This window comes from Methylobacterium sp. Gmos1, assembly GCF_053764715.1.
Genome location: NZ_JBSNCC010000005.1, coordinates 281880 through 338109, shown reverse-complemented (window position 1 = coordinate 338109; position 56230 = coordinate 281880). Strand labels below are relative to the sequence as shown.

Annotated in this window: 50 protein-coding genes, 2 tRNA genes, 1 pseudogene and 1 riboswitch (1 of these 54 running past the window's edge); of the genes and pseudogenes, 31 read left to right on the top strand and 22 right to left on the bottom strand. The window is 72.0% G+C overall.

Annotated elements, in window-relative coordinates; translation table 11 throughout:
- Positions 1-92: 92 nt before the first annotated feature.
- The 6 genes and pseudogenes from ACS5PV_RS13490 to ACS5PV_RS13465 form a co-directional block, all read left to right on the top strand.
- Positions 93-247, top strand: a pseudogene (locus ACS5PV_RS13490) (FAD-dependent oxidoreductase); the annotation flags it as partial.
- A 200-nt stretch (positions 248-447) separates the two neighbouring features.
- A complete protein-coding gene (locus ACS5PV_RS13485) occupies positions 448-1038 on the top strand; it encodes a PilZ domain-containing protein (protein WP_455395824.1) in 591 nt (196 codons plus the stop codon).
- 263 nt (positions 1039-1301) lie between these two features.
- Positions 1302-1643, top strand: a complete 342-nt coding sequence (locus tag ACS5PV_RS13480) for a hypothetical protein (protein WP_455395823.1) — start codon at positions 1302-1304, stop codon at positions 1641-1643.
- Positions 1644-1804: 161 nt separating this feature from the next.
- Entirely contained in the window at positions 1805-3238 is a 1434-nt protein-coding gene (locus tag ACS5PV_RS13475; RefSeq protein ID WP_455395822.1) for an NAD-dependent succinate-semialdehyde dehydrogenase, read from the top strand.
- A gap of 140 nt (positions 3239-3378) precedes the next feature.
- Positions 3379-3455: transfer RNA gene (locus ACS5PV_RS13470), tRNA-Arg, on the top strand.
- Positions 3456-3537: 82 nt separating this feature from the next.
- A tRNA-Arg gene (locus tag ACS5PV_RS13465) sits at positions 3538-3614 on the top strand.
- Positions 3615-3977: 363 nt separating this feature from the next.
- On the opposite strand, the gene ACS5PV_RS13460 is transcribed toward ACS5PV_RS13465, so the two are convergent.
- The 5 genes from ACS5PV_RS13460 to ACS5PV_RS13440 all read right to left on the bottom strand — a co-directional run bounded on the left by ACS5PV_RS13460 (position 3978) and on the right by ACS5PV_RS13440 (position 10537).
- Positions 3978-4985 (bottom strand): class I SAM-dependent methyltransferase, encoded by a 1008-nt coding sequence (locus ACS5PV_RS13460; protein WP_455395821.1) that lies wholly within the window; start codon positions 4983-4985, stop codon positions 3978-3980.
- A gap of 215 nt (positions 4986-5200) precedes the next feature.
- Positions 5201-6820 (bottom strand): hypothetical protein, encoded by a 1620-nt coding sequence (locus ACS5PV_RS13455; protein WP_455395820.1) that lies wholly within the window; start codon positions 6818-6820, stop codon positions 5201-5203.
- Positions 6817-8784: an NAD-dependent epimerase/dehydratase family protein gene (locus tag ACS5PV_RS13450; protein WP_455395819.1), complete on the bottom strand. Its 1968-nt coding sequence runs from the start codon at positions 8782-8784 to the stop codon at positions 6817-6819. Before ACS5PV_RS13450 ends, ACS5PV_RS13455 begins: the two co-directional genes overlap by 4 nt.
- A complete protein-coding gene (locus tag ACS5PV_RS13445) occupies positions 8781-9680 on the bottom strand; it encodes a transketolase family protein (RefSeq protein WP_455395818.1) in 900 nt (299 codons plus the stop codon). The genes ACS5PV_RS13450 and ACS5PV_RS13445 overlap by 4 nt, the downstream gene beginning before the upstream one ends.
- Positions 9680-10537 carry a transketolase gene (locus tag ACS5PV_RS13440; protein ID WP_455395817.1) on the bottom strand — a complete coding sequence of 286 codons (858 nt, stop codon included), beginning with the start codon at positions 10535-10537 and terminating at the stop codon, positions 9680-9682. Before ACS5PV_RS13440 ends, ACS5PV_RS13445 begins: the two co-directional genes overlap by 1 nt.
- 491 nt (positions 10538-11028) lie before the next feature.
- On the opposite strand from ACS5PV_RS13440, the gene ACS5PV_RS13435 reads away from it, so the two are divergent.
- The 5 genes from ACS5PV_RS13435 (at position 11029) to ACS5PV_RS13415 (ending at position 16151) form a co-directional block, all read left to right on the top strand.
- Positions 11029-12159, top strand: a complete 1131-nt coding sequence (locus ACS5PV_RS13435) for a polysaccharide deacetylase family protein (protein ID WP_455395816.1) — start codon at positions 11029-11031, stop codon at positions 12157-12159.
- Between the two features lie 44 nt (positions 12160-12203).
- Complete coding sequence (locus ACS5PV_RS13430; protein WP_455395815.1) at positions 12204-13319, top strand: L,D-transpeptidase family protein; 1116 nt, start codon at positions 12204-12206, stop codon at positions 13317-13319.
- Positions 13320-13400: 81 nt separating this feature from the next.
- On the top strand, positions 13401-13571 hold the full coding sequence (locus ACS5PV_RS13425; RefSeq protein ID WP_455395814.1) for a hypothetical protein: 171 nt from the start codon (positions 13401-13403) through the stop codon (positions 13569-13571).
- A gap of 890 nt (positions 13572-14461) precedes the next feature.
- Positions 14462-15220, top strand: a complete 759-nt coding sequence (locus ACS5PV_RS13420) for a bacteriorhodopsin (RefSeq protein WP_455395813.1) — start codon at positions 14462-14464, stop codon at positions 15218-15220.
- Between the two features lie 4 nt (positions 15221-15224).
- On the top strand, positions 15225-16151 hold the full coding sequence (locus ACS5PV_RS13415) for a Brp/Blh family beta-carotene 15,15'-dioxygenase (protein ID WP_455395812.1): 927 nt from the start codon (positions 15225-15227) through the stop codon (positions 16149-16151).
- 6 nt (positions 16152-16157) lie between these two features.
- Here the strand turns inward: ACS5PV_RS13415 and ACS5PV_RS13410 are convergent, their stop codons facing one another.
- The gene (locus ACS5PV_RS13410) at positions 16158-18326 is read right to left on the bottom strand and encodes a transglycosylase domain-containing protein (RefSeq protein ID WP_455395811.1); all 2169 of its coding nucleotides are present in this window, start codon (positions 18324-18326) and stop codon (positions 16158-16160) included.
- A 226-nt stretch (positions 18327-18552) separates the two neighbouring features.
- Here ACS5PV_RS13410 and ACS5PV_RS13405 point away from each other — a divergent pair, with 226 nt between their 5' ends.
- On the top strand, positions 18553-19404 hold the full coding sequence (locus ACS5PV_RS13405) for a type 1 glutamine amidotransferase (protein WP_455395810.1): 852 nt from the start codon (positions 18553-18555) through the stop codon (positions 19402-19404).
- A gap of 7 nt (positions 19405-19411) precedes the next feature.
- On the opposite strand, the gene ACS5PV_RS13400 is transcribed toward ACS5PV_RS13405, so the two are convergent.
- Both ACS5PV_RS13400 and ACS5PV_RS13395 read right to left on the bottom strand, forming a co-directional pair.
- Positions 19412-20551, bottom strand: a complete 1140-nt coding sequence (locus ACS5PV_RS13400; RefSeq protein WP_455395809.1) for an acyltransferase family protein — start codon at positions 20549-20551, stop codon at positions 19412-19414.
- A 375-nt stretch (positions 20552-20926) separates the two neighbouring features.
- Positions 20927-21139 (bottom strand): hypothetical protein, encoded by a 213-nt coding sequence (locus ACS5PV_RS13395; RefSeq protein ID WP_455395808.1) that lies wholly within the window; start codon positions 21137-21139, stop codon positions 20927-20929.
- 332 nt (positions 21140-21471) lie between these two features.
- Between ACS5PV_RS13395 and ACS5PV_RS13390 the strand changes: the two genes are divergently transcribed.
- The gene (locus tag ACS5PV_RS13390) at positions 21472-22275 is read left to right on the top strand and encodes a collagen-like protein (protein ID WP_455395807.1); all 804 of its coding nucleotides are present in this window, start codon (positions 21472-21474) and stop codon (positions 22273-22275) included.
- Positions 22276-22398: 123 nt separating this feature from the next.
- Here the strand turns inward: ACS5PV_RS13390 and ACS5PV_RS13385 are convergent, their stop codons facing one another.
- Positions 22399-23628, bottom strand: coding sequence for an NAD(P)/FAD-dependent oxidoreductase (locus tag ACS5PV_RS13385; protein WP_455395806.1), 1230 nt, complete (start codon positions 23626-23628; stop codon positions 22399-22401).
- Positions 23629-23846: 218 nt separating this feature from the next.
- Between ACS5PV_RS13385 and ACS5PV_RS13380 the strand changes: the two genes are divergently transcribed.
- Positions 23847-24890 carry a TerC family protein gene (locus ACS5PV_RS13380; RefSeq protein WP_455395805.1) on the top strand — a complete coding sequence of 348 codons (1044 nt, stop codon included), beginning with the start codon at positions 23847-23849 and terminating at the stop codon, positions 24888-24890.
- Between the two features lie 160 nt (positions 24891-25050).
- Here ACS5PV_RS13380 and mgtE read toward each other — a convergent pair whose 3' ends face one another.
- Positions 25051-26418: a magnesium transporter gene (gene mgtE / locus ACS5PV_RS13375; RefSeq protein WP_455395804.1), complete on the bottom strand. Its 1368-nt coding sequence runs from the start codon at positions 26416-26418 to the stop codon at positions 25051-25053.
- A 327-nt stretch (positions 26419-26745) separates the two neighbouring features.
- On the opposite strand from mgtE, the gene ACS5PV_RS13370 reads away from it, so the two are divergent.
- A complete protein-coding gene (locus tag ACS5PV_RS13370; protein ID WP_455395803.1) occupies positions 26746-27192 on the top strand; it encodes a low affinity iron permease family protein in 447 nt (148 codons plus the stop codon).
- A gap of 18 nt (positions 27193-27210) precedes the next feature.
- Here the strand turns inward: ACS5PV_RS13370 and ACS5PV_RS13365 are convergent, their stop codons facing one another.
- Positions 27211-27639, bottom strand: a complete 429-nt coding sequence (locus ACS5PV_RS13365) for a response regulator (RefSeq protein WP_455395802.1) — start codon at positions 27637-27639, stop codon at positions 27211-27213.
- Between the two features lie 346 nt (positions 27640-27985).
- Between ACS5PV_RS13365 and pal the strand changes: the two genes are divergently transcribed.
- The 9 genes from pal to ACS5PV_RS13320 all read left to right on the top strand — a co-directional run bounded on the left by pal (position 27986) and on the right by ACS5PV_RS13320 (position 39040).
- A complete protein-coding gene (pal, locus tag ACS5PV_RS13360; protein ID WP_455395801.1) occupies positions 27986-28513 on the top strand; it encodes a peptidoglycan-associated lipoprotein Pal in 528 nt (175 codons plus the stop codon).
- Positions 28514-28690: 177 nt separating this feature from the next.
- Positions 28691-29650, top strand: coding sequence for a tol-pal system protein YbgF (gene ybgF, locus ACS5PV_RS13355; protein WP_455395897.1), 960 nt, complete (start codon positions 28691-28693; stop codon positions 29648-29650).
- Positions 29651-29660: 10 nt separating this feature from the next.
- Positions 29661-30710 (top strand): tRNA lysidine(34) synthetase TilS, encoded by a 1050-nt coding sequence (gene tilS, locus ACS5PV_RS13350; RefSeq protein ID WP_455395800.1) that lies wholly within the window; start codon positions 29661-29663, stop codon positions 30708-30710.
- Between the two features lie 148 nt (positions 30711-30858).
- Positions 30859-32781, top strand: coding sequence for an ATP-dependent zinc metalloprotease FtsH (gene ftsH / locus ACS5PV_RS13345; RefSeq protein ID WP_455395799.1), 1923 nt, complete (start codon positions 30859-30861; stop codon positions 32779-32781).
- Between the two features lie 254 nt (positions 32782-33035).
- Positions 33036-34379, top strand: a complete 1344-nt coding sequence (gene glmM, locus ACS5PV_RS13340; RefSeq protein ID WP_455395798.1) for a phosphoglucosamine mutase — start codon at positions 33036-33038, stop codon at positions 34377-34379.
- A 276-nt stretch (positions 34380-34655) separates the two neighbouring features.
- Positions 34656-35588, top strand: coding sequence for an outer membrane protein (locus tag ACS5PV_RS13335; RefSeq protein ID WP_455395797.1), 933 nt, complete (start codon positions 34656-34658; stop codon positions 35586-35588).
- Between the two features lie 171 nt (positions 35589-35759).
- The gene (locus tag ACS5PV_RS13330; protein ID WP_455395796.1) at positions 35760-36596 is read left to right on the top strand and encodes an outer membrane protein; all 837 of its coding nucleotides are present in this window, start codon (positions 35760-35762) and stop codon (positions 36594-36596) included.
- Between the two features lie 265 nt (positions 36597-36861).
- On the top strand, positions 36862-38244 hold the full coding sequence (locus ACS5PV_RS13325; protein WP_455395795.1) for a M20/M25/M40 family metallo-hydrolase: 1383 nt from the start codon (positions 36862-36864) through the stop codon (positions 38242-38244).
- A gap of 76 nt (positions 38245-38320) precedes the next feature.
- A complete protein-coding gene (locus ACS5PV_RS13320) occupies positions 38321-39040 on the top strand; it encodes an aspartate/glutamate racemase family protein (RefSeq protein ID WP_455395794.1) in 720 nt (239 codons plus the stop codon).
- A gap of 9 nt (positions 39041-39049) precedes the next feature.
- Here ACS5PV_RS13320 and ACS5PV_RS13315 read toward each other — a convergent pair whose 3' ends face one another.
- Positions 39050-40405, bottom strand: a complete 1356-nt coding sequence (locus tag ACS5PV_RS13315) for an 8-oxoguanine deaminase (RefSeq protein WP_455395793.1) — start codon at positions 40403-40405, stop codon at positions 39050-39052.
- A gap of 132 nt (positions 40406-40537) precedes the next feature.
- Between ACS5PV_RS13315 and uraH the strand changes: the two genes are divergently transcribed.
- Entirely contained in the window at positions 40538-40912 is a 375-nt protein-coding gene (uraH, locus tag ACS5PV_RS13310) for a hydroxyisourate hydrolase (protein ID WP_455395792.1), read from the top strand.
- An 84-nt stretch (positions 40913-40996) separates the two neighbouring features.
- Here the strand turns inward: uraH and ACS5PV_RS13305 are convergent, their stop codons facing one another.
- Complete coding sequence (locus ACS5PV_RS13305) at positions 40997-41296, bottom strand: hypothetical protein (RefSeq protein ID WP_455395791.1); 300 nt, start codon at positions 41294-41296, stop codon at positions 40997-40999.
- A gap of 394 nt (positions 41297-41690) precedes the next feature.
- Between ACS5PV_RS13305 and ACS5PV_RS13300 the strand changes: the two genes are divergently transcribed.
- A complete protein-coding gene (locus ACS5PV_RS13300) occupies positions 41691-41978 on the top strand; it encodes a DUF6894 family protein (RefSeq protein ID WP_455395896.1) in 288 nt (95 codons plus the stop codon).
- A 194-nt stretch (positions 41979-42172) separates the two neighbouring features.
- On the top strand, positions 42173-42406 hold the full coding sequence (locus tag ACS5PV_RS13295; RefSeq protein WP_455395790.1) for a hypothetical protein: 234 nt from the start codon (positions 42173-42175) through the stop codon (positions 42404-42406).
- A 471-nt stretch (positions 42407-42877) separates the two neighbouring features.
- Here the strand turns inward: ACS5PV_RS13295 and ACS5PV_RS13290 are convergent, their stop codons facing one another.
- Positions 42878-43285, bottom strand: coding sequence for a hypothetical protein (locus ACS5PV_RS13290; RefSeq protein ID WP_455395789.1), 408 nt, complete (start codon positions 43283-43285; stop codon positions 42878-42880).
- Positions 43286-43336: 51 nt separating this feature from the next.
- On the opposite strand from ACS5PV_RS13290, the gene ACS5PV_RS13285 reads away from it, so the two are divergent.
- Positions 43337-44680 (top strand): methyl-accepting chemotaxis protein, encoded by a 1344-nt coding sequence (locus tag ACS5PV_RS13285; protein ID WP_455395788.1) that lies wholly within the window; start codon positions 43337-43339, stop codon positions 44678-44680.
- A gap of 24 nt (positions 44681-44704) precedes the next feature.
- Here the strand turns inward: ACS5PV_RS13285 and ACS5PV_RS13280 are convergent, their stop codons facing one another.
- The 3 genes from ACS5PV_RS13280 to ACS5PV_RS13270 are packed head-to-tail and all read right to left on the bottom strand — an operon-like array spanning position 44705 to position 48694.
- Positions 44705-46894, bottom strand: coding sequence for a molybdopterin cofactor-binding domain-containing protein (locus tag ACS5PV_RS13280; protein ID WP_455395787.1), 2190 nt, complete (start codon positions 46892-46894; stop codon positions 44705-44707).
- Complete coding sequence (locus ACS5PV_RS13275; RefSeq protein WP_455395786.1) at positions 46891-47370, bottom strand: (2Fe-2S)-binding protein; 480 nt, start codon at positions 47368-47370, stop codon at positions 46891-46893. Before ACS5PV_RS13275 ends, ACS5PV_RS13280 begins: the two co-directional genes overlap by 4 nt.
- A gap of 13 nt (positions 47371-47383) precedes the next feature.
- Complete coding sequence (locus ACS5PV_RS13270) at positions 47384-48694, bottom strand: c-type cytochrome (protein ID WP_455395785.1); 1311 nt, start codon at positions 48692-48694, stop codon at positions 47384-47386.
- A 354-nt stretch (positions 48695-49048) separates the two neighbouring features.
- On the opposite strand from ACS5PV_RS13270, the gene ACS5PV_RS13265 reads away from it, so the two are divergent.
- The gene (locus tag ACS5PV_RS13265) at positions 49049-49297 is read left to right on the top strand and encodes a hypothetical protein (protein WP_455395784.1); all 249 of its coding nucleotides are present in this window, start codon (positions 49049-49051) and stop codon (positions 49295-49297) included.
- A 49-nt stretch (positions 49298-49346) separates the two neighbouring features.
- The gene (locus tag ACS5PV_RS13260; protein ID WP_455395783.1) at positions 49347-49808 is read left to right on the top strand and encodes a GNAT family N-acetyltransferase; all 462 of its coding nucleotides are present in this window, start codon (positions 49347-49349) and stop codon (positions 49806-49808) included.
- A gap of 210 nt (positions 49809-50018) precedes the next feature.
- On the opposite strand, the gene ACS5PV_RS13255 is transcribed toward ACS5PV_RS13260, so the two are convergent.
- The 5 genes from ACS5PV_RS13255 to ACS5PV_RS13235 all read right to left on the bottom strand — a co-directional run bounded on the left by ACS5PV_RS13255 (position 50019) and on the right by ACS5PV_RS13235 (position 55965).
- Positions 50019-52076 carry a TonB-dependent receptor gene (locus tag ACS5PV_RS13255; RefSeq protein WP_455395895.1) on the bottom strand — a complete coding sequence of 686 codons (2058 nt, stop codon included), beginning with the start codon at positions 52074-52076 and terminating at the stop codon, positions 50019-50021.
- A 114-nt stretch (positions 52077-52190) separates the two neighbouring features.
- A riboswitch (cobalamin riboswitch) is annotated at positions 52191-52376 on the bottom strand.
- A 101-nt stretch (positions 52377-52477) separates the two neighbouring features.
- Positions 52478-52681, bottom strand: a complete 204-nt coding sequence (locus ACS5PV_RS13250; protein WP_455395782.1) for a Trm112 family protein — start codon at positions 52679-52681, stop codon at positions 52478-52480.
- Between the two features lie 49 nt (positions 52682-52730).
- Positions 52731-53399: an LON peptidase substrate-binding domain-containing protein gene (locus ACS5PV_RS13245; protein WP_455395781.1), complete on the bottom strand. Its 669-nt coding sequence runs from the start codon at positions 53397-53399 to the stop codon at positions 52731-52733.
- 157 nt (positions 53400-53556) lie between these two features.
- A complete protein-coding gene (gene trxA / locus ACS5PV_RS13240; RefSeq protein ID WP_455395780.1) occupies positions 53557-54465 on the bottom strand; it encodes a thioredoxin in 909 nt (302 codons plus the stop codon).
- A 192-nt stretch (positions 54466-54657) separates the two neighbouring features.
- Positions 54658-55965: an MFS transporter gene (locus ACS5PV_RS13235; RefSeq protein ID WP_455395779.1), complete on the bottom strand. Its 1308-nt coding sequence runs from the start codon at positions 55963-55965 to the stop codon at positions 54658-54660.
- Between the two features lie 69 nt (positions 55966-56034).
- On the opposite strand from ACS5PV_RS13235, the gene ACS5PV_RS13230 reads away from it, so the two are divergent.
- Positions 56035-56230, top strand: the start of a protein-coding gene (locus ACS5PV_RS13230) for a TetR/AcrR family transcriptional regulator (RefSeq protein ID WP_455395778.1). Its footprint extends 392 nt past the window's final position; only the first 196 of its 588 coding nucleotides appear in the window; its start codon is at positions 56035-56037; its stop codon lies beyond the right edge, outside the window.

Below are 56230 nucleotides of genomic sequence, written 5' to 3'. Positions count from 1 at the left end.
GGGAGCGGGCGGGCCGGATCTTCGCCTCGCCGACGAATCGGCAGGCCGGACGGCGCCCGCGACCCGGCACCTCGACGCCGTTCGAGGCGGTGCAGCGCTATGCCGACCGCCCGCCCATTGCGACGTGCTGGTGGTCGGCGCCGGCCCGGCCGGCCTCGTCGCGGCGGCGCTCGCCGCCGCCCGCACCGGCAAGCGCGTGATCCTCGCCGACGAGGGGCCGGAGCCCGGCGGCGCGCTCCTGCACGACGCCGAGGCCGGCGCGCCAACGGTCGAGCGCCGCGCCTGCGCGAGCCTCCCCGCGGAAAGAGCGGATAATCTCGTCCGGTCGCGTGCACCCGGCATTAAGCCTCGTGATGGAATGTGAAGCGCGAGCGGGGGGCAGCCTTGCGGCGGCCCGGGCCGCGCACGATGCTACCCTGGCGCGTTCATAAACTCTTGGCGGGTCCCTTGAAGTTGCATCTCCAGCCCGAGCCCGAACCAGGTCCTCGGTCGATCCAGATCCGGGTCGGCGGCCGTTACCTGCTGCCGGGCGGGGTGGAGCATGTCTGCGAGACCCGCAACCTCTCCCTCTCGACGATCGAGGTGCTGGCGCCCGAGAGCGGCCTGCGCGGCGATCCGGTCACGCTCTACCTCGACGATGTCGGCCCGGTGACGGGGGTGATCCAGTCGGTCGCACCGGACGGCTTCACCCTGGCGGTGGAGGTGGGCCCCGAGCGCCGCGCCCGCTTCGCCGCCCGCCTCGACTGGCTCGCCGGCCAGGCCAGCGGCAAGGCCGACCAGCGCAGCGACCCGCGCATCGTGCCGAACACCCGCTCCGTCGAGGTGCGCCGCGCCGACGGCCGGGTCGTGCCGGGGACGATCATCGATCTGTCGATGAGCGGCGTCGCCGTCGCGGTGACCGACGTGCCGCCGGTGGGCGAGGCCGTGACCGTCGGCAAGCGCCGCGCCACGGTGGTGCGCCACCTCGAGAACGGTTTCGCCGTCACCTTCCGGCTTCCGTTCCGGCCCGAGACCTTCGGCCGGCACGTCGTGCTCTGAGCGCGAGGGCTGCGCAGGGCTCCGGCCATAAAGAAAGCCGCCCTCGCGGGCGGCCCGAAGTCTTGGAGGAACGCCCGTCAGGGCCTCTCATCTGTGGCACCGGTGCAGGGCGGGCGACGTGCGCGTGCGCACATGATCGCAGAGGTCGCCCCTGAGCGATCCGCGGGACGGCGCCTGCCGCGGCGCACGGAAATTTAATCCCGCTGCGTCACGGTCATCGCCGCGCGGCGCATGGATGTGGCGCGGGTGGCGTGGGGAGCAGGATGCGCGGCAATCACCGGAGCAGCGGGATCGAACGCCTCGACGGCGATCACGACCACATCCGGATCGTCGTGTCGGCCCCGCCGGCCAGGCGGCAGAAGGAGCGCGCCTTCTCCTACCTGCCCTGGCCGGTCCGGCTGCTCGTGAAGCTCGGGCTGCCGGTGCTGGTGCTGCTCGCCGTCGTAGTGCTGCCGAACTATCTCGATTGCCGCGGCCGGTTCGGAGCCGGCCAGTTCTTCCACGGCATGACGGTCTCGGCCTGCACGCGCCAGACCGTCTACGGCCAGATCGACGCCACGCGAGAGCGGTTCGAGGCCATCGCCCGCGCGGTCGCGGGTCGTTGAGGCGCACGCCTCGTCGCCGGCCGGGAACGTGAACTCTGTCAGGTCATGGTCTGACAAACAAGGCGCGCCGGGCACGGGCCGGCTTGCGCGGCGGCGCCTGTCCCGCCGGTGGGGACTGCCTTAGTTAAGGCTCGTCCCCTCCGGAACGAGGCTAAGCCCCGATGTTTCCTGACGTTAAGCTCCACATCGCCGGCGAATGGCGCGCGGGCAGCGCCGGCCAGACGATGCCGATCCTCAACCCGGCCACCGGCGAGACCCTGAGCCAGCTCGCCGTCGCGACCCGCCAGGACCTCGACGAGGCCCTGGAGGCGGCCGACCGCGGCTTCAAGGCCTGGCGCAAGGTCTCGGCCTTCGAACGCAGCAAGGTGCTGCGCAAGGCCGCCAACCTGATGCGCGAGCGCGCCGACGAGATCGCCCGGATCATGACCCTGGAGCAGGGCAAGCCGGTGGCCGAGGCCAAGATGGAGGTGCTCGGCGCCGCCGACACCATGGATTGGTTCGCCGAGGAAGGCCGGCGCGCCTATGGCCGGGTGATCCCGCCCCGCGCCGAGGGCGTGATGCAGCTCGTGATCCGCGAGCCAGTCGGTCCCGTGGCGGCGTTCACGCCGTGGAACTTCCCGATCAACCAGGCGGTGCGCAAGGTCTCGGCGGCGCTCTGCACCGGCTGCTCGGTGATCCTGAAGGGGCCCGAGGACACGCCGGCGAGCTGCACCGCCCTGATCCAGGCCCTGCTCGACGCCGGCGTGCCGGGCGACGTGCTCGGGCTCGTCTACGGCGATCCCGCCGAGATCTCGTCGTACCTCATCCCCCATCCGGTGATCCGCAAGATCACCTTCACGGGCTCGACCGCGATCGGCAAGGAGCTCGCCGCGCTGGCCGGCAAGCACATGAAGCGCGCCACGATGGAGCTCGGCGGCCACGCCCCGGCGATCGTGTTTCGCGATGCCGACGTGACCAAGGCCGTGCAGGTGCTCGGCGCCAACAAGTTCCGCAATGCCGGCCAGGTCTGCGTCGCCCCGACCCGCTTCCTCGTCCACGATTCGGTGTTCGACGCCTTCGTCGACGGGTTCGTCGGCTTCTCCCGCGACCTCAAGGTCGGCAACGGCCTGGAGGACGGCGTGAAGATGGGCCCGCTCGCCCATGGCCGCCGCATCGAGGCGATGGAGGGCTTCGTCGCCGACGCCGAGCAGAAGGGCGCGCAGCTGCGCACCGGCGGCAAGCGCATCGGCAACCAGGGCAACTTCTTCGAGCCGACGGTCTTCACCGACGTGCCGCTCGACGCCCGGATCATGAACGAGGAGCCGTTCGGGCCGATCGCGGCGATCCAGCGCTTCTCGGACGACGAGGAGGCTTTCACGGAGGCCAACCGCCTGCCCTACGGCCTGGCGGCCTACGCCTATACCCGCTCGGCCGAGACCGCCACCAAGCTCGCCACGCGGGTCGAGAGCGGCATGATGTCGATCAACCACCACGGCATCGCCTTGCCGGAGACGCCCTTCGGCGGCGTGAAGGATTCGGGCTACGGCAGCGAGGGCGGCTCGGAGGCGATCGAGGCCTACCTCAACACCAAGTTCGTGACCCAGGCCGGCTTCTGAGCGGGCAAGCTGGCTTCCGAGCGGGGAGGGGGCCGCGCCACGCGGCCCCCTTCTCCGACGGCGAAATAGGGGTTGCCAAGCCGGGGCGAACCCCTTAGATCCCACCTCCACCGGCGGGGCGCACCGCTCCCCCCGGTCAGGCGCCCGTAGCTCAGCTGGATAGAGCACCAGACTACGAATCTGGGGGTCAGAGGTTCGAATCCTTTCGGGCGCGCCATTTCACACTTGAGACGTCACGGCGTGGTCGGGTTCTCACCCGGATCCGCCGCATCATCATCGAAGGTCTACCCTTCGATCGGGCGCCCGTAGCTCAGCTGGATAGAGCACCAGACTACGAATCTGGGGGTCAGAGGTTCGAATCCTTTCGGGCGCGCCACTCTTCTTCTCATCTTGAAATTCGAGAGCCTGGTCGTCTCGACCTGCGGGCTCCTCCCGCGCTCGCGGCCGATCGGCATGGGCGGATGGACGCCATCCGTCCGCGTCGTGACGTTCGTAGGTCTTCAAGGCCCCCCCTCCCGGACGACTTGAGCGCCAGCGGCAGGAGATCCGGGATTCAGCAGGAAAAGTGCCGCGAAGCGGCTCACTCTGCTGCGCCGCCGCGGACATAGAGACGCTTTGCGACGTTTCGTGCTGGGTCCTGGATCGTTTTCGACTTCGGTTCGGTCGTCCGGGAAGGGGTGGCGAGGCAGAACGGGGTCGCTTGCCCGCCCCCACGCGATGTCCCATCCCCTGCCACGCCTCAGAGCGGCTTGCGCGCCACGCTGAGCAGGTTGCCGACATTCAGCCCGACGCTGCGCTGGCCCAGGCCCAGGGCCTCGAGAGCCGCGAGGCCGGCCGGCTTGAGCGGTCCCGGCAGGGGCAGCAGGCGCAGCCAGTAGCGCAGGGGATAGCGGTTGCGGATCGCCCCGATCCCGATCTCCCCGAACCCCGCCTCGCCGAGCAGGCGGCGCAGGCTCGCCGGGCAGAACAGCTGCATGTGCTCGATGTCGATGATCGGCGAGCGGCGGCCGAGGAGCCGGTTGATCGGCGCCCGGTAATCGTGCGTCACGAAGGCGATCAGCCCGCCGGGCTCGAGCAGGTCGTAGGCGGCCTGGGTCAGCCGGCGCGGATCGGTGACGTGCTCCAGGGTCATGAAGCAGCACACCAGCGAGAGGCTGCCGGGCCGGTGCGCGCCGGGCTCGAACACCCCGATTTGCAGGTGCGGACGCAGGGCGGCGGGAGCCGCCGCGACGGCCTCGTGCGAGGGCTCGATCCCGACGACCTCGGAGAAGCCGAGATCCAGCAATTCCTGCAGGAAGACCCCGCTCCCCGCCCCGATCTCGAGGGCGGTGCCGCGGCGGTGCTCGGGGCCGAGCCGGGGGGCGAGGGCCTGCGCGTAGGTGCGCGCCGCGTAGAGCGCTTCCTCGGCGCTGTCGTAGCCCGCATCGCGGTAGGCGCGGGCCAGGGCATCGGCGCCCGGCGCCTCGGCGGCGAAGACCGTCTCGCAGGTCTCGCACCGCACGAGGCGGAACGACATGTATTCGGGGGCCTTTCGCGAGGCGAAGCTGAGGGCGCCGATCCGCGCGGGATCGACCGAGGCCGACAGGAAGGCCTGCGCGCCGCGCTCGGATGCGCCGCAGACCGGGCAGTCGCGGCCCTGGAGCCCGTCGAGGATCGCGACCGGGGCGGAGATGGTTGGGCTGTCGAGGGTCACGTGGGCGTCCTTGACGATCGGGATCGCGGCTTCGGGCGAGGACGCGGCCCGCACCCTTCCCGTGGCTCGCGCCCGCGTGGCGACCGCGATGGAACGGCATTCTTGGTTAGCGGAGGCTTAAAAAGGCCCGGGCCGATCCTCGCCGCGCCCCGGCTCGACCGATGCCCCCAGAGCATTTTTCCGACGAAGTGGATGCCGGTTCGTCGAAGGTATGCGGCACAATCAAAGACCTGGAGAGCTTCGCGATTGCAACGCGATCGTGAGGCGCCCTAGAAAATCTCCCCGGCATGCTCCTGATGCGCCGGGTGGTCCGGCCAGCACATCGCCTGCGGCACGAGCCGCACCAGCGTCGCAGGCCGGGCGAGGACCTGGTCGGCGAGGTGGCCCTGGAGCGTGTCGATCCGGGCGACGTAGTGGAAGAGCGGCCCGTTGTTCGGCGGGGTCCGGGCGGCGGCGAGCATGTTGCAGGCGCTGACCGAGAAGGACGGGAGGACCATGGCGCGGATCACCTCGTAGAGCGGGGTGACCGCGCCGACGGCGAGGATGGCGAGCGCGATCATCGATTGCCGCCCGCGCAGCGTCGGCACGACCGTGCCGACCCGCAGAGCCAGCAGCGCGAGCGCCGGGATCGAGGCGCGCATGACGAAATCAGCCCCCCCGAGCCGGTAGAGCGGCGCGAGCAGCAGCAGGACGAGGACGAGCCCGGTCTCCCGCCGCGTCGCGCGATCCGCCCCGAGGATCGAGCCGGGCCCGAGGCCGAGGACGACCAGGGCCGGGGCGATCTCGACCGTGAGGAGGAGGACGTACCGGCTGAAGAACTCTCCGGTCAGGTCGTGGAGGCCGTGCGGCACGCGGCCGGCATCGGCCCCGAGATAGAGCGCGACCGGCACGAGCCCGAGCCCGGCGAGGCCGACGGTCGCGACGGCGCCGGGCGTGAGCCGGCCCGCCCTCAGATCGCCGAGGAGGGCGACGACCAGGAAGGGCAGGGCGCCGATCATGCTGAGCGGCGACCAGAACACGCAGAGCCCGAACACCACCGCGAGCGAGGAGGCCCGCAGGGACGCCGTGCGCCACAGGCAGTAGGCGCCGACGAAGATCCAGCCCGAGGCGGCGTGGTTCGGCACCCAGAACAGCTGGGTCACGTGGGAGGAGAATTGCAGGTTGCCGAGCCATTGCTCGAGATGGATGCCGGGCGTGAGCCGGCCGCCGAGCTTCCAGGTGCCGACGATGTCCCAGCCGCTGAACGCGACGAAGATCGCCATGAGCGCGAGGCCCCGCCGGTGCGACGGGGCGAGGCGGGCAAAGCCGTAGAACAGGCAGCCGAACAGGAGCGCGTTCTGGATCAGCAGCGCGCCGTGCGCCCCGCCGAGCCCGAGCGCTTTCCCGATCAGCGCCGGCAGCAGGTACATCCCGAGCGGTGCGCGCAGCATCGTCGCGTCGCCGGCATAGGCGTACCCGACCGGCCAGGGCTCGGCGACGAGGTCGCGCAGGACCGCGTCGCGCAGCAGCCAGTCGTCGTTGGCATAGAACAGGTGCCCCTCGCCGCCGAGGAGGCAGAGCCCGATCCCCGCCGCCAGCGCGGCGGTGAGGAGCGGCGCGTCGATCGGCGCGCGGATCCGGCGCAAGTCGCGCAGGACCAGGGCGAGCGCCGCCGACAGGAGGGCGAGGCACGCCGCGGCGAGGATCGCGCTGCGCAGATGGGTGGCGAGGAAGATCAGGTTCGGGGCGGCCGCGAGCACCACCACGACCGTGAAGGGCAGGTGGCCGAGCCGGTCGCCCGCCGCGCGCGCGGCGGAAAGGTGGAAGCCGTCGGCGCCCCGGGGCTCGTCCGGGACGGCGCGGGCGCGGTGGGCGGAGGTGCCTTGCGGCGGCGCGAGCGTGCCGGTCACGGGCGGGTCCTTCCCTCGGGCGGCAGGTCGGTGGCGATGCCGCCGCGGATCAGCGCTGCCCGGATCAGGCGCGGGCGGCCCTTCACCTCCTCCATGATCTTCGCCACGTACTCGCCGATCAGCCCGATCGCGAACAGGTTGAGCGCACCGAAGAACAGGATCGCCAGCTGGGTCGAGACCGCGCCGCGCGGGGCGATGTCCGGCACGAGCAGGCGCAAGGCGATCATCGCGAGCCCGATCAGACCCGAGAGGCCGAGCAGCGCGATGCCGGCGGCAGTGAGCATCTTCAGCGGCGTGTTGCTGAACGAGAAGATGCCGCGCTTGGCCCATTCGAGGTTGGACAGGAGGTTGTTCGTGCTCGTGCCGAACATCCGCTTCGGGCGCACGTAGTCGACGCCGGTCTGGCGGAAGCCCACATAGGCCCGAAGCCCCCGCATGAACAGGTCGCGCTCCGGGCAGTTCAGGAGCCAGCCGACGACACGCCGGTCCATCAGCGAGAAGTCGCCGGCATCGTGCGGGATGCGCACGTAGCTGAAGGCGGCAAAGACCCGGTAGAACGCCTTGTAGAGCAGGCCCCAGACGAACGGCATCTCGCGCTCCACGCGCCGGCCGTAGACCACGTCGTTTCCGGCGACCCACTGCGCGTAGAACGGCTCGATCAGCTCGGGCGGGTCCTGGAGGTCGCCGTCGAGGAGCACGACGGCCTGGGCGGTCGCCAGCTCCATGCCGCTGCGAAAGGCCATCTGCGAGCCGAAGTTGCGCGAATGCGTGATGCCGAGCACGTGGGGATCGGAGGCCGACAGCTCGCGGATCCGCTCGCCGCAGCCGTCCGGGCTCGCGTCGTTGACGAAGATGATCTCGTAGTCGACGTCGATCTTGCGGAACACCGCGGTGAGGCGGGCGTGCATGATCGGCACCGCCTCCTCATCCTTGTAGCAGGCGATGATCGCCGCGATGCTCCGGCGCCGGCTCGCGCCGGCCTTGGTGAGGCCGGACAATGCGGTGCCGGCCTCGCGCATCCAGGCGGCGGTGCGGAAGAGCCCGTCGCGCAAGGGGGTGGCCGCACGCCAGCCGAGCAGGTGCGCGGCCTTGTCGGGATTGGCCTGCCAGCGCGCGAGGTCCCAGGCGCGGGGCGCCATCGCGCCGAAGCGCGGCGCCTCGGCAAGGCCGAACACGTCCTTGGCCGTCAGCGCCAGGTCGCCGATGGTGGTCTGCGTGCCCGTGCCGATGTTGAGCGATTCGCCGTAGAGATCGAGGGACATCTTGGCGGCGGCGCGCACGAAGGCCTCGCAGACATCCTCGACGTAGACGAAGTCGCGCGCGATCGTCGGATCGACGAGGTCGGGATAGCCCCCGGCGAGGCCGCGCGACACCACGGCCGGGATCAGGCGGTTCGCGTCCTCGAACGGACCGTAGACCGAGTAGAGCCGCAGGTTCACCACCGGCCAGCGCCGGGTCTTGCCCGCATAGGCGAGGAACTGCGCGGCCGCCGCCTTCGAGACCGCGTAGGCGCTGTTGGGGACGAGGGCCGCGTCCTCGGCGGGCGCTGCCGAGTTCAGGCCGTACTCGGAGGAGGAGCCGGCATGGACGTAGGCCGCGAGCACCCCGCTCGCCGCCAGCCGCTCGACCCGCGACACCAGCGCGGTGAAGTTGGTGGCGTAGATCAGGTCGGCGTCGGTCTCGAATGAGTAGGCGCCGTAGGCGATGCAGTCGAACACCGTCGCCGGGCGGACCGCCTCGACGAAGCTCGCGGTCGCCGCCTTGTCGGTGAAGTCGACCGCGACGAGGTGCTGGGGATCGACGTCGCGCAGGCGCGGCGCGGGCAGGGTCCGGGCGACGGCGACGACGTCGCGGCGGCGCGCCAGGATGTGGCGAAACAGGTTGCACCCGACGAAGCCGCCCGCGCCGAGCACGGCGATGGGGCCCTTGAGGGTATCGATCCAGTCGGCGGGCGAGCCGTTCATGCGGAAAGCCTCGCGCGGAGCGAATCCGGGTCGAGGCCGCTCTCGCGCCGGTGGAACCCTTGCGAGCCGTAGGTGCCCGACGGGTAGCCGGCGGCCGCGACCGGCCGGAAGCCCGCGACCGTGATGCCGTGCTCCAGGCACCAGGCGGCGAGGGTCTGGCCGAGCCCGCCTTGCGGGACGTGCTCCTCGACGACGCAGAGCATGCGGCCGGGCAGGGCCGCGACGAAATCCGGCGGCGGCGGGCTCATCCCGAAGGGCAGCTCGCTCACCGCCCACACCTCCGGCCCGTCCGCGCCGTCTTCCGCGAAGGCCGACCAGGCGAGGCCGGCCATCGGCCCGACGGCGACCACCACCGCCCCGCTCCCCGTGCGCAGGCGGCGCCAGGGCGCGTAAGGTGGCGCGGTGCGGCCCGCCGGCACCTCGCCGCGCCCGAGCCGGACGTAGACCGGGCCCGGATCGCGGCCGGCCGCCTCGACCACGGCGGCGACGTCGCCGTCGAAGGCGGGCACGAAGATGCGCAAGGACGGCAGGGTCGAGAGCACCCCGTAATCTTCGAGCGCGTGATGCGTCGGGCCCATCACCCCGTAGGCGTAGCCGCCGCCATTGGCGAGCATCCGCACCGGCAGGCGGTGGAAGCAGACGTCGTTGCGGATCTGCTCGAAGGCGCGGGCGTAGCAGAACGGCGCGATGGTGTAGGTCCAGGGCTCCAGCCCCTCGCTCGCGAGCGCGGCGGCCACCCCGATCATGTTCTGCTCGGCGATGCCGGCGTTGAGGAAGCGCTCGCCCAGCGCGTCGCGCAGGGGCTCGAGGGCGCCGAAGCCGAGGTCGCCGGTGAGGAAGACGAGGTCGGGGCGCGCCGCCCGGGCGACGAGCGCCTCGCACAATTCGCGCCGCATCAGGCCGTCTCCCCGATGCCGAGCATCGCGTCCTGGACCTGGGACTCGGTGAGCGGCAGGTAGTGGCTGTCGAGGCGCCCGGCGATGGCCGGGACGCCGTGCCCCTTCACGGTGTGCAGGACGACGACCACCGGCCGGTCGGTGCCGGGCGCGAGCGCGCGGCGCATGTCCGCGAGGTCGTGCCCGTCGGCCTCGCGGATCTCGACGTGAAACCCGCCGAGCGCCCGCCCGATCGGATCGAGGGAGGCGACCTCGGCCGTCGTGCCGAAGCCCTGGAGGCGGTTGTGGTCGATCAGGATCGTCAGGTTCGACAGCCGCCGGTGGGCGCAGAAGATCAGCGCTTCGAGGGTCGAACCCTCCTGCCACTCGCCGTCCGAGGTCAGGCAGAACACCCGGCCGGCCCGGCCCTGCAGCCGGGCCGCGAGGGCGAGCCCGCCGGCGAGCGAGAGGCCGTGCCCGAGGCTGCCGGTGCCGAAGCGAATGCCCGGCAGGCCGCGTCCGGGCGGATGCCCGGCAGGCGGGTGTCCGGGAAGCCGCGTGCCCTCGGCGTGGAACGTGTCGAGTTCGGCCTCGGTGACGAGGCCGCGGCTCCACAGGGTGACGTAGAGCGCGCCGGCCGCGTGGCCCTTCGAGAGCACGAAACGGTCGGCCCCGGTCAGCATCTCGTGATGCAGCAGCATCATCGCGTCGAGGGCCGAGAGGTTGCCGCCGACATGGCCGACGCCGGCCTTCCGGTGCATGGCGAGCAGCCGCCAGCGCGCCAGCGTCAGCAGGCCGGGCGCGAGCGGCGCGCAAGCCGCCGGAACGGCGCCGTGCGGCGGGGTCTCCGCCCGAAGGGTGTGTCCGCGCCGTGCCATCCGCCCGAGATTCCGCTGCCCTCCGGCAACGGAACGACGACCGTGGTTAGCGCCGGGTTAAGGGCGGACCGCCGTGACCGCCCCCGGCCGGCCCGCGTCCTGCGGATCGGATGGTTGCGGGGAGGAATGCGAGGCCGTCGGCGCCCGCCGTCGATCACGATCGGGCCTGGTGGACCGACCTCGACGCCACGTCTCACCCTCCGCGTCCGTCCGGGCTCCGCTGCCCAGCACAGGCGCGAATCTGGGAGCGTTAACCCTATTTTACAAAACAAACTGGACTTGCGATCATGTTTTTTCGCTCTGCGCCGGCGCGACGACCGGGGCATGAATCGCATTTAACCACGCCGATCGCTCAACCGTCGACGATCCTGTGAGAGGTAAACCCTGCGTCCGACCCGCGGCGACTGCGGCGAGGCGGCGATACGTTTACCCGCGACTCAGGTTTGCGTGTGAAATTAGACGAACGGTCGATGGCGTGGCGGAGTTTGTTCGTGCGTTGCCTCAAGCTCCTGCTGCTGTCCGCATTCCTGTGCCTGCCGTCGGCCCTCGCGGCGGCCAAGGCCTGCGGACCGGAGGCGCTCGGCACCTCGCGCACCCTCGAGGTGCCGTTCACGCAAGGCCCGGTCGGCAAGGTGAGCTACGGCCGCACCCTGCCGCTCGAGCGCGGCGAGGTGGTGCTGACCTTCGACGACGGCCCGCTGCCCCGGCGCACGCAGGCCGTGCTCGCGGCGTTGAAGGCGGAATGCGTGAAGGCGACGTTCTTCGTCATCGGCAGCATGGTGGCGCAGTTTCCCGACACCCTGCGCCGGACCGCCGCCGAGGGCCACACCATCGCGAGCCACACCTGGTCGCACCGCTACCTCGACCGGGTCCGCAGCCCGGAGGTGCGGCGCGACCAGATCAACGGCGGCCTGGAGGCCGTCCGCACCGTCCTGACCGACGACGCGCCGGCCCTGTCTCCGTTCTTCCGCTTCCCCGGCCTCGGGCACAGCCCCACCCTCGACCGCTACGCCGCGGGCCAGAAGCTGGTGCCGTTCAGCATCGACATCGACGGCGACGACTGGAAGAAGATCTCGCCGCAGGCGGTGATGGACCGGGTGCTCCGGCGCCTCGACGCGGCGGGGCGGGGAATCATCCTCCTCCACGACATCCAGCCGCGGACCGTCGCGATCCTGCCGGCGCTCCTGCGCCAGCTGAAGGCGCGCCACTACCGCGTCGTCCACGTCGTGCCGGCGCGCGACGACACCCGGGCCGCCCTGGCGGCGCTCGACGCGCCGCAGGGGCGGCCGATCCGCCTCGCCCTCGACCGGCTCGGCGCCCGCATGGCCTCCGCGCGCCTGGCCGCCCTCCCGGCCGGCGGCAGGCCGAGCCCCGTCGCCGAGGAGGCGCCGCTGCTGCTGCGGGCGGGCCTGTTCGAGGAGGCGGAGGCGCCGCCGGCGCCGCCGTCCCGCGACCAGAGCCGGTCCGGCGAGGAGGTCCGCGTCGCCCTCGTCGCCGATGCCGGCCCGGCCGGCGCGCCCGTGCTCCGGGACGGCTGGAGCGGGTTCGTGGTGCTCGGCACCGCCCCCCGGGCCGCGGGCTTCCGCGCCCTGGCCGAGGCCGGGCACCCGCCCGCGCGCTGAAAGTCCTTCACGCCCGTCGAGTCCCTCTTCCGAAAGCCACCACGATGCGACGTCCCGGCCGGCTCCTGCCCGTCCTCCTCCTGTGCAGCGCCGGCGCCGCCCATGCGATGAGCGCCGACGAGTCGCCGGCGGGCTGGTGGGCGCCGACCCTGCGCGACTGCGCCGACCCGGCGAGCCCGCGGGTGTTCGAGATCCGGCTCAAGCCCGCCGCCGAGGCGCGGCTCGACGCGCACGACCTGCGTTGCCGGATCGACAAGGTCTCCGACACCGCGATCGGCTACCGCCTGCACATGCGCTGCTTCCGCTCGGCCGAGGACCTGCGGGCGGGCGCCAACGCCGAGCCCCGGCAGATCGTCGTCGACGCGATCGGGCCGATCACGATGAAGGCGGACGGGCGGCGGGTCTATCGCTGCCGCTCCCGCCCGGCCGCCGCCACGGACGCGCCGCGCAGCCCGCTCGCCGACGGGGCGCCGGCCACCGTCCCGGCGCTTCCCCTGCCGGACGCCCCGATGCGCCTGTCCGCCCTCGCCCCCGAGCCGGCGCCGTCCATACCGCTGCCTGCCGCACCATCCTCCGCCGCGCCGCCCCTCGCGCCGGCGCCCATCGCCACGCCCGGGCCGGCGCCGGACGCACCCGCGCGCCTGGCCGCCTTGCCCACCGAGCCGCTGCCCGCGCCCCCGGCGCCCCGCCTCTCGCCGGCACCGCCCGTCGCCCTGCCGGCCCTGCGGCGCGGCAAGCTCGTCGGCTATTTGGGGTCGCAGGGCGCCGGCTCCATCGTGGTCGATACGAGGGCGCGCCTGCTCTACCTCGTGCGCGGCGACGGCACGGCGGTGCGCTACCGGGTGGCGGTCGGGCGCCCGGGCACGACCTGGAAGGGCGTCCAGACGGTCACCGCCAAGCAGGAATGGCCGCAATGGACGCCGACGCCGGAGATGCGACGCAGCCGGCCCGGCCTGCCGCGCACCGTCGCCGGCGGCCCGCGCAACCCGCTCGGGGCCCGGGCGCTCTATCTCGGCTCGACCCTCTACCGCATCCACGGCACCACCGATCCGCGCTCGATCGGCCGCGCCGCCTCGGCCGGCTGCTTCCGGATGCTGAACGAGGACGTGATCGAGCTCTACCGCTTCGTGCCGGTCGGCACGAGGGTCGAGGTGATCTGATCCCGGAACGATGGACCGCCCGCCCGATTGCCTCCTGTGACGGCATAGGCGCCGACAGGCGCGCATCGCGAGGAGGCATCGATGGCCCAGGACGACGACCGGCCGGCGAAGATCTCGAACGGCCCGAACGCCCGCCCGAAGGACGAGACGATCGCCCAGACCGGCCCGGGCTTGCCCGACGACAGCAGCCCCCCGGTCTCGGTCGACGAGAAGGAGGCCAAGCGCATCGAGGAGAAGATCCGGTCGCTCTGAGGACGGCGAGGGGGGAGAGCGTCGGCGGACCCGGCATCCAGGCCGACATCCCTCCGGGTCGTCCCGGCATCTCGCCTGCGAGGCCGGGACGACTCGGAGGTCTTCGCATTCGTCTGCCGATGCGAGACAGACTTCCGGGATGAGATTGCTGGAAGGCGCCGGGCACGCGACGAAGCGACGTCGCACGGGCCACGGCGCGAACGGGCGACCCGAGAGATATCGTTCGGTTCGCGCCGAGACGTCCCGCCGACGGGGCAATTCATACGATCTCCGCTTGACCGGTTCGGAGACGATGGAGCGCGTATCCCCTCTCCAGGCGATGCCGGGCAACGGTCACGTCGCAAGCCCGGCATCGCCTGGAGAGGGGAGCCCGCGCCATATTGTTTTTGCAGCAGATCGACAGGAGATCGTATCGCCCTTGCGGTGCATGAGCTCACATCGTCGGTCTCGCTGAACTCCCCAGGGGTAAACGTGCAGTCGTTGCTGGGCCCGTGCGGCCGAGATTGACTGGGCGCGGCAGGCCATCCCTTCCCCGTGAACTTGCCGTACCGGATCGGCGCCGGCCGGTTCAGGCGCAGCGTCCCGTTCGGCCGTGATGTCCATCGCTCGTCGACACCCGAAGTATTGGTCGAAAATTTTTTTGCGGACGTGCCGACCACGCTCGTCGCTGCGGCAGTGACCCAACCTCGCGGACACCGCGCACGAACACCGACGAGATCCCGTCGCGATCATGGCGACGACCCGCCGGGCGACGACCGCCCCACCCTGCGGCAACCGCGCGGCCCTGACCTTGAGGAACCGAGCCCGCCGGGCCCGGTTGTCCGGCGCCTCGCGGCTGCACGTTCGAGCCGTCGCGATAATCCCGCCTTCGAGACGAAACGGACTCCTCGATGACCCCTCAGTTCTGGCTCTGGCTGGGCTTCGCCGGCATGAGCGTCGGCGCCGCCCTCATCCTGTTCATCGGCAAGAGCCGCACCAGGGCCGAGGAGACCGACACGATCATCCACGGCCTGGTGCCGATCATCGCCGCCTGCTCCTACCTCGCCATGGCGTCGGGGCAGGGCAGCGTGATGCTGCCGGCGGGGCCGGACGCCGGCACGGCGACCCGGGCGTTCTACTTCGCCCGCTACATCGACTGGTCGTTCACGACGCCGCTGCTGCTGCTCGGCCTCGCCAACACGGCGATGCATAGCGGGATGCGCCGGCCGGCGATCGTGTGGGGGATGATCGGCTCCGACCTCATCATGATCGTCACCGCCTTCGTGTTCGGCCTGACTCAGGTCGCCTGGCTGAAATGGACCTGGTTCGCGATCTCCTGCGGCGCCTTCCTGGCGGTGTATTACGGGATCTTCGTCCAGCTGCGCCAGGAGAACGCCCGCGAGCGCGACGACGTCCGCGCCGCCTTCCTGCGCAACGCCGTCTTCCTGTCGGTGGTCTGGCTCGCCTATCCGGTGGTGCTGCTGTTCGGTGACGACGGCCTCGGCCTCCTCGGCCCGGCGCTCGGCCTCGGCATCATCGCGGTGCTCGATCTCGTGGCGAAGGTCGTCTACGGCCTGATGGCGACGATGCAGACCGCGCGCCGCGTCGAGCGCGACCTCGCCGAGGGCAAGGGGACGCCGGCCCGGCCTCACCTCGCCGCGGCGGAGTAGGGCGGTGGCGCGCCGGCCCGCCCCGATCCCGGCGCCGGCCGGCGCGCGGCTGCCCCATGGCACGATCGTCCCGTTGGGTGCGACCGCATCCAGCGGCCTCATCCCCGCCGCAGCGATCCTCCTCGCGGCGACGGCCCTCCTGCCGCGCGAGACCGGATGGGCCACGGTGCTCGCCCTCGTGATCGTCTTAGGCGTCCCGCACGGCGCCCTCGACGGCGAGGTGGCCCGGCCCTTCCTCGAGCCCCGCTTCGGCCAGGCCTGGTTCGGGGTCTTCGCCACCCCCTATCTCGCGCTCACCGCCGCGGTACTGCTCGCCTGGCGGCTCGCGCCGGAGGCGACGCTCGCCGGCTTCCTCGGCCTGTCGGTCCTGCATTTCGGCCACGAGGATGCCGGGCCCGGCCGGCCGGTCGAGGCCCTGGTGCGCGGCGCCCTGCCGATCGCCCTGCCGGCCCTGGTGCGGCCGGACGAGACCGCCCGGATCTTCGCGGTGGTGACCGACACGGCGATGCCGGTATTGCCGGGCTGGTGGACGGTGCTGGCCTGGGCCTGGCTCGCCCTCGCGCTCGCCTGGCTCGTCCTGCGGCGGCCCGCACCGGGACTGCTCGCCGAGTTCGCCGCCCTGGGTCTCGCCTTCGCGGTCCTGCCGCCGCTCAGCGCCTTCGGCCTCTACTTCGTCTGCCTGCACGCGCCGCGCCACATGCGGGCGCTCGCCGCCGATCCGGTGCGGGCGCCGGCGGTCGACGGGATGGGGCGGGCGGTCCTGCTCTCGCTGCCGGTCTTCGGCCTCACGCTGCTAATCGGCCTCCTGCTCTGGCCGACCTATCCGCAGGCGGACGCGGCCGAGCGCCTGCTCGCGCTGACGCTCCAGCTTCTCGCGGCCCTGACCCTGCCGCACCTCCTGCTCGACCGCTGGGTGGAAGGCAGGGCCTGAGCAAGTTCAGTCGATCCCGAACATCCGCTCCAGGAAGTTCTTGTCCTCCCGGGGCGGCCCGCCGCGCGGCGGCGCCGGCTGGCGCGCCGGGGGCTGCCCGCCGCCGACCAGGGTGTCGATCAGGCCACCGAGCGTCTGCGGCTCGGCCGGGGCCGCCGCCGCGACGGCGGTGCCGCTGCTGCGACGCCAGCGGGCCGCGCCGGGGAGCGGCACCGGCTTGTCGCCGCGCAGCGCCGCCGTCATGACGCGGTTCCAGATCTCGACCGGCAGGTTGCCGCCCGAGACCTTCTTCGTCGGCTCGCCGTCGTCGTTGCCGAGCCAGACGCCGGTGACGAGCGTGCCGGAGAATCCGACCACCCAGGCATCGCGAAAATCCTGGCTGGTGCCGGTCTTGCCGGCGAGATCCCAGCCCGGGATGTCGCCCTTCTTCGCCGTGCCGCTGACGAAGACCTCGTGCAGCATCGCGTTCATCATGCCGACCGCGTCGGGGGCGATCACCCGGCCAAGCCCGCTGGGCCCGCGCTTGTAGATGATGCGGTTGTCGACGGTCTTCACGCTGGCGATCACGTAGGGGATGACCCCCATGCCGCCATTGGCGAAGGCCGCGTAGGCGCCCACCAGCTCGAGCGGCGTGACCTCGGAGGTGCCGAGCGCGATCGAGGCGTTGGCCTGGAGCGGCGAGGTGATGCCGAGGCGCTGGGCCGTCTGCACCACCGCCTTCGGGCCGACCTCCTGGCCGAGGCGCACCGCCACGGTGTTGAGCGAGTGGGCGAGGGCGTCGCGCAAGGTCACCGGCCCGCTGTAGTTGCGCGAGTAGTTCTCCGGGTTCCAGCCCTTGATGGTGATCGGCGCGTCCTCCCGCACCGTGTCGGGGGTCAGGCCGCGCTCGACCGCCGCGAGGTAGACGAACGGCTTGAAGGACGAGCCGGGCTGGCGCTTGGCGGTGGTGGCGCGGTTGAACTGGCTCTGGGCGTAGTCGCGCCCGCCGATCAGCGCCCGGATCGCCCCGTCCGGCCGCATCGACACCACTGCACCCTGGCCGACGTTGTAGCGCCCGCCCTTCTGGTTCAGCTCGTCGACCAGCGCCCGCTCGGCCACCGCCTGGATCGCCGGATCGACGGTGGTCTGGACCGAGACGTCGGTCTCGATCTTGCCGACGTAGTCGTCGAGCACGTCCATCACGAGGTCGGCGACGTAGTTGGCCGAGCCGCCGCCCTTCGCCCGTGCGGGCTTCGCCGGCTGGGCGAGCGCCACCTGCACGTCGGCGGGCTTGGCGAAGCCCAGTTCCTGCATCGCCGCCAGCACCTGGGCGGCCCGGGCTTGAGCGGCGGGCAGGTTGCGGTTGGGCGCCAGCCGCGACGGCGCCTGGACGAGGCCGCCGAGCATCGCGGCTTCCGCCAGCGTCACGTCCTTGGCGGGCTTGGCGAAGTAGCGCTGGGCGGCGGCCTCGACGCCGTAGGCGCCGGCGCCGAAGTAGACCCGGTTGAGGTAGAGTTCGAGGATCTCGTCCTTGGTGTATTTGTGCTCCAGCCACAAAGCCAGGATCGCCTCCTGGATCTTGCGCGAGGCGGTGCGCTCCTGGGTGAGGAAGAGGTTCTTGGCGAGCTGCTGGGTCAGGGTCGAGCCGCCCTGCGCCACGCCGCGCCGGGTCAGGTTCTGGCCGATGGCGCGGGCGATGCCGACCGGATCGATGCCGAGATGGGAGTAGAAGCGCCGGTCCTCGATCGCCACGAAGGCGCGCGGCAGGTAGGGCGGCAGCTCGCGGATGCTCACCGTGCGCCCGCCGGTCTCGCCGCGATTGGCGAGCAGCGAGCCGTCGGCGGCCAGGATCGCGATGTTGGGCGGGCGCTTCGGGACGGCGAGCTGGTCGATCGGCGGCAGCTGCGAGGCGTGGTAGGCGACGATGCCGGCGACCGCGACGAGCCCCCACAGGCCGAGAATCATCGTGCCGTAGACGAGGCTACCGAGGAGCGAGCGCCGGCGCCGCCGCGGTGCGGCCGCGCGGCTCGCCCGCTTCGGAGCGGCCTTGGCCGCCGCCCTGGAAGTTCCTTTCGCCACGCCGCCCCCCGCCCGGTCGCCGCGCGAGAGGCGCAGGTCGAGGGAGGCCGGGTCGGCGGGACCATCCGCCTCGAACCGCGGCTCGACCCGACCCTTGCGCTCGCGTCCCTTCGCCATCCCGCCGCGTTCCCCTGAAGACCCGGACACCTCGGCCCGCGCGGGGCGCCGCCCGGCCCACGCGGGGTACTCAAGAGACGTTAAATGAGGCGGGTTTAAGGGCCGTTAACCGAAACTTTGTCGAACGATCCCCGTGGCTTAGCCCCGCGGCCGGCGGGCTGCGGCAAGCCGCGCCGGGAACGGCGCATCCCCGCGGGCGTTGCGGTCGCTCTAACAAGGAGCCGACATGCTGCACCTTCTGGTGGCCGACGGGAACGACCGGGCCGGCCGCGAGACGCACCTCTCGGTCTGCGACAAGACCTCGGCCGAGACCTATGCGGGCATCCTGCGCGCGCTCGCGCCCGACGCCCGCTGCCATCTCGTCGCCCCCGCCGATGCCGACGCGGTGCTGCCCCGGGCCCTGTCCGAATGTGACGCCCTGGTGCTCACCGGCTCGACCCTGCACGTCGAGGAGGGCGGTCCCGCGGTGACGCGGCAATGCGACCTGGTGCGGGCGGCGCTCGAGGCCGGGCTCCCGGTCTTCGGCTCGTGCTGGGGCGTGCAGGTGGCGGCGACGATCGCCGGGGGCCGGGCCGCCCGCAATCCCCGCGGTCCGGAATACGGGCTTGCCCGCGGCGTCAGTCGGACCGGGGCCGGAGCGGATCACCCGCTGCTCGCCGGCCGGCCGGCGACCTGGGACGCGCCGGCGATCCACGACGACGCCGTCATCGACCCGCCGCCGGGCAGCACCGTGCTCGCCGGCAACGACCGGCTCGACGTCCAGGCGATCGAGATCCGCCTCGGGGAGGGGGTGTTCTGGGGCACGCAGTACCATCCCGAGCTCGACCTCGACGAGGTCGCGGCGATGCTGCGGTTCTCCGCGAAGGGCGTGGTGGAGGCGGGCCTGTGCCGGGACGAGACGGCGCTCCACGCCTACGCGGATGCCCTGCGCGACCTGAGCCACGATCCGGACGGGCGCCCCGACCTCGCCTGGCGCCTCGGCGTCACGCCCGAGGTGCTGGTGCCGGAGCGGCGCCGGCGCGAGATCGGGAATTTCCTCGATCGCCTGGTGCGGCCGGTGGCGGAGGGACGGCGCTGACGCCGCCTCAATTCGTGCGGGCGGCGGCGAGGTGCGGCACCGGAGCCGGCCGCTCCTCGCCGACGAGGTGGAAGGCGGCCGGGCGGCGGAACAGGAACCGGGCCGGGGTGTGGCGCACCAGCCGCTCGATCCCGAGGGGCACGGCCACCGCGGTCGCGGTGACGAGGAGCGAGACGAGGCCGATATCCGTGATGACCCCGCTCTTCACCAGCGCCGTGCGAAGCGCCGCCATCGGCAGGAAGAAGGCGAGGTAGATCACGATCGAGCGCTCGCCGCAGGCCCGCAGCATCGCCGTGACGGGACCGCCGGCGCGGGTCAGCAGGGCGGCACCGGCCACGATGGCGAGCGCGCCCGCGGCGCCGAGCAGCAGGCTCACGACCGGCAGGCTCGCCAGGTTCGGATGTGCCTCCCAGACCGTCGGCGTGAAGACCAGGGCGCCCTCGACCATTGCCCAGGCGGCGAGGCCGGCGAGCGCGAGGCCGGCCCGCGCCCGCACCCAGTCGGCCAGGGCGAAGATGCGGGCGGCGAACAGGGTGCCGGCGACGAAGTAGACGAAGCGGGCGCAGAACTCGTCGATCAGGGTCGAGCCGGTGTGGATCCCGGCGAGCTGGAGCAGGGCCGCGCCGAGGAGCAGCACCGGGCCGGGCACCCGGCGCAGCAGCTTCACGACGACCGAGAACACCGCCAGCAGGTAGATGAACCACAGGGTCGAGTACGGCTCGACCAGGCCGTGGGCGAGATGCGCCAGGAAGGCGCCCGGGCCCGCCCCCTCGGTGATCTGGCCGTACTTCACCGCCGACTGGAGCACCATCCACAGCAGGTAGAAATACGCGAAGTGGACGACGCGCCGGTCGGCGAACAGGCGCCAGTCGCGGTCGACCACGCGGCCGACGAACAGGCCGGACAGGAGGAAGAAGTCGGGGATCCGGAACGGCTTGGCGAACTCCACGACGTGGTGCATGAAGCCCTCGCCCCCCATCGCCTCGCCGGTGCCGAGGGTGGAATGCATCATCACCACCAGGATGATGCAGATGCCCTTGGCGACGTCGACCCAGGCGAGGCGTCCGGCCTCCGGCGCGGCCCGCGGGCGCACCGGATCGTCCGGCCTGACCGAGAGGGCGGGTTCGGTGGTGGGGCGGGCGGACATCGGCGTCTCCACGGGGATGGCCCGAGGATCGCAGCGAGACGTAAAGATCGGCCCATGGCCGGTCGGTCGAATTGCGCCGGGACTCGCAACGATGAATTCACACGATGTCCGGGCGATCGCCATGCGGTCGCCTCCGCGACGCGGAGATCGGCGTCGCGTGACGCCTGCGGCGTCACCGCGCGGGCTTGTGATGCGACTCCCCGAAAGAGTCCCAGGAGTTGCACCGCTCCGCCTCGCGGGCCGGCGTCATCATACCAACAGCCCAGGATGCTGACGCATCGGGCCGTTGACCCATCTCAAATTTTCGACACCAAACCGAAGGTTTGGCGAAAATTCGAGAGCGGAACCAAAGGTCGTTTTCAACGACCGTCGGTATCACTCGTCGTGAAGGGCCGGCGGGTGCGGGAAGGTGCGCTCGGCGGCGTCGCCGGCCGCGGCCAGCATCGCCCGGGCGAAGCGGCGCGCCTCGGCCCGGTCGAGGGCGATCGCCGCCGTCACCGGCGCGCCGTCGAGGTCGGCGAGGTCGAGTTCGAGCCGCACGCCCGCCTCGGTCGGCGTCACCCGCAGGGTCCAGTCGCGATCGCTCATCCGTCCGCTTCAGCTGTTCGAGGGCGCGAAGGCCTGATCATCGGCCCTATAGAGCAATTTCCGGACAGGTCGATGGGTTCGCCGGGAGGCGACGGGACCTGCGGGTCGCGCGTGATCGTCATGATCCGGCCCCGCTCCACGCTGCCCCGATGGCCCGAACCTCGGCCGCCGCGACCTCTTCGTGCACCGGGGACGAGGCCTAACAGGCCGGTTTCGGAGGGCCTCTTCGGCCGCCATCTACGCAGTTGACCGCAGCTTGGCGGCGCCGCAAGGTGCGCCGCCCGCCACCTCAGACCCCGCGCGGGCCGTCCATCATGCCTCGAGGCTGAACGATGCGTCCATTCCGCGCCGCGCTGATCCTGTCCGCCTGCGCCGTCCTGTCCGGCCCGGGTCTCGCGCAGCCGCAGACGCCGGCGGGCGGGCGCACCGCCCCGGCGCAGCAGGCCATCACGGTCTGGGACGCCCGGATCGAGGCCGGCGACCTCACCGTCTCCGGCAGCGTCGGCAAGGCGGGGGTGGTTGTCACCCTCGACGACGACATCCCGGTCACCTCGGACAAGCGCGGGCGCTTCACCCTGAAGGTGCCCTACGTGCCGCAGAACTGCGTCGCGACGCTCAAGGCCGGCGAGGCCTCGCGCGAGATCGCGGTGGCGAATTGCGGCGCCACCGGCGCCCCGGGCCCGAAGGGTGAGCCGGGCCCGACCGGGCCGCAGGGCATGGCCGGCCTTCCCGGGCCGCCCGGCCCGAAGGGCGACGCCGGCCCGAAGGGCGATGCGGGGCCCAAGGGAGAAGCAGGTCCCAAGGGTGAGGCGGGCCCGAAGGGCGAGCCCGGTGCGCCAGGCCCCCGCGGCGAGGCCGGGGCGAGGGGCGAGCCGGGCCCCGCCGGGCCGCAGGGGCCGGCCGGATCGGCGGGCGCGGCCGCGACGGCCACCGCGGCGCTGTCGTTCCGGATGCTGCGCACCGACGGCTGCGCCAAGCCGCATTGCGAGCTCGTCTGCGACGAGGGCGAGACCTTCGTGTCGGCCTACTGCCTGCGCGGCGGCAACCCGAACTTCACCCGCCGGGACAGCGGCGAGGCCGTGGCGATGTGCCCGTCGGACAGCTCGGGCATGGTCGGGTTCTGCGCGAAGCTGTGAGTCTCCGTCGATTCCATCGACGGTTTCCCCATCCTCCCCGTCATCCAGGGTTCCGCCGCGCGGCCCCGGGATGACCTCGAAGATGTCAGATCGTTCGGGTGCTGATGACCGAGTGCCGCCCCGTCAGCGCTCCTCCAGCCACGCGATCACACCCTTCGCCGCCGCCCGGCCGCTGGCGAAGCTCGCCTGGAGCAGGTAGCCGCCGGTCGGCGCCTCCCAGTCCAGCATCTCGCCGGCGAGGAACGTACCGGGCCGATCCCGCAGCATGAAGCGCGCGTCGAGATCCGCGAAGGCGACGCCGCCGGCGCTGGAGATCGCCCGCTCGATCGGCCGCAGGCCGGTGAGCCGCAGCGGCACGGCCTTGATGAGGGCGGCGAGCGCATCCGCCTCCGTCGGCAGGTCGCGACCCGCCTCGCGCAGCAGGCCGGCGGCCGGCGGGCTCAGGGACGCGGCCTTGCGCAGGATCGTGGCGCGGGATTCCTTCGGCCGCGCCCCGGAGATCCGGCGGGCGAGGGTGGCCTCGTCGAGGTCGGGCCGCAGGTCGAGGGCGACCACCGCCTCGCCCCTGGCCTCGATCGCCTCGCGGATCGGCCGCGACAGGGCGTAGATTGCGCCGCCCTCGATCCCGTCGCGGGTGATCACCGCCTCGCCCCGCACCTGGTCGGCGCCGAGACGCAAGGCGATGCGCTTGAGCGGCGCGCCGGCGAAGCGCTCGGCGAAGACCGGCGACCACGCGGCGGTGAAGCCGGCATTGGCCGGGCGCAGCGGGCGCACCGACACCCCCTCGGCCGCCAGCACCGGCACCCAGGCGCCGTCGGAGCCGAGGCGCGGCCAGCTCGCGCCGCCGAGCGCCAGCACCACCGCATCCACCGTCAGGCGCTCCGGGCCGTGCTCGCCCGCGAGCATCAGCGCGCCGTCGCCGTCCCAGCCGGTCCAGCGGGTGCGGGTGCGCAAGGTGACGCCGAGGCGATCGAGCCGGGAGAGCCAGGCGCGCAGCAGCGGCGAGGCCTTGAAGGCCTGCGGAAACACCCGGCCGCTCGATCCGACGAAGGTCGGCTGGCCGAGAGCCTCGCACCAGTCGCGCAGGGCCTGCGGCGGGAACTCGCGGATCGCTGCGTCAAGGCGTCGCTCCGGCGGGGCGTAGCGGGCGACGAAGCGTTCCAGCGGCTCGCTGTGGGTGAGGTTGAGGCCGCCGCGCCCGGCGATCAGCAGCTTGCGGGCCGGGGACGGCATCCGCTCGAGCACGGTGACCCGCAGGCCCGCCTCGGCCAGGATCTCGGCGGCAAAGAGCCCCGCGGGCCCGGCCCCGATCACCGCGACGGTCGCGATACCCTGCACGCTCGGCTTCGTCATGCGCGCCCCAAGGCCGCGACGGCAGGCCCCCTGTCAACCTGCCGCCGAGGCAGGAGGGAAAAATAAGAGCGTGGCTGTTCGCCGCCGCCGCCCTTGAACCGCCGCCATCCGGGACATAACTCCCGCCCATCGGCTGCGGGCCCCTCTGGCGAGCTGCGCTTCTCGCGCTCGTGATGTCGGAGCCGATGCTTTCCTCCTCGAAGCATCACGGTCCCGCGATGGTCGATTTTCTGTACATGACGTGGCTCGGCAAGCCGGTCTGGATGTGGCTGGGCTTCCACGCCGTCATCTTCATCCTGCTCGCCCTCGATCTCGGTCTCCTGCATCGCGACAAGAGTCGCGAGATCGGCGTGAAGGAGAGCCTGCTCCTCACCGCCTTCTACCTCACCCTGGGCCTCCTCTTCGGCGGCTGGGTCTGGTGGTACATCGGCCCGCAGGCGGGCCAGGAATACCTCGCCGGCCTCGTGGTCGAGAAGTCGCTGTCGATGGACAACGTCTTCGTGATCGCGGTGATCTTCGGCTACCTCGGCATTCCCCGCAACGCGCAGCACCGGGTTCTGCTGTGGGGCATCCTGGCGGCGATCCTGCTGCGTGGCCTGATGATCGGGCTCGGCGCCGCCCTCGTCCACCAGGCCGAGTGGGTGCTGACGATCTTCGCCGCCTTCCTGATCTACGCCGGCATCAAGATGCTGGTCTCGGGCGACGAGGAGGAGGGCGAGAACAAGTCCGCCGACCGCTTCACGGGCTTCATGCGCAAGCACATGCGGGTGACGGACGAGCTCGACGGCCAGAACTTCACCACCCGCCGGCCCGATCCGAAGACCGGCAAGCCGGTGCTGTGGCTCACCCCGCTCGCCCTCGCCCTGGTGCTGGTGAACGGCGCCGACGTGATCTTCGCGGTCGACAGCGTCCCGGCGATCTTCGCCATCACCACCGACACCTACGTGGTCTACACTTCGAACATCTTCGCGATCCTCGGACTTCGCGCGCTCTACTTCGCGCTCGCGGCGATGGTCGATCGCTTCGCCTACCTGAAGACGGCGCTCGCCGCGATCCTGATCTTCATCGGCCTGAAGATCGTGGTGGCCGACACGTTCGGACTGATCGAGATCCAGCCCTGGGTCGCCCTGGTGGTCACCGTGGTCCTGCTCGCCGGCGGCATCGTCTACAGCCTCTGGCGCACCCGCGGCGCGGCGGAGGCCCCGGCCGCCGTCCCGCCGGCGGACGTGCCGCACGAGCGACTGGGCAGCAGTCACGGGTAGAAGGACAGGGGGCGCCGCGGCGCCCCCTTTTTTGGCCCTGGCGGGGAGCCGGGGCTCGGCATTTCGTACGAGGCCCTTGAAGCCGAGCAGTCTTTTCTCGGCTGGGTTGGACGTGGGGGAGAGGCCGGACCGGAGGGGCGAGCACGCCTCGAACCGTCCGCTACAGCAGCGTCCCCTTCAGGATCACCAGCGCCACCGTGAAGTAGATCACCAGCCCCGACACATCGACGAGCGTCGCGACGAACGGGGCCGAGGCGGTGGCGGGGTCGAAGCCGACGCGCTGGAGGATGAAGGGCAGCATCGAGCCGGTGAGCGAGCCGAACAGCACGATGCCGACGAGCGCCGTGCCGACGGTGGCGGCGACCAGGAACCAGTGCTCGCCGTAATCGTAGAAGCCGAGCTTCTGCCAGATCACGATCCGCACCACGCCGATCGTGCCGAGGATAGCCCCCAGCGTCAGGCCGGCGGGGATCTCGCGCAGCGCCACCCGCCACCAGTCGCGCAAGCGGACCTGGTGGAGCGCCAGCGCCCGGATCAGCAGCGAGGTCGCCTGCGAGCCCGAGTTACCGCCCGAGCTCATGATGAGCGGGATGAACAGGGTGAGCACCAGGGCCTTCTCGAGCTCGCCCTCGAACCCCTGCATCGCGCTCGCGGTCAGCATCTCGGACAGGAACAGCACGCAGAGCCAGCCCGCCCGCTTGCGGATCATGGTGAGGAAGCTGATCGACATGTAGGGCTCGTCGAGCGCCTCCATGCCGCCGAAGCGCTGCACGTCCTCGGTCTGCTTCTGGATCATCGCGTCGATCACGTCGTCGACGGTGACGATGCCCACGACGTGGTTCGACGCATCGACCACCGGGACGGCGAGCAGGTCGTATTTCGAGATCAGGCGCGCCGCCTCGTCGCGGCTGGCATCGGCCGAGACCACCACCGGGCGGCGGTTCGGCGCCACCGACAGGATGTTGTCCTCCGGGTGGCCGGTGATGAGGCGGCGCAGCGGCACCGCCTTGGCCAGCGCCCCCGTGCGCGGATCGAGCACGAAGATCGAGTAGACGGTCTCGCGGGTGCGCTCGACCTTGCGGATGTAGTCGAGGGTGAGCCCGACGGTCCAGGTTGTCGGCACGGCGACGAACTCGGTCGTCATGATCGAGCCGACGCTCTCCTCCGGATAGGCGATCAGCTTGTCGACCGCGCCGCGGGTCTCGGCGTCGAGGCGCGCGCGCAGGTCCGAGCGGCCCGGCTCCTCGACCTCCCGGATCACGTCGGTGACCCGGTCGGCCGACATGCCCGACAGGAACGAGGCGACGCGGTCGCGCGGCAGCATCTCGATGATGTCGGGGGCGCAATTCAGCTCGGGCTGGTCCAGCACCTCGACGGCGCGCTCGTGCGGCAGGCTGAGCAGGATGGCGGCCGCGACCTCCGGCGCCTCCCGGTTCAGGGCCTCGACGATGTCGGGGGCGCTCTCCTCGGCGAGGCGCGCGGCGAGGGCGGCGGGCTCGACGGGGGCGTCGATCACGGTGTCGGTCATGGCTCACCTTCGGGGCGCTGGCGTCGGCCGGCCGTCCCCGGCCGGTCGCGGTGAGCCGCCTCGTAGGCGAGCGCGCGGGACCTCAGGCCGGAGACGGCAAGGGCGGTCGACTGTGACTGTCGCTCGGCATGGGGTTGAGGTTGTCCGGGGATGCCGCCGCGCGAAGGCGCGCCGCGAGCCGCCCGTCACTGCGCCGCGCCGCGCTTTGCGTCAAGAGGGGAACCGCGGGCGCCGGATCGGGATTCGTACCCGGGCACTTGAACCGCCCGGAGCTGCCTGGAAACGTTGGGAAATCTTCCAGGAGCCCGGGCCGCCACGGGGATCACGATGGTCACGACGCGCGTGCGCACCTTCTCGGATTTCGCCGCCGCGGTCGCCCGGGCGGCGGGCCGTCCCGGCACCTTCGCGGCGAGCCTGGTCCTGATCGTGGTCTGGGCGCTCACCGGGCCGCTGTTCCACTACTCGGACACCTGGCAGCTGATCATCAACACCGGCACGACGATCGTGACGTTCCTGATGGTGTTCCTGATCCAGAACACCCAGAACCGCGACGGCGCGGCGATCCAGGCCAAGCTCGACGAGCTGATCCGGGCGAGCGCGGCCCAGAACGCCTATATCGGCATCGAGCACCTGACCGAGGAAGAGCTCGATGGCCTGCGCGCCCGCTGCGAGGCACGGGCGAAGGATTTCCACCTCAGCGAGGCGGCCGACGCCGCCGAGGAGACCGCCAACGCCAAGGCCGCGGCGGCGGCACGGGCCGCGACGGGGGCGTGAGCGCGAGCGTGAGCGGGGTCACGCGCAGAGCTGGCGCGATGCGTCGATCTCGGTGGCCATCATCCGGGCGAGGCGCAGGATGTCGGCGATCACGAAGGGCTTCGTGACGAAGATGCTGCCCGAGACCGCCGGGTGGTTCAGGTTGGCGGTGGTCGAGGAGTAGATCACCGGCCGGTGCGGCTGGATCTGCCGGTAGGCCTCTGCCACGCCCCAGCCGTCGACGAGGCCCGGGAGACGGATGTCGGTGAGGAGCCAGTCGATCCGCGGGCCGTGCTGGCGCAGCAGGGTTAGCGCCGCCTCGCCGCTCGAGGCGGTCAGCGTCGCGACGCCGTGCTGCTCGCACAGGGTCACCAGCAGTTCGAGCAGCATGTAGCTGTCCTCGACGATCAGGACGCAGGGTTTGGGCGCCGGCTGAGAGGTCCGGGACGGGGGCAGGGTCTCGAGCATCGTCGAAGGGAATCTCGATCGTCGGTCGCGGCGACGGTCGGCGCTCTTGGTTAACGAAGCGTCAATGATCGCGACGTTGCAAAAATACCACGTTGCTCAGGGCATGCGCCGCGACCGGGTCCCGCGCCGCAGCGTAGCCGTATTCTTCGGCTGTCTGGCTTGCGGGCGGCGAGAGCCGCGCGGTCCCGCCGCGAGGAGGCTTCGTCAAGGTTGACGGAACCTTCGCTTAACCGGCTGGGACTATGGACGATCCTGTGTCGTGAGGCGGCGTCGCCGGGCTCTTCGTGCCGCCCGGGCCCGCCGGGTGCGGTCTCGCCCGCGAGACCGCCAGAGGAGTTTTACGTCGATGCCGCTGCCGCTCGCGCCCCTGCGCGCGCTCAAGATCGCCGCCGCCCTCGGGCTCGCCTTGTCGATGGCGGCCTGCGCGAGCAACAACGACCTCGCCGACGCCTCGGCGGCCTACGGCGCCGGCGGGGCCGGGGGCCGGGGCGGCCCCGCGACGCCGGGCAGCGCCCAGGATTTCGTCGTCAATATCGGCGACCGGGTCTTCTTCGATTCCGACTCGACCGACCTGAACCCGACCGCCACCGCCACCCTCGACAAGCAGGCGCAGTGGCTGTCGCGCTACCCGCGCTACACCTTCCTGATCGAGGGCCACGCCGACGAGCGCGGCACCCGCGAGTACAACTTCTCCCTCGGAGCCCGCCGCTCCCAGGCGGTGCGGGACTATCTCGCCTCCCGGGGCATCGGCGCGAACCGCATGCGCACCGTGTCCTACGGCAAGGAGCGCCCGGTCGCGGTCTGCAACGACATCTCGTGCTGGTCGCAGAACCGCCGCGCCGTCACGGTGCTGGACGGCGGCGCGGGCTCGTGAGGCGTAAGGGCAGCGCAGACCGCCCTGGTTCTCAGCGGGAAGGGGGGCCTGCCGCCCTCCAGCCCGCGTGGACGGCGCGGCCCGCGCCGTCCCCTTTTGCCCGGAGCCGCGGCATCTGCTAACCCGCGCTCCCGAGTGCGGACCCGCCGCCTGACCCGAGCCGTGATGCGCCCCGCCATGCTTCGCCGCCTGCTCCTCGCCTCCCTCGCCGTCTCAGGGCTGGCCCTCGCCACCGCGTGCCCGGCCTCGGCCCAGGACGCCGCCGAGTTCGTGGTGCGCCTCAACCGGCTGGAGAACCAGTCGCGCCAGATGGCGGGCCAGATCGAGTCGCTCCAGTACGAGAACCGCCAGCTCAAGGAGCAGCTGCGCAAGTTCCAGGAGGACGTCGAGTTCCGCTTCCAGGAGCAGAAGGGCGGCCAGAGGCCGGCGGCCGCGACGCCGTCACAGAAGCCCCAGAAGCGCAGCGACGCCTTCGACCCGTCCCAGAATCCCGGCGCTCCGGGCGCGCCCCAGGCCCTCGGCGGCACGCCGGGCTCGGGCGCCTCGACGCCGGCGCCGCGCGCCGCGGCGGCCGCCCCCGCGACCCCGAGCGCCACCGCCGCCCTCGCGCCGCCGCGTGCGGCGATCGAGGACGAGACCCCCGATTACGGCGAGCCGGTGGACCTGCGCCCGCCGTCCCGCCCGGCCGCTCCCCCGCCGCCGGCGGCGGCCCCGCGGCCATCGGCCAGCGTCGCCGCCACCGGCTCCGGCGACGCGAAGGCCGATTACGAGGCGGCCTACGCCTACGTGCTGCAACGCCAGTACGAGCAGGCCGAGATGAGCCTGCGCCAGTTCATCCAGTCGCATCCCCGCGACGGGCTGGTGCCGGACGCGACCTACTGGCTCGGCGAGAGCTACCTCCAGCGCAACCGCACCCGCGAGGCGGCCGAGCAGTTCCTGAAGGTCTCGACCGACTACGCCCGCTCGCGCAAGGCCCCCGACGCGATGCTGAAGCTCGGTGCCTCGCTCAACGCGCTCGGCGCCCGCGAGCAGGCCTGCGCGACGCTGGCCGAGCTGGAGCGCAAGTTCCCGCAGGCATCCTCGAGCGTGAAGCAGGGCGTCGACCGGGAGCAGCGGCGCGCGCGCTGCGCGGCGTGAGCCGAGGCGTGTGAGCCGCCCGGACGGGCTATCCCGCGACGCTCCCCTCGGCCCGGCGGAGAGTGCCGCGCTTCTAAAGCCCTGGATCGGGCCGGGCAACGCCTACCGCGGCGCCGTGCTGGCGGTGTCCGGCGGGCCCGATTCGACGGCGCTGATGGGCTGCGCCGCCCTCGTCGCGCGCGCAATCCCCGTCACCGTCGCCACCGTCGACCACGGCCTGCGCCCCGGCTCGGCCGCGGAGGCCCACGGGGTCGCCGGCCTCGCCGCCCGGCTCGGCCTGGAGCACCGGGTCCTCGCCTGGACCGGCGAGAAGCCGGCGGCGCGCCTCCAGGAGGCGGCGCGGGCGGCGCGCTACCGCCTGCTCGCCGACCTCGCCCGGGAGGAGGGCGCCGATCTCGTCCTCACCGCCCACACCCTCGACGACCAGGCCGAGACCGTGCTGATGCGGCTTTGCGCCGGGTCGGGCCCCGCCGGCCTGTCCGGGATGGCGCCGGCCCGCGGGCTCGACGGGCTCACCCTCGGCCGGCCGTTCCTGGGCCTCCCGAAGGCCCGCCTGGTCGCCACCTGCGAGGCGCAGGGCTGGCCTTACCTGCGCGATCCCTCGAACGCCGACCCGCGCTTCGGCCGCGCCCGCCTGCGGCGCCTGCTGCCGCTTCTCGCCGAGGAGGGCCTGACCGCGGACCGCCTCGCCCGCCTCGCCGGGCGCCTGCGTCGCGACGAGGCGGCGCTCGGCGACGCCGCCGCGGCGGCCCTGCGCGACCTGACGCGACCGGACCCGAGCGGGGAGGGGCACCTCGTCCTCGACGGCGCCGGCCTCTCGGCCCTGCCGGAGGCGGTGGCCCTGCGGGTCCTCGCCCTCGCCGTCGCGGCCGTGCCGGGCGAGGCCGGCGCCTACCCCCCGCGGCTGGAGCGGCTGGAGCGGATCGTCCTCGGCGAGATCCTGCCGGCCCTGCGCGCCGGCGCCGCTTGCCGGCGCACGGTGGCGGGCCTCCTGCTGGCGGCACGCGGCGGTTGCCTGGCCCTGAGCCCGGCGCCGCCTCGCCGCTCGCCGGCGACATGACGTTCGGGTGAGGAGCCGCGCCCGCGGCGCCGCAGGCGCGGGCGATTACTTGGCAAGCATCGGCCGGGTGCCTACATTGCGATCCGAGTGCCGGCACCCACCCCAGCACGCCCGCGCGGTGCCGCGCTCCTCAGGGATTGACTCTTCGATGAACCCCAATTTCCGCAATTTCGCCTTGTGGGTCGTCATCTTCCTGCTCGTGCTGGCCCTCGTGACCCTGTTTCAGAATCCGGGTCACCGCTCGGGTGGTGGGGAGATCGCCTACAGCCAGCTCCTGAACGACGCCGAGGCGGGCCGCATCCAGAACGTGGTCATCTCCGGCCAGGAGGTGAGCGGCACCTACACGAGCGGCGGCACCTTCACGACCTACGCGCCGAACGACCCCTCGCTGGTGTCGAAGCTCCAGGGCAAGGGCGTGACCATCACGGCCCGTCCGCCGTCGGACAACACGCCGTGGTTCATCGCGCTGCTCGTCAACTGGCTGCCGATCCTGGTGTTCATCGGGGCCTGGATCTTCCTGTCGCGCCAGATGCAGTCCGGTGCCGGTCGCGCCATGGGCTTCGGCAAGTCGAAGGCGAAGCTCCTGACCGAGGCCCACGGCCGCGTGACCTTCGAGGACGTGGCGGGCGTCGACGAGGCCAAGGAGGACCTGCAGGAGATCGTCGAGTTCCTGCGCGACCCGCAGAAGTTCCAGCGCCTCGGCGGCCGGATCCCGCGCGGCGTGCTGCTGGTCGGCCCTCCCGGTACCGGTAAGACGCTCATCGCCCGCGCCGTCGCCGGCGAGGCCAACGTGCCGTTCTTCACCATCTCGGGCTCGGACTTCGTCGAGATGTTCGTCGGCGTCGGCGCCAGCCGCGTCCGCGACATGTTCGACCAGGCGAAGAAGAACGCCCCCTGCATCATCTTCATCGACGAGATCGATGCCGTCGGCCGTCACCGCGGCGCAGGTCTCGGCGGCGGCAACGACGAGCGCGAGCAGACCCTCAACCAGCTCCTCGTCGAGATGGACGGCTTCGAGGCCAACGAGGGCATCATCATCATCGCGGCGACCAACCGCCCCGACGTGCTCGACCCGGCGCTGCTGCGCCCGGGCCGGTTCGACCGCCAGATCATCGTGCCGAACCCGGACGTGATCGGCCGCGAGCGCATCCTGCGCGTCCACGTCCGCAAGGTGCCGCTCTCGCCCGACGTCGACCTGAAGGTGATCGCCCGCGGCACCCCCGGCTTCTCGGGCGCGGATCTCATGAACCTCGTCAACGAGGCGGCCCTGCTGGCAGCCCGCCGCGGCAAGCGCATCGTCACGATGCACGAGTTCGAGGACGCCAAGGACAAGGTGATGATGGGCGCCGAGCGGCGCACCCTCGTCATGACCGAGGACGAGAAGCGGCTCACCGCCTACCACGAGGGCGGCCACGCCATCGTCGCCTTCAACGTCCCGGCGACCGATCCCGTCCACAAGGCGACGATCATCCCCCGCGGCCGGGCGCTCGGCATGGTCATGCAGCTGCCGGAGCGCGACAAGCTGTCGATGTCCTTCGAGCAGATGACCTCGCGCCTCGCCATCATGATGGGCGGCCGCGTCGCCGAGGAGATGATCTTTGGTCACGACAAGGTCACCTCCGGCGCCCAGTCGGACATCGAGCAGGCGACCCGGCTCGCCCGCATGATGGTGACCCGCTGGGGCTTCAGCCCTGAGCTCGGCACCGTCGCCTACGGCGAGAACAACGACGAGGTCTTCCTCGGCATGCAGGTCAACCGGCAGCAGAACGTGTCGGAGGCCACCGCTCAGAAGATCGACGCCGAGGTCCGTCGCCTGGTCGAGGCCGGCCTCCAGGATGCCCGCCGCATCCTCGACGAGCGCAAGGCCGACCTCGAGGCCCTGGCCCGCGGCCTGCTCGAGTACGAGACCCTGTCGGGCGACGAGATCCGCGATCTCCTCGACGGCAAGCCCCCGGTGCGCGACGCCGGCGACTATCCGTCCAGCCCGACCCGCGGCTCGCCGGTCCCCTCCGCCGGCCGCGGCCGGCCGCGGGAGAACGACGGCGGCTACGAGCCGCAGCCGCAGGCCTGACCGGCAGCCGCAGGTCTGACCGGCAGCCGCAGGCCTGACGGATACGGGCTTCGACCCGGCACACGGCCTGGTTCTCGTGACGAGGGGCGGCGGGAGAGATCCCGTCGCCCCTCTCCGTTGTGCCGGAGCCTCAAAATAACCCAAACAGCGTGGGACCGCCGCCGGCGGATTGCGGCACCGGCCTTGCGCGGGGGCGTGGGATTTGGACGCCGACCTGGGCCGATGGCCCGGAACGGGACAGGGAGAAGACAGCCGTGCGCAAGTATTTCGGGACCGACGGCATCCGGGGCCGGGCCAACGGCGTCATCACGCCGGAACTCGCCCTCCGGGTCGGGCAGGCCGCCGGCCTCGTGTTCCAGCGCGGGGACCATCGCCACCGCGTCGTGATCGGCAAGGACACCCGCCTGTCGGGCTACATGATCGAGACCGCGCTCGTCGCCGGCTTCACCTCGGTCGGCATGGACGTGATGCTGCTCGGCCCGATGCCGACCCCGGCCGTGGCGATGCTGACCCGCTCGATGCGGGCCGATATCGGGGTGATGATCTCGGCCTCGCACAACCCGTTCGAGGATAACGGCATCAAGATCTTCGGGCCCGACGGGTTCAAGCTCTCCGACGACGTCGAGCGCGAGATCGAGCAACTGATCGATTCGAGCCTCCACACCCGGCTCGCCGGCTCGAATGACCTCGGCCGCGCCAAGCGCATCGAGAGCGTGCATGCCCGCTACATCGAGTTCGCCAAGCGCACGCTCCCGCGCAACCTGACCCTCGACGGCCTGCGGGTGGTGGTCGACTGCGCCAACGGCGCCGCCTACCGGGTGGCGCCCGAGACCCTGTGGGAGCTCGGCGCCGAGGTGATCGCCATCGGCACCGAGCCCGACGGCTTCAACATCAACCGCGACGTCGGCTCGACCGCGCCCGAGGCCCTGGTCGCCAAGGTACGCGAATTGCGCGCCGATATCGGCATCGCGCTCGACGGCGACGCCGACCGGGTGCTGGTGGTCGACGAGAAGGGCCAGCGGGTCGACGGCGACCAGCTGATGGCGGTGGTCGCCCGCTCCTGGCAGGAGGACGACCGCCTGTCGAAGAACGGCATCGTTGCCACCATCATGTCGAATCTCGGCCTCGAGCGCTATCTCGGCGGCCTCGGCCTCGGCCTGGTCCGCACGGCGGTGGGCGACCGCTACGTGCTGGAGCACATGCGCGAGCACGGCTACAACCTCGGCGGCGAGCAATCCGGCCACATCATCATGTCGGATTACGCCACCACCGGCGACGGCCTGGTGGCGGCGCTCCAGCTGCTCTCGGTGGTGCAGCGCCAGCAGCGCCCGGTGAGCGAGGTCTGCCACTGCTTCGACCCGCTGCCGCAGGTGCTCAAGAACGTGCGCTACGGCACCGGCGGCGAGCCGCTGCGGCAGGATTCCGTCGTCACCGCCATCGAGGGCGCCCGGGAGCGCTTGGGCGAGGGTGGCCGCCTGGTCATCCGGCCGTCCGGCACCGAGCCGGTGATCCGGGTGATGGCCGAGGGCGACGATCGCGACCTCGTGGTGCGGGTGGTCGACGACGTGGTCGAAGCCCTGCGCAAGGTCGCGGCCTGACCTAAGACGCCACGGCGGACGGGGGCGGCGACGCTCCCCGTCCCACGCGCTACAGCTGGGACGCGAGTGAGCGGAGACATGCGCGCAGGACTTGTGCGCGCGGCGCCCGCGTCTTAGCGGGCAGGTCTGACGGGACCGCCCGATCAATCAAGTGCAACACTTTCTCAGGCCTAAGGCTTAACGTTAAGCGTGGGTTTACCGAACCCGGCGACAGTCATGACGTCTTCCGGAACGGCCGCCCGATCTCCTCGCGGCCCCGCACACCAGGGAACCGTCATGGGCCGCAGCAAGCCACTCGCGCTGGCGCGCATCTTCACGCTCGCTGCGAGCGTGGCTGCGCCGGGTCTCGTCCACGCCGCCGACCTCCTGCCGCCCCCGCCCCCGCCGCTGCCGCCCCCGCCGGTCGAGTTCGGCGGCGGCTGGTACCTGCGCGGCGATGTCGGCGCCAGCATCTACACCCGGCCGAAGCTCTCGACCGTGCCGAGCCCGGACGTCGTGAACTACTACAACACCGATCTCGGCGCCGGCGGCTTCGCGGGCATCGGTGTCGGCTACCAGTTTAATTCCTGGCTGCGCGGCGACGTGACCGGCGAGTACCGCTTCTCCAGCGGCTTCCGCACCAACGACCGCATCAAGTCGCAATACTCGACCTACGACGATGCCGGCCTGCGCCGCGACTACGACGAGACCACCTACGAGAGCACCAACGGCAACTACTCCGCCGCGGTCGTCCTGGTGAACGGCTACGCCGATCTCGGCACCTATTACGGGGTCACGCCGTTCATCGGCGCCGGCGTCGGCGCGGCGTTCCACCGCTTCGCCGGCCTGTCGGAGTCGAGCCAGATCACCGGCAGCTACACCTACACGGACAATCCTGACTGGGGCAAGTACGGCTACCAGAACATCAGCGGCGGCACCTACAAGACCCAGATGAAGACGAGCCTGGCCTGGGCGCTCCACGCCGGCCTGTCCTACGCCGTCACGCCGAACCTGAAGCTCGAACTGGCCTACCGCTACCTCAACCTCGGCGAGGGCAGCACCGGCGTCCTGAACTGCTTCTGCGGCAGCACCCTGACGCCGATCAAGGTCAAGGACATCGAGTCCCACGACATCAAGCTCGGCATGCGCTGGATGTTCGGCGCGCCCGTGCTCGCCGCGGCCTACGAGCCGCCGCCGCCCCCGATGATGCCGCTGGTGCGCAAGTACTGAGGCGGAAGAGCTCTCCGGCGCGCTCGCGCCGGAGATCGCGGCGGCGGACCAACGGGGTCGAGTCGCCGCTCACCGTCCCACGCCACGTCGATTGTCGGGCCAACGACCCCAACTCTCAGTTTCGCGTATTCGCCCCGGCCGAAGAGCCGATGGGGCAGGAAAGGGCGCCCCATGGCACGGTTCGGTCATAGTCTCGCGGTCGCGGCCCTCGGGCTCGGCCTCTTCGGCGCGCCCGCGCTCGCCGCCGATCTCCTGCCGCCACCCCCTCCGCCGCCGCCGCTTGCGGCCCCGGTCGAGGTCGGATCGGGCTGGTACCTGCGCGGCGACTACACGGCGAGCGACTTCCGCCACCCGAAGGACGACACCCTGCCGGGCACCGACGGCGCCAAGCTCGTCGGCTTCCGCCTCGGCAACACCGACGGCTACGGCGGCGGCATCGGCTACCGCTTCAACAGCTTCCTGCGTGCCGACGTCACCGTCGACGGGCGCACCCGCAGCCGCTTCCGCGACTATTCCTCGCGCACCAACTTCGTCGAGGGCTTCAACACCGAGGCCGGCAAGCTCGACGTCCTGACCGGCCTGTTCAACGTCTACGTCGACCTCGGCACCTGGTGGGGCTTCACCCCCTATGTCGGCGCCGGCGTCGGCATGGCGAGCAACCGCTTCCACGACGCCTGGACCGGCACCACCTGCTTCACCACCGCCTGCGGCAGCGGCGTCGACGGCTACACCCATATCGGCGCGCAAGGGTTCGACGCCCGGGCCAACCACACCGCGATCGGCCTCGCCTGGGCGGCGATGGCGGGTATCTCCTACGAGATCGGCGCCGGCGTCAGCATCGATGCCAATTACCGCTACCTCGAGGTCGGCAAGGCGCGGACCGGCTTCGACGCCTACAACCAGAACACCCGCATCAAGGACATCGCCGCCAACGAGTTCCGGGTCGGCCTGCGCTGGGCCTTCGGCAACGGCCTCGCCCTGCCGGGCCTCGGTGGTCTGACCTACTGAGCCCGGTCGGCTCGTCGCGCCGGTCATCCGGCGCGGACGCCAGCACCTCTTTGCGTCATCCCGGGGCCGCGAAGGCGGAACCCGGGATGACGCTGTGGATGGCAGATCCGATGGCGCTCGGGCGCCCGCGCCCCGTCGTCGCGCCGGCCATGCACCCGGGGCGGCCCGCCGCCCGTGCCCCACGGCTTCTGGCCGCCGGCCCGCTGCGCTAGTGATGGCCCGGTGAGCGCCGGGCCAGGGGGCCCGGCCAGACCGGAGACACCGCATGGCCGCGCTTGACCGGATCCTCAACGACATCGACCGCGACCTCGACAATTCCCTGGAGCGGCTGTTCGCCTTCCTGCGCATCCCGTCGATCTCGACCGATCCGGCCTACGCGGCGGAGTGCCGGAAGGCGGCGGAGTGGCTGAAGGGCGACCTCGCCGCCATGGGCTTCGAGACGTCCCTGCGCGAGACCGGCGGCCATCCGGTGGTGCTCGGCCACTACCGCAAGCCCGGCGCGCCGCACGTGCTGTTCTACGGCCACTACGACGTGCAGCCGGTCGATCCCCTGGACGAGTGGGAGACGCCGCCGTTCGAGCCGCGCATGGCGGTGCTGGCCGACGGCCGCAAGGTCATCAGCGCCCGCGGCGCCTGCGACGACAAGGGCCAGGTGATGACCTTCGTCGAGGCCTGCCGCGCCTTCAAGGCGATCGACGGCGAATTGCCGGTCGGCGTCACGATCCTGATCGAGGGGGCGGAGGAGGACGGCTCGAAGTTCCTGCCCGAGTGGGTCGCGGCGAACCGCGACGAGCTGAAGGCCGACGTGGCGCTCGTCTGCGACACCGGGATGTGGGACCGCGACACCCCGGCCATCACCTCGTCGCTGCGGGGGCTCGCCTATTTCGAGGTCACCGTCACCTGTGCCGACCGCGACCTGCATTCGGGCCTGTTCGGCGGGGCTGCCGCCAACCCGATCCGGGTGCTCTCGCGCATCATCGCCGACCTGCACGACGACCAGGGCCGGGTGACCGTGCCGGGCTTCTACGACGGCGTGCACGACACGCCGCCCGAGGTGCTGGAGCAGTGGCGCGGCCTCGACCTGACGCCGGAGAACTTCCTTGGCACCGTTGGCCTGAGCAAGCCCTCCGGCGAGCGCGACCGAATGCTGATCGAGCAGATCCAGTCCCGCCCGACCTGCGACGCCAACGGCATCATCGGCGGCTATACGGGGGAGGGCACCAAGACGGTGATCGCCTCGAAGGCGAGCGCCAAGATCTCGTTCCGCCTCGTCGGCGACCAGGACCCCGAGGCGCTCGACCGCAACTTCCGGGCTTTCGTCGAGGAGCGGATCCCGGCCGATTGCTCGGTCGAGGTCGTCACCCACAAGGGCTCGCGGGCGCTGGCGCTCCCGCACGGCATGCCGGCGCTCGAAGCCGCCAAGGGGGCGCTCGCCGAGGAATGGGGCCGGGCGCCGGTGACGATCGGCTCGGGCGGCTCGATCCCGATCGTCGGCGACTTCAAGCGCACGCTCGGCCTCGACACCCTGCTCGTCGGCTTCGGCCTCGACGACGACCGGGTCCACTCGCCGAACGAGAAGTACGACCTCCAGAGCTTCCACAAGGGCACGCGCTCCTGGGCGCGGATCCTGGCGGCCCTGGCGAAGTAAGGGGCAGCGTGCCTGCCGCCATGCGTCCGGCGGCAGGCCAGTCCGGCATGGACCGTCGATCGGGAGGAGACCGGACGTGCAGCAGAAGGTCATCGGCCTGATCGGCGGGATGAGCTGGGAAAGCTCGGCCGAGTATTACCGCATCATCAACGAGACGGTGCGCGCCCGCCTCGGGGGTTTGCGCTCGGCGCGCTGCCTGATGTGGTCGTTCGACTTCGGCGAGATCGAGGCCCTGCAGCATGCCGGGCGCTGGGACGAGGCGACCGACGCGCTGATCGAGGCCGCCCGGCGGCTGGAGCGGGGCGGGGCGGACTTCGTGGTGATCTGCACCAACACCATGCACCGCATGGCCGATCAGGTGCAGGCGGCGATCGGCTTGCCCCTGCTGCACATCGCCGACCCGACCGCCGAGCGGATCCGCGCCGCGGGCCTGTCCCGGGTCGGCCTCCTCGGCACCGCCTTCACGATGGAGCAGGATTTCTACAAGGGCCGCCTCGCGACGCGCCACGGCCTCGACGTGCTGGTGCCCGACGTCGACGACCGGGAGGAGGTGCACCGGGTGATCTACGAGGAGCTGGTTCAGGGCCGGGCGCTGCCGGCCTCGCGCGCGGCCTTCCGGGCGGTCATCGCGCGGCTGGCTGCCGACGGAGCCGAGGCGATCATCCTCGGCTGCACCGAGATCATGCTGCTGGTGAGGCCGGAGGACAGCCCGGTGCCGCTCTTCGACACCACGGCCCTGCACGCCGAGGCGGCGGTGGACTTGGCCTTGGCCTTGGCGTTGGCAGATAGTCGCTGATCCGCTCCGCTACTCCCCGTTCACCAGTCGCCGGCTCAACGCGTTGTGCCGCTCCGCCAGCAGCCCCGTATCCAGCGTCAGCAACCGCCCGTCCCGCACCACGATCCGCCCGTTAATGACACTCAGCGCCACGCCCGGCGGCGCGCAGAACACGAGCGCCGCGACCGGATCGTGCAGGGCGCCGGCGGTTGCGAGCCCCCGCAGGTCGAAGGCAACGCAATCGGCGGCCATGCCGGGCGCCAGCGCCCCGATATCGTGGCGCCCGAGCACCTTCGCCCCGCCGAGCGTCGCGATCTCCAGGGCCTGACGGGCCGTCATCGCAGCCGGGCCGTGGCCGACGCGGGCGAGGAGCATCGCCTGGCGCGCCTCGCCGAGCAGGTGGCCGGCATCGTTCGAGGCCGAGCCATCGACGCCGAGGCCGACCGGCACGCCTTCGCAGCGCATCCGCGGCACCGGCGCGATGCCGGAGGCGAGACGCATGTTCGAGCACGGGCAATGCGCGACCCCGGTGCCGGTGCGGGCAAACAGCCGGATCCCGTCCTCGTCGAGCTTGACGCAGTGGGCGTGCCAGACGTCCGGCCCGACCCAGCCGAGATCGGCGGCGTATTCCGCCGGCGTCATCTCGAAGCGCTCGCGGCTGTAGGCGACGTCGTCCTGGTTCTCGGCGAGGTGGGTGTGCAGCGAGACGCCGTAGGCCCGCGCGAGGGCGGCCGCATCCCGCATCAGCCCCGGGCTGACCGAGAACGGCGAGCACGGCGCCACCACGATCCGGCGCATCGCGTAGGGGCCTGAATCGTGCCAGGTCTCGATCAGGCGGCGCGTGTCGTGGAGGATCGCGGCCTCGTCCTCGACCAGCGCGTCGGGCGGCAGGCCGCCGGCGCTCTCGCCCACGCTCATCGCCCCGCGGGCGGCGTGGAAGCGCAGGCCGATCTCGTCCGCCGCCTCGATGCTGTCGTCGAGACGGCAGCCGTTCGGGTAGAGGTAGAGGTGGTCGCTCGAGGTGGTGCAGCCCGACAGCATCAATTCGGCCATCGCGGTCTGGCTCGAGACCCGCACCATCTCGGGCGTCAGCCGGGCCCAGATCGGATAGAGCGCCTTCAGCCAGCCGAACAGGTCCGCGTCCTGCGCCGCCGGCACGGCGCGGGTGAGCGACTGGTACATGTGGTGGTGGGTGTTGACGAGGCCGGGCAGCAGCACGTGGCCGTCGAGATCGATCACCGTGTCGGCGGTCTCCGGCGCCGCCTCGGGCCCGCCGACGGCGACGATCCGGTTCCCCTCGATCAGCACGAAGCCGCGGTCGATCTCGCGCCGCGCCGCATCCATGGTGACGAGGCGGTCGGCGTTGCGCAGGAGAAGCGTGGCCATGCGGGGCTCCGGCAGGATCGGGCCTATGCTGGCCGCGCCGGGCGGCGCCGGTCAAGCCGCGCTTGACCGAGCGGCAGCCCTCGGGCACCCCCGACGGGCCGAGGCGAGAGGCCGAGAGCGGAGATCCGATCGATGTCGATGCCCACGAGCCCCGAGACGCCGCGCCTGACCACCCACGTGCTCGACACCGCCCATGGCCGCCCGGCCGCCGGCGTCGCGGTGCAGCTCTGGCGCCTCACCGGCGGCGCCCGGGAGCAGGTCGCCCGCACCCTCACCAACGCGGACGGGCGCTGCGACGCGCCGCTGCTCGCCGGCGAGGCGCTGGTACCCGGCATCTACGAGATCGTCTTCGCGGTCGGCGCGTACTTCGCCGGCCAGGGCGACACCGGCGCCGGCGACTTCCTCGACGAGGTGCCGGTGCGCTTCGTGGTCCGGCCCGGCCTGAGCCATTACCACGTGCCGCTGCTGATCGCCCCCTACGCCTACAGCACCTACCGGGGCAGCTGACCGGCTCGGGTGGGGAAGCAAGTCTTTGATTTCGAGGCATTTTCCGACGAATTGACGTCCGGTTCGTCGGAAAATGCCTTGGGATCAGGCGCCCGGCTTCTGCCAGCCGCGCCGGCGCTCGGCCAGCCCGTGCTCGCGGTAGTGGAGCAGCGGGTTCACGCCCGCCCGCTCGACGTCCGGATTGGCCGAGAGGTAGCCGCTGGTGCTGAACTCGGCCGAGGGGTCGCGCCCCTCGCGCCAGCCGAAATGCAGGTAGTGCTCGAGGGGGTCGCAGCCCTCGGCGGCCACGTCGGGATTCTTGCCGAGATAGTAGATCGGGTCGAACCCGCCGACGAGGGAGGGGACGGACGGCTTGCGACTCCAGTGTGTGATGCGCCACAGCATCGGACGTTTCTCGGCTCCCTTGGGCGAGGTCGATCGGCGCCGGTATTCGTTGACCTAGCGTTCCGTCCCTGTCCCGAGGACAGGAAATCTGAATCTCCGGCCCGGCGCAAGTGGACGATAGCCGGCTGAATGCCCACCGGCCGATTTTGCGCGCCACCCTCGCCGGGCACTCGGCGCCGGATTGCGCACGAGGCCTCATCTCCGCCACAAGTTGCAGCCTCACTGGGCCTGGGCGGCGGGGCGCGTTGCACAGGAGTTGACGATGGGACTCGTCATTCTCGATCCCCAAACGGGCAAACGCGTCGAAATCGGCATTGCATCACCCGATCAGGGGACTGGTCCCGGAGGGGCGAACAGGGCAGGTAGGACCAATGTCCGGCCGGAAGGATTGCCCATGCCCCGATACTTCTTCAACACTCACATCGGCGAGGACGTGATCACCGATCTGAACGGCGAAGAACTGCGCGATCCCGATCACGCCTGGGAGGCCTCGCGCGCGATCATCCGCGCGATGATCGACGATCCCAAGATGCTTCACGGCGGGAACCAGGACCGGCTGCTCGCCGCGAGCCTAGTGGTGACCGACGAGGCCGGCGAGGTGGTGCTGGAATTCCCGTTCGCCGAGGCGCTGGCGGGCGACGCACCCGAGGAGCCGCGGCCCGAGGTCCCGAACGCCCATTGAGGCTCTGTCTTCGGGGTCTTCGCACCCGTCCGGACCCCGTTCCGCGGCCCCGATCGACCGCGAACGCATGACAATCGTCCGCCGCGCCCTACATGAGGAGAGGGCGCCGGGGGCGGGCCGCACTCGGCGGCCCGTTCGGCCCGGCGCCCCTCCGAGGCCGCGGCCCGCCCGCGCCTCGCAAGAGGGATGACGTCATGGCGACCCAAGACAGCACCGCGCGCGGACAGGCCGAGACCCGCGCGGCGCGGGCCCAGATGCAGGCCGAGATGGCGGCGCAGGCTTGGTCGGACCTCGCCAGCGCGGAGCGCAGCCGCGACGACAACATGGCCCGCCTCAAGGCCCTGCGCCTCGCGCGGGAGGCCGAGACGGCCGCGGCCGCCAAGGCTGCGAAGGCCGCCCCGAAGGCGCGGGCGAAGAAGAAGGCGTGAGCTGCGCCGCGCCGAAAGGCGCGGGCCGAGAAGGGTTTCGTTGCCCGTGCCTTTCGGCGCGGCACCGCCCGCTCGTTGCAAGGCAGTCCAGGGAACATGAGGCGCGGGCCTCCCCCTTTCCCCGGCCGCGGGGAGAGGGGGAACCCGCGCCGTTTCTTTTCCCGGACGGTCCCGCGTCCATGGGCGAGCCTCGCGTGCTTTGGCCGCGACATCGACCACCGCGCGGTCCGGCGACGATCCCCGACGACGTTCAAGTCTATGCTCGCCATTGTACGTCCCAGGTCGTGCGCACGGTCGCCGAGCGCATCCCGGCCCGGTCGCCAGTCTACGGCGAGGCCGGAAGACCCACGCCGCCCGTCTCGTCGGCGGACCAGCACTGCTCAAGTTTAAGAAAATTTTCTGAAATCTGTACCCGCGCCGCGTCCGGTCCGCTGCCGTCCATGCCCGATCGTCTTGTGCTCGGGGGAAATATTATAAAGCGAGATATTTCCTCCTCCCATGTATCGTTGTAACTACAAGAAACAAAGCGTCAATGTTTCTGTCGTAACCGTTACCTGAAACAGAGGAACGGGCTATGGCGAACCGCGTCGGGATGACGGCGAAACTGGTCATGATCGTCGCCTGCGCGATCGTCATGACGACGGCGGCGATGTGGGTGATGGCGTCGCGGGAGATCTGGCTCGACCTGCAGCGGCAGGACCTGGAGCGGACGCAGCAGAACGGCCGCAGCCTCGCCCTGGTCTTCGCCGGCCGGGTGCCGGGCGCGACGGCGTCGCTCGAGGGCGGGCGGGTGACGGCGGTGACGGCGCCGGCCCTGGCGGACTTCGCCGACGCATCGGTGGTCGACGATACGGTCGCGTATGTCGGCGGCAGCGCCACGGTGTTCGCCTACGATCCGGCCAAGGACGCCTTTTCCGCCGGGCGACGACGTTGCGCCGGGAGAACGGCGAGCGCGCCATCGGCACGGCCCTGGCCGCGGACCATCCGGCGCAAGGAGCGTTGCGTCGCGGCGAGGCGTTTCGCGGCGAGGCGACGCTGTTCGGTCGCCGTTTCCAGACGATCTACCAGCCCACCCGCGACGCCGGGGGCCGGGTCAACGGCGTGCTCTACGTCGGCGTGCCGGTCGAGGATTCCTACGCGACCCACGCGGCGGCAATGCGCGCCGTCACCCTGGCGGCGGGGGTGATCGCGCTCCTCGCCTGCGTGGCGGCAGCCCTGGCGGCCCGGCGCCTCGTGCGGCCCCTCGTCGATATCGCCGCCCGGGTCTCGGGCCTCGCTGCCGGCGACCTCGAAACGCCGATCCGCCATGCCGGGCGCGGCGACGAGATCGGCGCCGTCGCCAAGGCCCTCGAGACCCTGCGCGAGACGAGCCGGCGCGCGCTCGCCCTCGAGGAGGAGGGCCGCCGCGGGAGCGTGGCCGCGGAGCGGGGACGCACCGCGCGCGACGCCGCGGTGGCGGCCTTCCGGGGCGAGGTCGCGGCCCTGGTCGCGGCGCTCCGGCAGCGCGTCGCGGCCTTGAGCGAGCGGGCCGGCGCGATGGCGGCGCAGGCCGAGGCGGCCGAGGGCGCGATCGCCGCGGCCTCGGCCCGGTCGGAGGCGGCCGCCGGCAACGTCGCCACGGTGGCGGGCGCCGCCGAGGAGCTGTCGGCCTCGGTCGGCGACATCACCGGCCAGGTCGCGCGGGCGCGGGAGAGCACCGCCTCGACCCTCGCCGAGGCCGAGGCTGCGGACGGGCGGGTCGGGGATCTGGTCCGGGCCTCGGCCCAGATCGGCGACGTCGTGGCGCTGATCGATGCCATCGCGAGCCAGACGAACCTGCTCGCGCTCAACGCGACGATCGAGGCGGCCCGGGCGGGGGCGGCGGGGCGCGGCTTCGCGGTGGTCGCCGCCGAGGTCAAGGCGCTCGCCGGCCAGACTGCGCGGGCGACCGAGGAGATCACCCGTCAGGTCGCCGGCCTGCGCGGCGCCACCGAGGAGACCGCCGCCACCCTGGCGCGGATCCGCGCCCGGATGCACCACATCGACGAGACCACCGCCGGCATCGCCGTGGCGGTGACCCAGCAGGGCGCGGCGACGCAGGAGATCTCCCGCAGCGCCGGCGGGGCGGCAGACGCCTCCCGCGCCATGACGCGGGACTTCGACACCGTGATCGACGCCTCCCGCACGACGGCCGGCGCCGCCGGCACGGTCGACGCCGCCGCCCGCGAGGTCGACGGCCTCACCGCGCGGCTCGACGCCGAGGTCGAGAGCTTCCTGCGCCAAGTCGCGGCCTGAGACGGTCGCGGCCCGAGGCCCGCGTCACACCCCGATCGCCGCCTTCACCAGCTCCGGCCGCATCGGTAATTCGCGCAGGCGCACCCCCGCGGCGCGCCGGACCGCGTTGGCGAGCGCCGCGGCGGTCGGCCCTTGCGCGGCCTCGCCGGCGCCGAGGAACGGCTGGCCGGGGCGGTCGATCAGCTGGACGTCGAGGCGCTCGGGAATGTCGGGGAAGCGGGCGATCGGGTAGGTGCTCCAGTCGCGGCTGGTCGGGCCGTCGGCGTCGTGCGCCACCGCCTCGAACAGGCTCCAGCTCATCGCCTGGATGATCCCGCCCTCGATCTGATCGCGGATGCCGTGCGGGTTGACGACCTGGCCGGCATCGACCGCGGCCTGCGCCCGCACCAGCCGGACCCGGCCGCTCTCGTGCGCCACCTCGACCTCGACGGCGAGCGCGCAATAGGCGGCGAGGTTCTTGTAGCGGGCGAAGGCGAAGCCGGCGCCGCGGCCCCTCGGGAGGGCCTGCCCCCAGCCGAAGCGCGCGGCGGCGTCCTCGACCACCGCCCGCGCCCGCGGGTCGTCGAGATGGCCCAAGCGGAAGGCGACCGGGTCGGCGCCGGCGGCCTCGGCCAGCTCGTCGAGGAAGCTCTCGATCGAGAACACGTTCATGTAGGCGCCGAGGCTGCGCAGGGCCGAGACCCGCAGCGGCATGTCGGCGACGAAGTCGTGCGCCACCCGCGCGCGGGGCAGGCGGTAGAGCGGAATGGCATTGCGGTCGCCGCCGCCCTCGGGCTGCGGCAGCGCCTTCGGGGGCGGGGCCGGGAAAGGCTTGTCCAGCATCCGGGCCGAGAGCAGCCGGCCGGCCCCGGGCGGGCGGGTGAGGTGGGTCGGGCTGCGCACCGCGTAGTCCCAGTCGGCGATGCGCCCGTCGGGCCCGAGCACGGCCGAGGCCTCGGTCAGCATCGCGCCGCCATAGGGCTCCCACAGGTGCTCCTGCTCGCGGGTGTACTGCACCCGAACCGGCCGGCCGGGCAGCGCGCGGGCGAGCAGCGCCGCGTCGCCGGCCGCGTCGTCGGCGCCGTTGTGGCCGTAGCAGCCCGAGCCCTCGACGTGGATGCAGCGCACCTGCTCCTCGGGCAGGGACAGCATCTCGGCGAGCGCCTTGCGCAAGGGGAACATCCCTTGCGCGTGCGACCAGACGGTGAGCCGGTCGCCGTCGAACTCGGCCACCGCGCAGGACGGGCCGATCGAGCCGTGCATCTGGTAGCGCCGGCGGTACTGCGCGGTGATCCGGCGCCCCGCCGGCACCGGCGCGTCGGCGCCGGCCTCGTGGATGATCGTCCGCTTCGCCGACCGGCCAGCGAGGTCGGTGAAGAGCGCGTCGGGCTCCGGCACGCTCGTGCCGCCCTGCCAGACCGCGACGCGGGCGAGTGCCCGCATCGCCGTCACGGCGGCGTATTCCCGATCGGCCAGCACTGCGAGAAAGTCGCCGTCGCGGTGCACCCGGATCACCCCGGGACGGGCGGCGACCGCCTCCGCGTCGACGCTGACGAGCCGCGCGCCGGGGCGGGGCGGGCGCACGATGCGGGCATGCACCATCCCGGGCGCGCGGATGTCCTGGACGTAGGCCGCGCCGCCCGCGACCTTGGCGGGAATGTCGACGCGCGGCAGCGGCCGGCCCACCACCGTGTAGGTGGCGGGATCGCGCAAGGCGACCGTCTCGGGCACGCTTGCATCGAGCTCGACCTCCTGGGCGATCTCGCCGAGGGTCATGCGGCGTCCGTCCGGCGCATTGATGCTGCCTCCCTCGACCCGCAGCGCCTCCGGCGGCAGGCCGAGGCGATTCCCGGCGACCTCGAGGAGGAGCGCCCGCGCCGCCGCGGCGGCGTGCCGGATCGCGGTCGCCGAGTCCTGCATCGAGTGGCTGCCGGCGGTGTAGCCCTCGTTCGGCGTCAGCTCGGTGTCGGCGGTCTGGAGGCGCAAGGACGCCGGCTCCAGCCCCAGCTCCTCCGCCGCGACCTGGATCAGCGCCGTCTTGATCCCCTGGCCGAGCTCGGCCTTGCCGGTGAGCACCGTCACGGCGCCGTCCTCGCCGATCCGGATCCAGGCCTCGATCCGCGGGGCCTGCCCGAGGCTGCCGGGGAGCGACGCGGCCGCGGCTCCGCGGGGCAGCCCGATCCCGACGAGGAGCGCGCCGCCGACGAGGAGCGTGCGGCGGGTCAGCGCGGTCACGGCGTCGCCCCCGTGGTGGCGGGCTCGGTGCCGGCGGCGCGGCGCACGGCGGCGAGGATCCGCATGTGGGTGCCGCAGCGGCACAGGTTGAGCCGCAGTGCGTCGCGGATCTCGGCCTCGGTCGGATGCGGGACCGCGCGCAGCAGGGCGTGGGCCCGCATCACCATGCCGGCGATGCAGTAGCCGCATTGCGCCGCGTTCTCGGCGATGAAGGCGGCCTGGAGCGGGCCCGGATTCTCCGGGCTCCCCAGCCCCTCGACGGTGGTGACGGGCCGGCCCTCCAGCACCCCGATCGGCGTGAGGCAGGACAGGACCGCGCGGCCCTCGACCTCGACCGTGCAGGCGCCGCACTGGCCGAGCCCGCAGCCGAACTTGGCGCCGTTGAGCCCGAGCTCGTCGCGCAGCACGTAGAGGAGCGGGGTTCCGGGGTCGGCCTCGACCGCCTGGGTGCGGCCGTTCACCGTCAGCGTCGGCATCGGCGTCTCCTCCTCAGCCCCCCGCCTCGGCCCGGGCGCCGCGGCGGGGGGGCTCGCGCATCAGGTCCCGCACCGTCGCGTCGAGGTTCGGCCACGGCCCGTCGGGGCTGAAGCGGGCGCGCAGGTAGGCGGCAAGGTCGGTCATTTGTGCGGGTGTCAGCATTGCGCCGTAGGCCGGCATGATCGGCCCCGGCGCGCGCTCCCGCGGGGCGATGCCGTCGCGCAGGACCAGGAGCAGGTTGCGCGGGTCGGGCGCCCGCAGGGTGGTGCGGTGGCCGAGCGAGGGCGTGGTGTAGGGCACGCCGCCGGCAGTCCCCCCGCCGCTCTCGTGGCAGGTGGCGCAGGCGCCCGCATAGGTCGCGGCACCCCGGGCGAGCGCCGGGTCGTCGCCCGCGACCTCGCGGTCGACCGGGCCGGTGCGGCTGCCGGCGGGACCGGGGCCGTAGAGCGTCGCGACGTAAGACCCGAGCGCCCGGATCTCGCCCTCCGGAACGGTCCTGTGGGCGTCGACCACCGGGCGCATCGGCCCCGCAGGCCCGCCATGCTGCGGGTCCCATTCGGCGAGGTAGCGGGCGAGGCTGTCGGCGTCCCAGGCGAGCGGCGAGGGCGAGGAGCGGTCGAGGGGCGGCACCCACCAGCCGTCGGCCTCGCCCCCCGCATAGGCCTTGGTTCGCACCTCGGCGCCGAGCAGGTTGCGCGGGCTGTGGCAGGCGCCGCAATGGCTCAGGGTCTCGGCGAGGTAGGCGCCGCGATGCCACGCCGCGTCGCGCTGCGGGTTTGCCGGGATCTTCGGCGCCTGCGCGAACAGCAGCTTCCAGCCGGCGAGGAGCGGGCGCCAGGACAGCGGGAAGGGCAGGGCGTTCGCCGTCGCCTCCCGCCGCACCGGCTCGCGGGTCATCGCGAAGGCGTAGAGGGCGGCGATGTCGGGGTCGGTCAGGCCGGCATAGTGGGTGTAGGGGAAGGCCGGGTAGAGGTGGCGCCCCTCCCGGTCGACGCCTTCGCGCATCGCCCGGGTGAAGGCGGCGAGCGAGTAGCGGCCGATGCCCGTCTCCGGGTCCGGCGTGATGTTGGTGGCGTAGATGGTGCCGAACGGCGTGCCGATGCCGCGCCCGCCGGCATAGGGCCGTCCGCCCTCGGCCGTGTGGCAGGAGGCGCAGTAGCCGAGCGAGGCGAGGACCGCGCCCTTGCGCACCTGCTCCGGCGCGGTCTCGGCCGGAACCGGGCCGCCGGGCGCGAGGGCGGGGCGCCAGGCCGCGGCCGCGAACCCTGCGGCGGCGAGGAGAACCGCTCCTCCGAGCCAGGCGGCGATCCGGCGACGCCCCACGAACCGACCTCCCCACGCCTCGAAGGTCCGCTCCTCCGGCGGCGGGACAACCGACGCCCGCGGCCACGGTTCCCGCCGGCCGCGCGCGCAAAGCCGCCCGGTCCTGCCGCATAGTCTTGCCGCAATCCCGCGAAACAGTGGTATCGTCAGACCCGCGACGCGACGCCGGTCGGGCTTGGCTGTTTTACGTCGAGCGGCGGCGCTGCCGCATGGTTCGATCCCGATCGGACGGTGATCCGCCCGCTCGTCCCACTCCTTCGCGCCGGTCCCGTTCTTGCTGATCCCGCGGGGCCGACGGGCGACCCGTCCCGGGATCGTTTCGGATGCGGCTCACCCGCACGAGACCGACGCCGCATGGCCCAGCAGAGTTTCCAGGCCCGCCTCGGGCCCCCGCCGATGAGCGCCGACGACGCGGCCTGCCGGGCCTGCTGCGGCCAGATGCGCGCCCACTGGCAGGAGCGCCCCCACGCCCGCCTGATGGTGGTGGCCTCGACCCCGGTGGTCGAGGCGTTCGGCGGCGGCGTCGAGACCCGCTACCTCTGCCTCGAATGCGGGCACACGCTGTTGCACTCGACCGGCCGCTTCGGCCAGGGCTGGCATTGACGAGCGCGGTCCGGCCGGGCGAGTGACGGCCCGTTCCGGGGAGCGTCCGATGCCGCACGCGATCGTCACCGTCACCGAAGGGTCCGACCTCGTTCCCGTCACCGCGCGCTGGCGCTGGGAGGCATTCGCGCGAGGCCAGGGCCGCAGCCTCGCCGAGGTGACGGCGGCCGAGGCCGTGGGCGCCGCGGCCCCTTCGATGCCCCGCACCTTCGTGCTCCTGGCCGACGACGAGCCCGTCGGCATGGCGAGCCTCGCCGCCCACGACCTCGAGACGCGGCCCGACCTGACGCCCTGGCTCGCCGGCGTCTTCGTGGCGCCCCACGCCCGGGGCCGCGGCCACGCGGTGCGGCTCGTCGCGGCGGTGGAGGCGGAGGCGATGTCCCGCGGGATCCCGACCCTGTGGCTCTACACCCGCAGCGCGGAGGGGCTGTATGCCCGGATCGGCTGGCGCAACGTCGAGACGTTTCCGTATCGGGAGAAGATGTACGCGCTGATGCGGCGGGATGTGTAGGGTCGTATCTAAAAAAATTGATGGATAAAATTTTTTTACTTTGAGTTGATTGAATTCGGTGAGGCACGGGATCCCCTCTCCCAAACGGGAGAGGGGAGGTGCGCTTCATCTTTACTCGAACAGATCCGTTGAAAACGATATCGTTCCTGTCCGCGATCTCACGGCGAAGCCCGGTTGGGCGCTAGTTCGTCGGCAGGGGCCAAACAGTTCTCAGAACCGCCCCGCCAGCGTCAGCCTGACCGCCGTCGGCTCGACCGGGTGGAAGTGCCGGTCGGCGACGCCTGCCGCCTCTCCGGGCAGGCGCGACTCGTAGTAGTAGGTGATCTGGTCGGCCCGGGCGTTCGTCAGGTTGAGCACGTCGAGGGCGAGGCTCATGCCGTTGTCGAAGGCGTAGCCGATCCGGCCGTTGAGCAGGGCGGTCGGCTTCGAGCGCACCGAGTTGTCCTCGATCAGCGGCCGCGGGCCGAAGTAGCGGAAGCGCAAGGTCCCGAACCAGCCCTGGCCCTCGCCGAAGGTGAAGCCCGCCGAGGCGATGGCGGTCGGGGCCTCGGGCACGCGCTGGCCGATCGGGTCGCGGTCGGCAAAGCGCGCATTGGTGAGCGTCAGGTCGCCCTCCAGCCGCAGCCAGGGGGTGAGCGCGTAGTGGTTGCTCCACTCGATGCCGAAGCGGCGGGTCGGCCGGCTCGGCTCGGTGGTGCCGGTATCGCCCTGGAACAGGTTCTCGGAGGCGAAGTCGAGCCGGAACAGGGCGAGGCTCGTCTCCAGGCCGGCGATCGAGCGGTTGCGGATCCCGACCTCGTAGCCGGTCGAGGGCACCAGGAACGGCGAGCGGGCGATGTTGAACAGCGGGCTCACCGGATCGACCGTCGCGGTGACGCCGCGGGCGTCGTTCGAGTGGAAGCCGCCGCCGTAATTCAGGTAGATCTCGGTATCCGCCCACGGCCCGAACACTGCGCCGAGCTTCGGGTTGACGATGCCGTCGCGGGCGCGGCCCGAATTCGCGGGCGTGTCGGAGCGGACGTCGGCATAGTAGCCGTCGGCCCGGAAGCCGACGCTGGTGCGCAGCCAGTCGGTCCAGCGCACGCGGTTCTCGTAGTAGAAGGCGGCGCTCGCCTCCAGCACCCGGTCGTCGAGGACGGTCGAGCGGTATTGCCGGGCGGTGGTGTTGAACAGGCCGACCCGGATGTCGTCGGTGCGGGTCTGCACGCCGATCTCGTTCTCCATCGGCAACCCGAACAGGTCGCCCTGGAAGACCCTCGAGATCTCGCCGCCGCCGAGCACGCGGGCGTCGCGCTGGCGGAACTGGTCGCCGTTGACGGGATCGTTGAGGAAGTAGGTGAAGTTGTTCCAGAGGTTCATCTGGTAGCGGATCACGTAGGCCGAGGCCCGGGTGATGCCGCCGGCATCCGACTGGCTCCAGCGTCCGGAGAGCGAGAAGCGCCCGGTATCGCCGCCATCGGTCGGATCGAGCGTGCCGTAGCGGCCGATGATGCCCTCCGCCACCGCCCGCTCGGGGATCTGGTTGGTGGCGTTCCATTTCGCCCAGTAGGCCATGCCGGTGACGGAAAAACCGTCCGTGGCGGTGCCCTGGCTGTAGCGGGCGACGCCGTTGAGCTTGCGCAGGGCGTCGGGCACGACCCACGGCCCGTCATAGGCTTGCGCCTCGCCCGCCACCAGGAGGTTGCCGGCGCCGAGCGGCACCGAGGCCGCCGAGAGCCCGCGCCTGAAGCCGAAGCTGCCCAGCGTGGTGAGCGCGATGTTGCGGTCGAGCTTGTCGAGATAGTCGATCCGCACCGAGCCGGCGGAGGCGAAGTCGCCGTCGCGGACGAAGTACGGGCCCTTGTGGAACTCGACCGCGCCGACGAGCTCGGGGATCAGGAAGTTGAGGTCGGCGTAGCCCTGGCCGTGGGCGTGGGTGCGCATGTTCACCGGCATGCCGTCGACGTGGATGGCGATGTCGGTGCCGTGGTCGAGGTTGAAGCCGCGCAGGAAGAACTGGTTGGCTTTACCCTCGCCGGAATGCTGGGTGACGATCAGGCCCGGCACCGATTCGAGCACCTCGCCCGGGCGGGTGACGGGCAGGCTGTTGATCACCGCCCCGCCGATGATCCCGGCGCTCGCCGCCTCGACCGGACGCAAGGCCCCGCCGATGCCGGTGACGCCGCCGGGATAGCCGGCGCTGGCCGCCGTCGGTGCTGCGGGCGCCGGAGCGGTCACGTCGATCGTGTCGAGGGGGATGTCACCCTGCGCCAGGGCGGGGACGGGCAGGCAGGCGGCGAGTGCCGCGAGGAACGGGAGACGGGAGGCGGGCACGGGCGAGCCTTCAGGGGCTGTGGCACGTCACCGTGGAGGCACCGGCACACCCCGGCCGGCGCGGCCCACATGTGACCACGGCTGACGGCAGGTCTCCTGGCTTGCGGGTCTCGGCCCTCCATCGTCTTCCCGGGCTCATCGCACCCAGTGACGTCGGTGATGGAGGACTCGCCGCTCACAGTTGCGGGGGCAGCCGCGGCATCTCGCACCGCGTTCCCTTTTGATCCCCGGGGGGAACCGTCCCGTCGAGGTGTAGGCTCGAAATCGGCGGGCGCCAACGCGGCGCACGCCGATTTGTCGGGCGTGTTGCCGGTTGTCGACGGGAAACCGCGCGGGTCGTGTCCCGCGCGGCGCGCTCAATCCGCCAGCGGCCGCGCCTCTTCCGGCAGCATGATCGGGATGCCGTCGCGGATCGGGTAGGCGAGCTTGGCCGAGCGGCTGATCAGCTCCTGGCGCGCCGAATCGTAGTCGAGCCGCTCCTTGGTCAGGGGGCAGACCAAGAGCTCGAGCAGCTTCGGGTCGATGCGGGTGGCCTCGAAGGAGGTCGGGGATTCGCTCACGGGTGGTCCTTCCGAGTGGTTTCGGCGTTTCTCTAGCCCAAGCCGCCGCCTATTGCAGCGTCGGCTCGGCGCCGGAGGCCCGCACCAGTTCCATCTCGGTCACGGCGATCAGCACCTCGGCCCGGGTCTTGAGGTCGGGCGCCTCCAGCATCGCCTGCTTCTCGCGCGGGCCGAACGGGCTCATCATGCACAGCGCGTTCACCAGGGCCTCGTTCGGCGCCTCCTCGATCCCGGCCCAGTCGACCTTGAGGTCGTTGGCCTCGACGAAATCGCGAAGAGCCTTCAGCACGCCGGCGCGGTCCACCGCCTCCTCGCCGGCGCGGGCGTGGAAGTCGCTCTCGAACGGCGCGAAGGTGACCTTGCAGCGCCGGTAGCCGGTGGTGGTCGACAGCTCCTCCTCGATCCGGAAGCGGGCGATGCCGGTGAGCGAGATCAGGTAGCGGCCGTCGCCGGTCTCGGCGAACTGGGTGACCCGGCCGGCGCAGCCGACCTTGAACAGCTTGGGCGACAGCGGGGTCTCGCCGGAGTCGGAATCCGGCTGGATCATGCCGATCACCCGGTCGGTGCGCAGGGCCTCGTCGATCATCGCGAGGTAGCGCGGCTCGAAGATGTTGAGCGGCATCTGGCCCCGCGGCAGCAGCAACGCGCCGGGAAGCGGAAAGACCGGGATCTCGGCCGGGCAGTCGCCCGGCCCCTTGTAGGCGACGTTCATGCTCATCGGCGTCGCTCCCGCGCGGATCGTAAGGGGGTCCCGGGCTTCCTCGTCTCGGGCCCGGGATCACCAGCAGCGATCTAGGGCGCGGCCGGCCGGCGTGGATACCTGTCCGGCGTAATGCCGCGCCCGGGATGCACTTGTGGATGCACCCCGGCCCTCCTCACGAGAACATCAGGGTCGACAGCTTGCGCCGGCCGCGGATGGTCATCGGGTCCATCGGGCCCCAGGCCTCGAACAGCTGGAGCAGCTGCTTGCGGGCGCCGTCGTCGTTCCAGGTCCGGTCGCGGCGGACGATCTCGATCAGCTGGTCGACCGCCTCCTGCTGTTGGCCCTTGGCGTTGAGGCCGAGCGCGAGGTCGAACCGGGCCTGGTAATCGGCCGGGTCCGCCTCGATCCGGCGCTGGAAGCCGGCGAGGTCGCCGAGCGAGGCCGCCTGCTCGGCGAGATCGATCGCCGCCTTCACGGCGGCGATGGCCGGGTCCTTGGCGGCCTCGGGCGGCGCCGATTCGAGGAAGCGGCGGGCGCCCTCGACGTCGTCGCGGTCGAGGAGCAGGCGGGCGAGCGCCGCGATGGCGCCGGCATGCCCCGGCTCCTGGCCGAGCACCGCGGCATAGATCTCGGCGGCGGCATCCGAATCACCGGCCTCGGCGGCGGCTTGCGCCTCCGCCATCAGGTCCTCGACGGCGGTCGGCCCGAGGGGGCCGACCAGGCGCTCGATGAAGGCCTTCACCTGGCCCTCGGGAAGCGCCCCCATGAAGCCGTCGACCGGCTGGCCGCGCTGGAACGCGATCACCGCCGGGATCGACTGGATGCCGAGCTGGCCGGCGATCTGGGGATGCTCGTCGATGTTCATCTTGACGAGCTTCACCTTGCCGCCGGCGTCCTTGACGGCCTTCTCGATGATCGGCGTGAGCTGCTTGCACGGCCCGCACCACGGCGCCCAGAAATCGACCAGCACCGGCTGCTGCAGGGATTCCTGCATCACGTCCTGGCGGAAGGTCGCGGTGGTGGTGTCCTTGATCAGGGCGCCCGCGGGGGGCTGGCCGGCCGCGGGAGTGTCGGTGAGCATCGATGACCTCGGGAGAACGGCCTTCACGTCGCGGGCCGTGAGCCGGCCCGCCGATCAGATGGGGTAGACCGGCCGCCCCGGCCAGGGCAAGGCGCGGGAAAGCCTGAAACCGCACGGGAAACCAGGAGCCGGACGCGGCCATCGTGCGGCCGCGCTCGGCGAGTGGGTCACGCTGCGGCCGGCGCCGGGTCGTCACGCTGCGGCTGGCGCCGCTTGCCGCATCCGGCCGATCATCAGCGACATCAGTGCGGCCATGACGGCGGTGAGACCGGCGGCCAGGAACGCCTCGAGGTAGCGGCCCTCGGAGGCCCGCACCAGGCCGGCGCCGAACGCGGCGGTGGCAGCGCCAAGCTGGTGGCCGGCGGCGATCCAGCCGAAGACGATCGGGGCGTCGCGCTCGCCGAAGGCTTCGTTGGCGAGCCGCACCGTCGGCGGCACCGTGGCGATCCAGTCGAGGCCGTAGAACACCGCGAAGATCGACAGGCTGTAGAACGAGAAGTCGGTGAAGGGCAGCGCCATCAGCGACAGGCCGCGCAGGCCGTAATAGACGAAGAGCAGCTTGCGCGGGTCGTAGCGGTCGGTGAGCCAGCCCGAGCCGGTGGTGCCGATGAGGTCGAACACGCCCATCAGCGCCAACAGCCCCGCGGCCCGCACCTCCGGGATGCCCTGGTCGGCGCAGAACGAGATCAGGTGGGTGCCGACCAGCCCGTTGGTGGTGAGCCCGCAGATGAAGAAGGTGCCGAACAGGAGCCAGAAATCGCCCTTGCGGCTCGCCCGCACCAGCCCGTCGATCGCGGCGCGAAAGGGATTGGCGCGCCGGGGCGGCTCGGAGACGGTGCCGGGTGCGGCGCCGTAGGGGGTGAGGCCGATGTCGGAGGGGCGCTCCGGCAGTAGCCAGGCGACGAGGGGGATCAGCGCCGCGGTGGCGCACGCCACGGTGAGCACCACCGGCTGCCAGCCGCCGGCTTGCGCGATGGCCGCGAGGCCCGGCAGGAAGATCAGCGTGCCGGTGGCGGTGCTGGCGGTGAGGAGCCCCATGAACAGGCCGCGGCGCACGGCAAACCAGCGGTTCACCACCGTGGCGCCGAGCACGATGGCGACGCAGCCGCTGCCGAGGCCCGACAGCACGCCCCAGGTGGCGATGAGGTGCCAGGGCTCGCTCATCAGCGCGCTCAAGGCCGTCGAGGCCGACATCAGGGCGAGCGCGCAGAGCAGCGTGCGGCGGATGCCGAAGCTCTGCATCAGGGCCGCGGCGAACGGCCCGACGAGCCCGTAGAGGAAGATGCCGAGCCCGGCGGCGAAGGAGGTGGTGCCCCGGCTCCAGCCGAAGGCCTGCTCCAGCGGCAGGATCAGCACGCCGGGCGAGGCCCGCAGGCCGGCCGCCGCGAGCAGGCACAGGAAGATCACCCCCACCACCACGAAGGCGTAGTTCTGGCCGAAGGGCCTGGGCCTGGGCGGGGCGGGGGAGGCGAGGCCCCGCGGCGACACGGTCGAACTCATGCTGGGACATCCTCCCCGAATCGTGCTAGGACGTTACGTACCGGTCAGTAACATCGTCAAGGGTGAAACATGGCGGAGGGGCATGACGGGAGCGCACCCGTCCGGGCCGGCGACCGGATCCGGGCGGCGGCCCGCGAGCTGTTCTACAGCCGCGGCTTCCGGGGCGTCGGGGTCGACGAGATCGTGGCCCGGGCCGGGGTGACGAAGCCGAGCCTGTATCGCGGCTTCGCCTCGAAGGACGCCCTCGTGGTCGCCTGCCTGAAGG

Coding starts and splice junctions, on each gene's coding strand:
- ACS5PV_RS13390 (WP_455395807.1), top strand. CDS start 21,472: ATGCGTCCATTCCGCGCCGCGCTGATCCTGTCCGCCTGCGCCGTCCTG.
- ACS5PV_RS13260 (WP_455395783.1), top strand. CDS start 49,347: ATGCCGCACGCGATCGTCACCGTCACCGAAGGGTCCGACCTCGTTCCC.
- ACS5PV_RS13410 (WP_455395811.1), bottom strand. CDS start 18,326: ATGGCGAAGGGACGCGAGCGCAAGGGTCGGGTCGAGCCGCGGTTCGAG.
- mgtE (WP_455395804.1), bottom strand. CDS start 26,418: ATGACCGACACCGTGATCGACGCCCCCGTCGAGCCCGCCGCCCTCGCC.
- ACS5PV_RS13325 (WP_455395795.1), top strand. CDS start 36,862: ATGGCCGCGCTTGACCGGATCCTCAACGACATCGACCGCGACCTCGAC.
- ACS5PV_RS13330 (WP_455395796.1), top strand. CDS start 35,760: ATGGCACGGTTCGGTCATAGTCTCGCGGTCGCGGCCCTCGGGCTCGGC.
- ACS5PV_RS13425 (WP_455395814.1), top strand. CDS start 13,401: ATGGCCCAGGACGACGACCGGCCGGCGAAGATCTCGAACGGCCCGAAC.
- ACS5PV_RS13295 (WP_455395790.1), top strand. CDS start 42,173: ATGGCGACCCAAGACAGCACCGCGCGCGGACAGGCCGAGACCCGCGCG.
- ACS5PV_RS13430 (WP_455395815.1), top strand. CDS start 12,204: ATGCGACGTCCCGGCCGGCTCCTGCCCGTCCTCCTCCTGTGCAGCGCC.
- ACS5PV_RS13480 (WP_455395823.1), top strand. CDS start 1,302: ATGCGCGGCAATCACCGGAGCAGCGGGATCGAACGCCTCGACGGCGAT.
- ftsH (WP_455395799.1), top strand. CDS start 30,859: ATGAACCCCAATTTCCGCAATTTCGCCTTGTGGGTCGTCATCTTCCTG.
- ACS5PV_RS13245 (WP_455395781.1), bottom strand. CDS start 53,399: ATGAGCATGAACGTCGCCTACAAGGGGCCGGGCGACTGCCCGGCCGAG.
- pal (WP_455395801.1), top strand. CDS start 27,986: ATGCCGCTGCCGCTCGCGCCCCTGCGCGCGCTCAAGATCGCCGCCGCC.
- ACS5PV_RS13305 (WP_455395791.1), bottom strand. CDS start 41,296: ATGCTGTGGCGCATCACACACTGGAGTCGCAAGCCGTCCGTCCCCTCC.
- ACS5PV_RS13315 (WP_455395793.1), bottom strand. CDS start 40,405: ATGGCCACGCTTCTCCTGCGCAACGCCGACCGCCTCGTCACCATGGAT.
- ACS5PV_RS13475 (WP_455395822.1), top strand. CDS start 1,805: ATGTTTCCTGACGTTAAGCTCCACATCGCCGGCGAATGGCGCGCGGGC.
- ACS5PV_RS13400 (WP_455395809.1), bottom strand. CDS start 20,551: ATGTCCGCCCGCCCCACCACCGAACCCGCCCTCTCGGTCAGGCCGGAC.
- ACS5PV_RS13395 (WP_455395808.1), bottom strand. CDS start 21,139: ATGAGCGATCGCGACTGGACCCTGCGGGTGACGCCGACCGAGGCGGGC.
- ACS5PV_RS13335 (WP_455395797.1), top strand. CDS start 34,656: ATGGGCCGCAGCAAGCCACTCGCGCTGGCGCGCATCTTCACGCTCGCT.
- ACS5PV_RS13300 (WP_455395896.1), top strand. CDS start 41,691: ATGCCCCGATACTTCTTCAACACTCACATCGGCGAGGACGTGATCACC.
- trxA (WP_455395780.1), bottom strand. CDS start 54,465: ATGCTCACCGACACTCCCGCGGCCGGCCAGCCCCCCGCGGGCGCCCTG.
- ACS5PV_RS13440 (WP_455395817.1), bottom strand. CDS start 10,537: ATGGCACGGCGCGGACACACCCTTCGGGCGGAGACCCCGCCGCACGGC.
- ACS5PV_RS13265 (WP_455395784.1), top strand. CDS start 49,049: ATGGCCCAGCAGAGTTTCCAGGCCCGCCTCGGGCCCCCGCCGATGAGC.
- ACS5PV_RS13370 (WP_455395803.1), top strand. CDS start 26,746: ATGGTCACGACGCGCGTGCGCACCTTCTCGGATTTCGCCGCCGCGGTC.
- ACS5PV_RS13275 (WP_455395786.1), bottom strand. CDS start 47,370: ATGCCGACGCTGACGGTGAACGGCCGCACCCAGGCGGTCGAGGCCGAC.
- ACS5PV_RS13365 (WP_455395802.1), bottom strand. CDS start 27,639: ATGCTCGAGACCCTGCCCCCGTCCCGGACCTCTCAGCCGGCGCCCAAA.
- ACS5PV_RS13380 (WP_455395805.1), top strand. CDS start 23,847: ATGGTCGATTTTCTGTACATGACGTGGCTCGGCAAGCCGGTCTGGATG.
- uraH (WP_455395792.1), top strand. CDS start 40,538: ATGTCGATGCCCACGAGCCCCGAGACGCCGCGCCTGACCACCCACGTG.
- ACS5PV_RS13385 (WP_455395806.1), bottom strand. CDS start 23,628: ATGACGAAGCCGAGCGTGCAGGGTATCGCGACCGTCGCGGTGATCGGG.
- ACS5PV_RS13450 (WP_455395819.1), bottom strand. CDS start 8,784: ATGAACGGCTCGCCCGCCGACTGGATCGATACCCTCAAGGGCCCCATC.
- ACS5PV_RS13420 (WP_455395813.1), top strand. CDS start 14,462: ATGACCCCTCAGTTCTGGCTCTGGCTGGGCTTCGCCGGCATGAGCGTC.
- ACS5PV_RS13235 (WP_455395779.1), bottom strand. CDS start 55,965: ATGAGTTCGACCGTGTCGCCGCGGGGCCTCGCCTCCCCCGCCCCGCCC.
- ACS5PV_RS13405 (WP_455395810.1), top strand. CDS start 18,553: ATGCTGCACCTTCTGGTGGCCGACGGGAACGACCGGGCCGGCCGCGAG.
- ybgF (WP_455395897.1), top strand. CDS start 28,691: ATGCTTCGCCGCCTGCTCCTCGCCTCCCTCGCCGTCTCAGGGCTGGCC.
- ACS5PV_RS13445 (WP_455395818.1), bottom strand. CDS start 9,680: ATGCGGCGCGAATTGTGCGAGGCGCTCGTCGCCCGGGCGGCGCGCCCC.